This is a genomic window from Mesorhizobium sp. L2C066B000 (assembly GCF_000502335.1).
Classification (GTDB): Bacteria; Pseudomonadota; Alphaproteobacteria; order Rhizobiales; family Rhizobiaceae; genus Mesorhizobium.
In genome coordinates this window covers 1-56,338 of record NZ_AYWZ01000003.1, presented here as the reverse complement: position 1 = coordinate 56,338, position 56,338 = coordinate 1, and the positions used below count along the sequence as shown (strand labels likewise).

Genomic DNA, 56,338 nt, shown 5'->3' with positions numbered 1-56,338 from the left:
GAAATTCTTCGTCCCACCGTCGTTCAGACCGGCAGGCGGAACTGCTTGCGCAAGGTCTTGTCGAACATCTCCGCGGGGGCGAAGCGGCGCAGCAGGCTGACCTGGCGCGCTGCCTTGCCGGCGGTGTAGCGCCGTCGCGGACGGGCATCGGTCGCTGCCTTGACGACCACATCCGCCACCACTTCCGGGCGATCGGCCTTGGGCATCACATCGGCAAGCAGCGCCTTTAGACCGGCGCGCGCCTGATCGTAGTCCTTTAATAGGGAATCCGGCTCGATGCCGTTCTGGTCGAAGACGGTGCGCACGAATGCCGGCTCGATGACCGAGACGCGAATGTTGAAGGCGCGAACCTCATGATCGAGCGATTCCGAATAGCCCTCCAGCGCGTGCTTGACCGCCGAGTAGTGCGCTGAGTATGGCGCGGGCACCAATCCCAGAATCGAGCCGATGTTGACGATGCGCCCTTGGCCGCGGCGCCGCATCGACGGCAACACCGCATTGGTCATGCGCATGACGCCGAACAGATTGACGTCGAACAGAACCTGCACCTGTGCGACCGAAGATTCCTCGGCGCCGCCAAGCAGGCCGACACCGGCATTGTTGACCAAGAGGTCGATGCGGCCGGTCTGGGCCAGCACGGTTGCAACGAGGGCGCTGACGGACTCCCCGTCGGTCACGTCGCAGGTCAGCATGGACACCTTAGCCGGGCCGTTGCCGGCCTTGCTGCGGCTTGTCCCGAAGACGGTATACCCCGCCCGCGCCAAGGCCTCGGCACTGGCGCGGCCGATGCCCGAAGAGGCTCCGGTCACGACTGCGGTCTTTCCAGAGTTCGCATTCATTTTTTATGCTCCAAAGCCACTGGGGCTAGCTTTCGTTCGCTGGTTGAATTATGATCATAATATCAAATTACGACCGTAATGCAATAGCAGAAAGGAATAACAGCCATGCGCTACGAAAAGGGCCGAAAGGACGCCTCCCGCGATCGCATCGTGGAGGTCGCAGCCCAGCGTTTTCGCGGTGACGGCATCGCCGCGTCCGGACTGGCAGCCATTATGGGCGACGCCGGACTGACGAACGGAGCCTTCTATCCGCATTTCCAGTCCAAGGCGGAGCTCGTGCGTGAAAGCCTTGTAGCGGCACTGGAGAGCCAGGTGCAGCAACTGCAGGAGGTATTGGCCGCCGGTGGTCCGGAGATGGGCATAGCGGCGTATCTGTCAGCTGCGCACCGGGACAACCCGGGAACGGGCTGCGCCAACGCCGCGCTGCTCCCGGAACTCGCGCGTCAGCCGCTCGAAACGCGACAAGTCTATACCGAACGCTTGCTGGTTCTGGTGCGCCAGTTGTCTGCAGCGCTTCCGCAGGCCAGGGATCCGGAAGGCGTTGCCATGGGCGTCTTTGCGACCCTCATCGGCGCGCTTCAACTGGCCCGCGCGGTGGCAGGGACCGAATTGTCGGATCGCTTCCTTGCGGCAGGAGCAGATGCCGCGCGCAGGCTGATCCAGCCACGTGACGGCGAGAAGGCATCCTAGAGGTCGGTGGCGGCAGCGGCAAAGGGCAGCCCTGACATCGTCCTCGGGTCGCACACAGGAAGGGCCGGCTTTTGGAGGCGGGCCGAACCGGTATTTCGCTCCGATTCAATCGGGTCTAACGCAGATGCCTGAGCTTGTCGGGATTGCGCATGACATAGACGGCCGCGATCTTCCCGTCCTCGATGTCAAGCGCGGTCGTCTGCAGTTCGCCATCGGCCTCCCGCGTGACGAACCCCGGCAGTCCATTGACGAAGCCGATGCGCACCAGCGTCGAGCGATTGTCGCGCAGCCAGGCCGCGACTTGCGCGTATTGTTTCATGACGGCGTCGAAGCCCAGCACCGGCGCCAAAGCCGCCGAACGCTTGCCGCCGCCATCGGCATGAGCGCTGACATCTTCCGTCAGCAGCGCGCCGAGCGCCTGCATGTCGCCGCTACGCGATGCCGCGAAAAAAGCTTCGGCGATCTCCAGGCCACGCTGCTTCTCCACCTTGAAGCGGGGCCGCGCCTGGCGGACATGGCCCCGTGCGCGAGCGGCAAGCTGGCGGCAGGCGGCTGAATCGCGCTCGATGGCGGTCGCGACCTCCTCGAATTCCAGCCCGAACACATCGTGCAGGAGAAAGCCGCCCGCTCGAGCGGCGAAAGCCGCTCCAGCGCCAACATCAGCGGCAAGGTGACATCTTCAAGATCGTCCTCTTCGACGATCGGCTCGGGCAGCCAAGGGCCGATATAGGTCTCGCGCTGGCGCCGCGTGGATTTGAGCTGGTCAAGGCAAAGCCGCGTCACCGTGCGGCGCAGGAACGCTTCTGGCTCGCGAACCTGCGAGCGGTCGGTCCCCATCCAGCGGATGAAGGCATCCTGCACGACATCCTCGGCGTCGCTCACCGAGCCCAGCATGCGATAGGCGACCCGCATCAGCTTCGGACGCAGCGGGCCGAAGCCCGCTGCCGCGTCGTCGGGTGCCGTCGCCGTCATCAGGCCGCCTTGGCGCTGGCGCGTATCGTTGCTGCGTCGGTGTAGAGCCCGAAGCCAACGGCGATGCGGTTCCAGCCATTGATGATGTTTATCAAAACGGTGAGCTTCACCTGCTCCTCCTCGGTGAAATGCGCCTTAAGATCATCATAGGCGCTTTCGCGGTCCTGTCCTTCCGAGAGGCGCGTCAGCGCATCGGTCCAGCCGAGCGCGGCACGCTCGCGGTCGCTGTAGCAGGGCGCCTCGCGCCAGGCCGGCAGCAGATAGATGCGCTGCTCGGTCTCGCCATTCTCGCGGGCTTCGGTGGCATGCAGGTTGATGCAGTTGGCGCAGCCATTGATCTGCGACGCCCGAAGCTTCACCAGCTCGTTGAGGCTGTGCTCGAGCCCGGCGGCGACGGAGAGTTCGGTCGATGCACGCTGCCACTGCTTGATCAGCGCAGGGGCGGCGGCGAAGAGGTCGATCTTGGCGGTCATGATTGCAGTCCTTGTGTTGGATACGACATCATGACGAGGCAGGTCCGGCCGGTGTGACATTCAGGCTGGATTTTTTCGAAGGTGCTTTCCCGGCGCGTTCAATCGTCTTTGATCAGCACGATCTTCGCCGGATCGAAATCGATCCCGACCATCGTCCCTTCCGCCACGGCGGGTGTGACATCAGGCGATGTCGCGAACAGTTCGACCGCCGGATCGCTGATCGCGATCCGGTATTCCATGTGGTCGCCGAGATACGAGCTCTTGACCACCTGGCCCTTCATGGTGCCCGCTGGCTGGCCGGGCAAGATGCGCACGGCATTCGGGCGCACAGCGAGCATCGCCGGCCCCGGAGCGTTACCGCGAGCCGGCATGTCGAGCAGCAAGGGTCCGACCTTGACCCTGGCACTGGTCGCACTGCTGGAAAGCACCTCGACGTCGAGCAGATTGGCGTCGCCCATGAAGTCGGCGATGAAACGGTTGGTCGGCTCGTTGTAGAGGTCGCGCGGCGTGCCGTCCTGGGCGACGCGAGCGGCGTTCATGACGATGATGCGGTCGGAGACGGCGAGCGCCTCTTCCTGGTCATGCGTGACATAGACCATGGTCAGCGCCAGATCTTGCTGCAGGCCGCGGATTTCGTCGCGCACCCGCCGGCGCAGCTTGGCGTCGAGATTGGACAGCGGCTCGTCGAACAGCAGCACCTTCGGCTCCAGTACGATGGCGCGCGCCACCGCGACGCGCTGCTGCTGGCCGCCGGACAATTCGCTCGGCTGGCGCTTCTCGTAGCCGGACAGGCCGACAAGCGACAGCTTTTCGGCGGCGCGCTCGGCTGCCTGCGCCTTGCCAAGCCCCATCGCCCGCAGGCCGTAGCTAACATTCTCCATCACGTTCATATGCGGAAACAGCGCATAGGACTGGAACACCATGGAGACATCGCGCTCGGCGGCGGACAGCAAGGTGACGTCCTTGTCGTCGATCAGGATGCGCCCGGTGCTGGTCTGTTCCAGCCCGGCGATCAGCCTGAGCGTCGTGGTCTTGCCGCAACCCGAGGGCCCGAGCAGCGTCACCAGGCTGGCCGCCGCGATGTCGAAGCTGACATTGTCGACGGCGGTCACCGCGCCATATTGCTTGGTGACGCCCTCGAACCGCACCGCTGGCCTGTCCGTCGCAACCGGGGCAGCAGTCTTCGCCGTCTGATCCACGCCGCTTCTCCCCATCAGATTGCTGCCACAACGGCTTCCGGACCAGGCCGGCGCCGGCCGAGCCGGCGTTCGCCGACCAGCAGCTGGATGCCGATGAGGATGACCATCATGACGACGATCATCACCGCCGAATAGACAATCGCGATGCCGTATTCGCCGACATCTGCGCGCCCGACAATGTAGACCGTGGCGAGGTTGAACCGGCCGCTCGCCAGGAAGATGACGGCGCTGACCGCCGTCACCGCGCGCACGAAACTGTAGATCATCGCGGTCACGATCGCCGGCTTCAGGATCGGCAGGATCACCCGCCGCAAGGTAGCAAAAGACCGCGCCCCAAGCGTCAGCGATGCCTCGTCCAGGCTCTTGTCGATCTGGCCCAGATTGGCGAGCCCGGCACGGATCGCCACCGGCATGTTGCGGAAGATGAAGGAGATGACGATGATCAGCCCGGTGCCGGTCAATTGCACCGGCGGCACGTTGAAGGCAAGGATATAGCTGACGCCGATCACCGTGCCGGGAATGGCGAAACTCATCATGGCCAGGAATTCGAACATGGTGCGCCCGGCGAAACGCTGCCGGTCGAGCAGATAGGCCGTCAGGATGCCGAGCGCCGCGGTGAACGGCATGGCCACCAGCGCCAGGCCGATGGTCATCAGCAGCGACGGCCAGGCCGAGCCGCTGAAAAACCAGCCATTGACGCCTTTCTCGATCGAAAAGGCGGTGAGGAAATATTCGAGCGTCGGCGTGTTGTCGCGCCCGATCGATTGCACGAAACCGCCGCCCAGGATGATGCCGTAGACCACGATGGTCAGAACCAGCCACGGAACGACGGCGGCGTAGCAGCCGATCCGCAAGGCCTTGGGCAGCGTCGCCGATACACCGCCATCGCCCTTGCCTGCGACGGTGACGTAGCTGCGGCTGCCGATCCAGCGGCGCTGGATGACGAAGGCTGCCAGCGTGAACATCAACAGCACGATCGCCAGCACCGCCGCGCGGCCCTGGTCGTGCGCCGCACCGACCACTGCAAAGAAGATGTCGGTCGACAGCACGTTGAAGTTTCCGCCCAGCACCAGCGGATTGGCGAAATCGGCCATGCTCTCGATAAACGAAATCAGGAAGGCGCTGGCCAGCCCCGGCCGGATCAACGGCCAGGTGACGGTGCGAAACGTGCGCCAGCGACTGGCGCGCAAGGTCTGCGACGCTTCCTCCATGCTTGGGCTGACCCCTTGCAGCACGCCGACCAGAACCAGGAAGGCGATCGGCGTGAAGGCCAGCACCTGCGCGATGGTGATGCCGGCCATGCCATAGATCCAGCGGCTGCGCGGAATGCCGAGATGCACCGACATGAGGTTGGTGACGATGCCGGCGCGGCCGAAAAGCAGGATCAGCGCCAGGCCGATGACAAAGGGCGGCGTGATGATCGGCAGGATGGACAGGCCGCGCAGCAGCCATTTGGCCGGCAGCTTGGTGCGAAGCGCAATCAGCGCCAGAGCCAGCCCAAGCGCCGTGCAGAAAAAGCCGACGAGGACTGCGATCGCCACCGTGTTCCACGCCACGCCGCAGGAGCCCTCGCCATAGAGGCAGCGCAGGCTCCATATGTTGGCGCTGAAGATTTTTTCGAAGAACAGCGCCGGCACGACATTGCCGTCATTGTCCTTGATGGCCGAGGTGAGGATCGACAGCAGCGGATAGGCGACGAACAGGATCAGCGAAGCAATCACGATTGAGAGCGAGCCGACGACGAAACGGTCGCCCTTGCACCAGCCGCGCGCGGCGAGCGCCTCGGCGATGAACATCAGCATCGCCACGGCATAGAGCGCCGCACCCCAGCCGAGCCCCGGCTGCATCGGTCCCGGCGTGCCGGCGATCTGGGTAAGCAAGCCAAATCCCCAGCCCGAATGGATGATGGAAAAGCCTTCGATGGCCAGCCACAGCAGGCCCGCCGCGCCTGCAATCGCAAGGCTCTTGGGTTTGTTGCGCGCCACCAGCCAGCTCGCCAGCAGAAGCGGCAGGACAAGCGGCAACAGCCAGGGCCGGCCACCGGGCGCCAGCATGATGGCCGGCGTCGCATCCGCCGGCTGTGCAAGCCACTCGAACGACAGGAAGCCGCCTTCGACCTTGTACCAAGGCAAGAGCACGAAGCTCGCCCACGCGGCCATCACCCAGNCCAGGGCCGGCCACCGAGCGCCAGTATGATGGCCGGCGTCGCATCCGTCGGCTGTGCCAGCCAGTCGAACGACAGGAAGCCGCCTTCGACCTTGTACCAAGGCAAGAGCACGAAGCTCGCCCACGCGGCCATCACCCAGGCGAGCGCGTTGCGTCCAGGAGCGGAACTGACCATGGAACCGGCCGCGGCCATTCAAAGTCTTTCTGTGCCAAAGGATGGTGCGCCGGCTGCCGCGAGGGGCAGCCGGCGATCAGATGCTAGAGTGAGCGCAAAAGAACGCGCTCAGCCGCCATTGCGGACCTCATCGGTGAACTTCTTCAACAGCCGCTTGCGTTCGGCCGACGAGCCATATTTGGCGAAGTCGTAGTCGATCAGCTTGATCTTCGAGAGGTCCGGCGCCTCGGGCGGCACCGGCGTGGCGGTGTTCGACGGGATCTGGAAGCTGCCGTTCGGCGCCGCGAGCTTCTGCGCGTCCGGGCTCAGCGCCCAGTCGTAGAATTTCTGCGCCTCTTCGGCATGCTTGGCGCCCGTCACGATGCTCATCGAACCGATCTCGAAGCCGGTGCCTTCGCAAGGCGACACCACCTTCACCGCCGGGTTCTGCTTGGCCGCGTTGATGACGTCGTGCTGGAAGGAGATGCCGATCAGCGTCTCGCCCTTGCCGACGGCGAGTGCCGGCGCGGCCCCTGCCTTGGTGTATTCGGCGATGTTCTTGTTGAGCTGCTTGAGATAGTCGAATGCCTTGTCCTCGCCCATCAGCTGGACGATCGTGGCAAGCATGGTCCAGGCCGTGCCCGATGAATTCGGGTCGGCCATCTCGATCTCGCCCTGGAATTCCGGCTTGACCAGGTCGGCCCAGCACGCCGGCGCGGTCAGCCCGCGCTGCTTCAGATCTTCCTCATTATAGCCGTAGCCGAGCGCACCGAGATAAATGCCGACCGTGCGGTTCTTCGACCTGTCGGCCTGCTTCAGCGCCCAGTCGCGCAAGTTTGCCAGTTGCGGCGACTTGTATTCCTGGGTGAGGCCCTCTTCCGCCGCCTGCAGATGCGGGTCGCCGGTGCCGCCCCACCAGATATCGGCTTGCGGATTGTCCTTCTCGGCCCGGAGGCGGGCGTAGATTTCGCCGGCGCTCATGCGGGTCATGTCGACGCTGACGCCCGTCTCCTTCTGGTAGGTGGTCGCCATCGCCCGGCACCAGGCCTCGTCGACGGCGCAATACATTGTGAGGCTGCGGTCGGCCGCCTGGGCGGCACTCGCCAATCCGAACATGGCCAGCGCCGCGCCAAGGCCAAGCCAGGCGGCGCGCAAGCCTTGCTTACTGTCAAATGTCTTCATCGATATTCCTCCCTGTCTTCTCACTGGAAACGATCTACCCGTCGTCGAGCGGCACTCCGATCACCTGGGACAATGTCGCCGCAACGCCGGGTGCTGCCGCTAGCACGGGATTGCCCTTCGCCATGCCGTCGCCGTCGAGGAACCGGTTCACACGGCCGCCGGCCTCCTCCACCAGCAGCAATCCGGCCAGGCAGTCCCACGAATTGATGTGCAGCTCGGCATAGGCATCCGAGCGGCCGTCGGCCACATAGGCCAGCCCAAGCGCTCCGGAGCCGGAGCGCCGCACATTGGCGCCGAGTGCCCAGACAAGGCTCACCTTGTCCAGATAGTCGCGATTGGGAATCCTGGGCGACCAGCCGAACTCGACAAAGGCGCGGTCGAACGCTTGCGTCGGCGACACATGGATCGGCGCGCCATTGCGCGTCGCGCCCTGCCCGCGACGGGCAAAGTACGTTTCGCCGATGGCCGGATTGGCAATGCCGCCGATCTCGCTGCGGCCGTCCTCGACGAAAGCTATCGAAATGCAGAAATGCGGAATACCGCGCATGAAATTGGCGGTGCCGTCGATGGGGTCGACGACCCACATGCGGGCAGAGCCGATGCCACCGCCTTCCTCGCCCAAAAACCCGTCCTGCGGAAAAGCCTCTGCCAGAGTGGCGCGAATGTGCTCCTCGACCTTGCCGTCGGTTTCAGTGACAAAATCCTGCGGGCCTTTCATCGCCACCGGCTGGACGGCGCCCTGCCGGGCATAGCCTTCCATCGCCAGTTGCCCGGCCGTGACAAGCAGTTTCCGGCAGACCTCGGCACGCCTGTCCATCTCGGCCTTGGACAGCCGGTCCGCCTTCGGATGCGCCGCCGCCCTGCTCATGCAGCCGGTCCGGACAATCGCGCCCTCAATGCCGTCTTCGGCGAAATGGACAGGGTATTCCTCCGATGCCACGCTTGAGCCGGCTTGTATTGCACGGCTGTGCAAAGCTGTTGCATTCGGCCATGCCTGTCAAGTGCGGTGGGTGGCAATGGCAGAAGAGTTGCATTACATTGCACGGCCGTGCAAAGAATCACCGAAACAGCAGCGAGAGCGTTCGCTTGACGGTTCCGAGAATCCGCACCGGATTTTCCAGCGCCCAGCAGGTTGCCGACCTCGCCGGGGTTTCACGCTCGGCCGTGTCACGTACCTTCACGCCCGGCGCTTCCGTTTCCGGGGAAACCCGCGAGCGAGTGATGCTGGCGGCCGAGCAACTCGGCTATCACGTCAACCATCTGGCTCGCGGCCTGATGCGGGCCTCGACCGGCATTGTCTGCCTCATCGTTGCCGATGGCGACACGCCCTATCATGCCCGCCTGCAGAAGGCGCTGACCCAACATCTGCGGGACGCCGGCAAAATGGCCATGGTGTTCAACACCTCCGGCCCCAGCCACCATGTCGACCAGGCGCTGCGCAACACGCTGAACTATCGCGCCGATGCGAGCATCGTTCTGTCCGGCTCGCCGCCGCAGTTGCTGATCCGCACCTGTCTTGAGAACGGCCAGCGGCTGGTGCTGATCAATCGCGATGACCGCTTCGACGGCCCGCACAATATCGGTGTCGACAACGCTGCAGCCGCAGAGGCAGCGCTGCATGCCTTCATCCGGGCCGGCTGTACCCGCCCCGCTTTGGTGACCTCGGCTGCCGGCACGCCCAGCCTGCTCTCCCGCGAAACCGCCTTCCTTACCGCCGCGCAGAAGGAAGGGCTGGAGGTGACCGTGTGGCGCGAGGGCCGCACCGGCTATGCCACCGGAGCCGATGGCGCCAGGCGACTCTTTTCCGGCCGGCAGCGGCCGGATGCGGCGTTCTGCGTGACCGACCTGATTGCGTGCGGCTTTCTCGATGCGGCCCGCCACGAGTTCGGCATCAACGTACCCCGCGATCTCTGCGTCATCGGCTTTGACGACATTGAACAGGCCGACTGGGCCTCTTACCGGCTGACGACGTTCTCGCCGCCGATCGAGGAGATCGCCAGGCGCGCCGTGCGGCTCGCGACCGGCGCGCGGGAGGAGGCTGGCAGCCGCCTGATCTGCCATGCGCCCATGGTCTGGCGCAGCACGGTGAGGCCGGGCCAGGGCTGATGCGAAACATGTGTCGGTCAAGACGGGAAACGTACTGATGTCCAAGAAAAAGGCCAGGAAGACCCGCCAGGCGGCAAGACCGGTGGAGATAGCTGTAGGCCCCGAAATCCGGAGCATGATGCGCAAGTTAGGCCTGACCGAGGAAGAAGCACTGCGCATGATGCGCGAATGCGATGCCACCCTCTATGGCGCCAACTCCGGGCACGTGCAGCCAGGATCTTGACGGCCCGCCAGGCGCGAACGGAATTTTAATGTAAATCAAGCGTAATCCCGACCGTTAAAATGATGCGTATGTGTTGGGGTTGCGCATGCCGGAATATTCTTTCTTCATCCGCTCGATCCGGATCCGCTACATCTCGGGATTGCTCATCTTTGCGCTGGCTTCCACCGCGGTGATGTTTGCGCTCAATCGCGTCAATTCCTTCCGCCACGACATCGACGCGCTGAGCAGCAATCTCGTCGTCTTCACCCGCGACCTGCGCAACGCCTCCAGCTTTGCCGAAACCGCCAGCACGACCTGGCGCACCGAAACCCGTGACGGCCTTGCCGCCGCAGCGCGCGGCCATTCGCAACGCCTGACCAGCGAGATCGAAACACTGTCCGCGGAGTTGGCCGCGATCAAGCCGAGCCTGTCGGCCAAAACGCTGGACGAACTCTCGTCGGCCGCCGTCAACGGCGACCTGTTCTGGTCGTCGCGCGACATCGTGCGCAACTTCAACCTGATGTCGGCGGCGCAACAGACCGACGAATGGAGTTCGCGCGAAATCCTCAACCAGAACGACCTGTTCGTCCAGCCGATGCTGGTGCGTGTGCGTACCGCCATGGATGGCGAACGCCATCTGGCCGACGCCTCCAGCGACAGGCTGCTGTTGTGGGCAAGCGGCCTTCTGTTCGCGGTTCTTGCCATCGTTGCCCTCTGGATCTTCCGGCCGATGGAAAATGCGATCCGCCGCGCCTTCACCGAATCCGCCGCATCCTTGTTCAAGGCCGAAGCGGCCGACCGCGCCAAATCGGAATTCCTGGCCAATATGAGCCATGAGATCCGCACGCCGATGAATGGCGTGCTGGGCATGGCCGAACTGCTCGCCAAGACCGAGCTTAACGCGCGCCAGAAAACCTTCACCGAAGTCATCGTCAAGTCCGGCAATGCGCTGCTCACCATCATCAACGACATCCTCGATTTCTCCAAGATCAATGCCGGTCAGCTGACGCTCGATCCTGCACCCTTCCGGCTTGCCGAAGCGGTCGAGGACGTGGCCACACTGGTGTCGGCGCGCGTCGCCGAAAAGAACCTCGAGCTGATCGTGCGTGTCGACCCGCGCCTGCCTGCCCATGTCGTCGGCGATGCCGGACGGTTCCGTCAGATCGTCACCAATCTGCTCGGCAATGCGGTGAAGTTCACCGAGAAGGGCCATGTGCTGATCGATGTCGGCGGCGAGGTGGTCGACGGCATGGTCCAGCTCAAGGTCCGCGTCGAGGACACAGGCATCGGCATTCCTGCCGAGAAGCTCGAGAACGTGTTCGAGAAATTCGCGCAGGTCGACGGCTCGTCGACGCGCCGCCATGAAGGCACCGGCCTCGGCCTTGCCATCGCCGCCCGCCTCATCGATCTGATGNCTGATGGGCGGCAAGATCGGCGTCGAAAGCGAGATCGGCCGCGGCTCGGTGTTCTGGTTCGCCGTGCCGCTGCCGGCGCATCAGCAGGACACGCGCAACGAGGTCGTGCCGGTCGATGTCACCGGCGCTCGCGTGCTGGTCATCGACGACAACCCGGTCAACCGCGAGATCTTGCTGGAGCAGCTCAGAAGCTGGAGCTTCGACTGCGCGGCCGCCGAAAGCGGCGCCGTCGGCCTCGCCTTTCTAGACCGGGCCAGCCAACTCGGTGCTGCGGTCGACTGCATCATCCTCGACTACCAGATGCCCGGCATGAACGGCGCCGATGTCGCCAAGGCGATTTCCGCCGACAGCCGTCTCTCCGCCATCCCGGTGGTGCTGCTGACCTCGGTCGATCAGGTCGATTTCGGCAAGATGGTCATCGATTTCGGCATCGCCGCGCATCTCACCAAGCCGGCGCGCTCGGCCGTCCTGCTCGGCACCGTCATCTCGGCAATCCAGAAAGTGCGGGCCCAGATCGGCAAGGCCCAGTTTGTTCGCGAGCCTGTTGTTCCGCAGGCGGCACCTGTGGCGCCACCCGCCTTCACCGTCATTCGCGGCCCGGCAATTCCGGCGGCCACAGTGCCTGAATCGATCGCCACGCCAAACGGCCCGATCGATATTCTGATCGCCGAGGACAATGACGTGAACCAGCTGGTGTTCGGCCAGATCCTCAATGGGCTTGGCCTCAGCTACCGCATCGCCAGCAATGGCCGCACGGCCGTCGAGATGTACCGGGCGCTGGGACCGAAGCTGATCCTCATGGACGTCTCCATGCCGGAGATGAACGGCTACGAGGCGACCCGCGCCATCCGGGCGGCGGAGGCAGCGAGTGGCAATCACACACCAATCATCGGCGTCACCGCGCACGCACTGAAGGGCGACCGCGACAAATGCATCGAGTCCGGCATGGACGACTATCTGCCCAAGCCGGTGTCGCCCGACCGTCTCGGCAGCAAGATCGGCACATGGCTCAGCGAAACGGTGGCGGTAAAGAGGGCTTGATCAAATCGCCGCGTCCAGACAATAGCGGTGCATCCAGTCGAGACTGGTCTCGTCCGAGAGCTTGGCGACGCCAGGCTTTATGTCGGCGGCATTCGGCGCCGGAACACCCAGGGCCTCGCAGATGGATGCCAATGCCGCTGCCGGATCGGCTGACAGGCGCTCATAGCCGATTCGCAGCGGGACGATCCCCTGCTCCGCGAACCAGACGTTCCAGGCCCCGTCATAGGCTTCGAGTTCGGCAAGCTCGCGCTGGATCCGCTTGAAATCGTAGCGGGGTTCCTGCGGCGGTGCGACTCGTTCGATCTCGGTTCCGTCGGGCGCGATGTGCCAAAGCCCGGTCTGCTCGGCCTTGATCAGCGACACCGCCTGCGCCAGCTTGTTTTCGCGCGAAAGATGGATGTAGAGGACCCGCCCGAAGGCCATTTCAAAGCGTGCTTTGTCCGATGGCAGGTCTGGGTAGATCCGGTCGAGGATTGCCGAGAGTTCATCCAGGTTTTCCCGCATCAGGCGCAAGCCGAAGACGCCCGTTCCGCCCCTTCCCGCGCTGATTGCCGCACCGAGATAGGCGAGGTCGAAATCATGCGCGCTCATCGTCTCGGGATGCGGCAATTTCCACTCTTCGGCCCATTCCGCCTTGTCCTGCCGCCGGTAAAATGAGTGCGGATCGCCGGCTGTTTTCGTCGATGCCAGAAGGCCGCACAGCAAGGTGCTTCCGGTTCTCGGCGTGCCGCAGATTATATAGCCGTCAAGCATCTGGGACTCTGTCGCTTGTCATGGATTGGGCTAACCCCGCCAGGGCGCGGTGACACGCGCGCTTCGCGAAGGGCTCCAGTCTAGCCGCGCCGGAAGGGATAGAGGAATTGCTGCCAGTATCCGTTCGGAACGGGATGTCCGTGAATGCCGTAGCCGTTCGGCCAGCGCCCTTCGGGCATATGGTGGGTACCGAACAGCCGGTCGAGCAGCGGGAAATGGATGGCGAAGTTTACGTCGATCGCTTCTTTCTCGAGGCCGTGATGCCAGTGGTGGTAACGCGGCGACACCAGCACCTTTTCGACTGGACCGAAACTGGTTCCGATGTTGGAATGGATGAAAGACGAATAGACGTAGACGATCAATATATACGTCTGGATAGCCGATTCATCGAACCCCAGCACGAACATCGGGGTGGCCGTCAGGCTGCGCAGCACGATGATTTCCAGGAAATGCATGCGCGCACCGGCAATCCAGTCCATCGACTTGGCGGAATGGTGCACGGCATGGAACTTCCACAGCCAGGGCATGCGATGAAAGGCCCGATGCACCCAATACTGGGCAAGGTCGGTCAGGAACATTACCGCCAGCAGTTGCACCAGCCACGGCAAGTCGTGGACCCAGGCGCGCACCGAACCAAGGGCGCCCTGCGCATTGACGAAGTTGGACGGCGCCAAGGTCAGGTAGGTCAAAATCTGCACCAGCAGCGATGAGACCAGATAGTAGAACAGGTCCTCGCGCCATTCGTCGCGGAACACGGTCTGATCCTTGTTGCGCGCGAAAAGACGTTCGAGCGGAACGAACAGCACACCCATGAACAAGGCGTTCAGGATGAAGAAATCAAGCCCGAAGAACACCCCTTCGATGTGCAGTTGATGGCGCACCGGAAGCATGCCGACCAGCGACGCCAGCAGCACAGTGAACATCGCTGCCGCGCCGAGCGTCTTTTGCCTGCGCAGCGTCATGCTGAGGATCGCCAGGATATAGCCGGAGATGAGGACGAAATAGAGCACCGGCTTGAAGAACAGCATCTGGTGGATGGGGGCCAGATCCGGCATCGATGTAAGCGACGGGTAGCGCAGCACGATGACCATCAGCAGGGCGGTGACCCCGGCAAGCAAGCCAATCGAGCCGGACAGCCAGCCAGAACCGAACGGCCGTTTGGCGCGCGGCGTTTCAAGTTCACTTACAACGCGTCTAAGGAAATTTGCCACCGCCCCCATGCCCCGCCTTTTTGACGATCGCAAAAGCTCTCGTCGAGATATCGACCTCTTTTGCTACAGCAGGGCTCATTAATATTTAATCGCCCTGCACATGACGGGTGACTATCGCTTTCGGGCGATTGGAAGAGCTATGATTGCAACAAAAGAACACCGGCCACTATAGTCGGAATCTTTCCTGGATGCGACGGGCGCATTCAAGCGGCGTCAGCCGGCTGGTGTCGACTTCGAGGTCGTAGTCTATGCCGTTGTGGACGCGTCCATATTGCCAGCGCGCCAGGCCAGGCAGCCTGTCGGCGCGCGGCCTCGCGCGCTCCCAGCACCTCCAGCGGCGCCATGACGCCACCAGATGCAGGTCGAAACCCGACAGCAGCATGCGGTGCTCCGCTATCTCGTCATTGAAGATCACGTCGTCGACAATGAGATTGTTGCGTTGCCCGGCCATGGCGGCGATGGCATGGCGCATGCCGCGCATGGCTCGCGCGCCGACCGGCCCGCTCCTGATCACCACCGACGGCTTGCCGTCTTCCAGCACGGTCTCAAAGGAAAACCCGTCGGCATGATCCTGCAGCGCCGGCGGCAGCATGTCGATGAAAGCATCCATCTGGACATGCAGGAAGGGCTCGGTGGCGATTGTTTGCAGCGCCCTGGCGATCGAGCTTTTGCCGGCGCTGCCGACGCCATTAAGCAGGACGATTTTGGCCGTCATGTCGCCCCCTATCGGTTGCGCACGACGATACAGGCGCCGCCGACGCTTTGCAGTTTCTGGCAGATGACGTTGGCGGCGGCACGGTCGTCGACACCGATCCTGACGGCGTAGATGCCGCGTCGGCCGATCGGCGTGCGCACCCGGCTGACCACCGGGTCACGACCGGAAAGCAGCGCCGGAAACCGGCTCCTGACCCGCAGCCACTGATTGATCGCCGCGCCCCTGCGGAAATTGCCGGCCACCTGGACGCCCCATGGCTTCACATTGATCGACGCCATGGCCACGGTTCTAGACATGATCACCGGCAGCTTGCGGCAGGCGACGGCAAAGCTGGTTTTCCCGTCGAGCGGCTCGATCGTTCCGGCGTAGGCGCTGTCGGAGAACTTGTCGGCCGGTTCGCCCATGATGTCGAAGACGTAGCTCTCGGTCTCCATCGGCAGGAAACCGCCGGAACCCAGCCAGCGCGAAACGCGGCTCTCGCCGGCATTGTAGGCAGCCGCCGCCAGGCCGAGATTGCCGAAGCCGGTCTTCATTTCGGCGAGATATTTCGCCGAAGCCGGGATCGCCTGGTCGATATCGAAAGGATCGGCCAGCCCCCGCATCTTGGCGGTGCCCGGCATGAACTGGGCGATGCCTTCGGCACCGACCGGGCTAACCGCATTGGGATCGAAGCGGCTTTCTTTCCAGATCAGCCGGGCGAAGTAATCCTTCGGCAGGCCGTTCCGCTCGGCATGCGTCTCGATCAGGTCACAGACACGGCCGATCAATCGTTTCGCCGCCGAGCGCGATTGCGGTGGATCGGCAAGTGCCTGTCCGGCACCCAGCCCGCAGAGCAGGATCACACCGGCTTTGAGCAGCCCCCGCATGGCTTATTCGGCCGCAGCCTTGCCGTGCTGTCCAAACCGCTGCTCGATATAATCGGCGACCATTTTTTCGAAATCGGCGGCGATCGACGGACCGCGCAGCGTCGCCGACTTCTTGCCGTCGACGAAGACGGGTGCGGTCGGCGTCTCGCCGGTGCCGGGCAGCGATATGCCGATATCGGCGTGCTTGGATTCGCCGGGGCCGTTGACGATGCAGCCCATCACCGCGACCTTGAGGTTCTCGACGCCGGGATATTTCTCCCGCCAGACCGGCATGTTCTTGCGCAAATCGGCCTGGATGTTCTGGGCGAGCTCCTGGAACACGGTGGAGGTCGTGCGACCGCAGCCGGGGCAAGCGGCGACGATCGGCACGAACTGACGGAAGCCCATGGTCTGCAGCAGTTCCTGCGAGACCTGCACCTCGCGCGTGCGGTCGCCATTCGGCTCCGGCGTCAGCGAGATGCGGATGGTGTCGCCAATGCCTTGCTGCAAGAGGATGCCCATGGCAGCCGACGAGGCGACGATGCCCTTGGATCCCATGCCGGCTTCGGTGAGGCCAAGATGCAGCGCATGGTTGGAGCGCGTGGCAAGCTCGGCATAGACGGCGATCAAATCCTGCACGCCGCTGACCTTGGCCGACAGGATGATCTTTTCGCGGGCGAGGCCTATCTCTTCGGCCATTTCGGCCGACAGGATGGCCGACTGCACGATCGCTTCGCGGGTTACTTCCTGCGCCGTCAGCGGAAAGCCTTGGCGCTGGTTTTCGTCCATCAGCCGGGTGAGCAGCTCCTGATCGAGCGACCCCCAATTGACGCCGATGCGCACCGGCTTGTCATGCCTGATCGCCATTTCGACGATCGCGGCGAACTGGCGGTCCTTCTTGTCCTTGAAGCCGACATTGCCAGGATTGATGCGGTATTTGGCCAGCGCCTCGGCACAGGCCGGATGATCGGCCAGCAGTTTGTGGCCGATATAGTGGAAGTCGCCGACCAGCGGCACATTGATGCCGAGCCGCTCGAGCCGTTCGCGGATGCGCGGCACGGCGGCGGCGCTCTCGTCACGATCGACGGTGATGCGCACGATCTCGGAGCCAGCGCGATGCAAAGCCGCAACCTGCGCGACGGTCTGGTCGATATCGGCCGTGTCGGTGTTGGTCATCGACTGCACGACGACCGGCGCGCCGCCGCCGACGACCACGCCGCCGACATCGACGCCGACCGATGTCCGGCGCGCAAAGGGGGAGGAAAAATACCCGGTCATGCCGGCAGCCTCTTGATCACCCGAGCGACATACGTCCACGTCGACGCACGCTCAATCAGCTATCAGCGCATAGCGCTGAGGTTCGGGCATGAGGTGGAGGAGCAAAGATGGCTTGTCAATGGCGACAGACAAGCAGAGCCGCCAAATCGCAGCAGCGCGGTGACCCCACAGACGGGTTTCGCCGGCCAACAGTATCGGAATCAGTAGCAAAAACAGGCCTCCGGCGGCATGTCGCCACCGGAGCGATAGTCACGCGCCAAGGCGGCGCTTCTAATCCTGGAAGGGCGTCAGTGTCTCGTCGGTTTCGCCTTCAGTTTTTCAATCTCGTCCTTGAGTGCCAGCTTGCGTCGCTTCAGATTCACGATTTCGAGGTCGTCGACCGATGGATGGTTCATCGCATCGTCGATCTCGCGTTCGATGTCACCGTGTTTCCGCTGCAACTCATCAAGATGGGATGCAAGAGACATGATTGGTTCTCCCTTTCATGGTTTTCCTCGATTGCAGCCGTCAAAGGCACGTCCACCGCAGGTCGCATCTGTGACGGCACCATGACAGTCTGCCACCATCCGGCTGCGATGTCGAATGCTGCGTGGTAGCATTCCACGACAATGTGATATGTGATATTGGCTGCGCGCCGGCGGCAATTGATGCCGCCCCCGCCCAATCATGCCCATTGCCGGGCGCCGCAGACATGCAGACGGTAGAGAATGTCCGACCAGGAAAAGGCCGATGTCCGCCTCGAATTTTCCCGCCTGAAGCAGGAGCATGCCGATTTCGACGCGGCCATCAATGCGATGATCGCCATGGGCTGCGACCCCTTGCAGATCCAGCGTATGAAGAAGAAGAAGCTTTTCCTCAAGGACCGGCTGATGGCGCTGGAAGACAAGATCATTCCGGACATCATCGCTTGACGCCGCAAACGACCGAAGCTGACCGATATTAAACGTCGGAGATCAACCATGCCGTCGGTCAGTCGCGGAGACTTCGTCAGGTACACCGGGGATATCGGGAATCTCGTTAGATTTGTCGAGATAGATGACCAAGATATTGTAAGAAATTTTCTAAACAATTCCCCTTTATTGGTCAGTGACACATTAGATGACGGGCAGGTCGAAATAGAGATTTATATCAATGATGTGATACATTTCTTCTATGTTGGCGAAGTTGATATTCAAAAAATTTTCTGAATCGCGCACTGCTCACCCCGCTATCGACAGCCGCGCCGCGCGATGGCGCAGCAACGTCAGCAATTCGTCGGTCTTCTCCGCTGAAGTGTCGATCGGCACCACCAGGCACATCGTCGCCTCGACCTTGCCAGCGGCCGCGAAGACAGGGGCGGCCAGGCATTTGGTGTAGGCGTCGACCAGCCCCGAAGTGATGCAATAGCCGGTCGTTCTGGCCGTCGCGATATCGGCAATGAAGTCGTCGAACTGCAGCCTGCGGCCGTCGGGCAGCAAAAGGTCGTCTTCCGAGACCATGTCCTGGATGGCGGCCCTTTCCAATCCGGCCAGAAGCAGCCGCCCCGATGCCGTCCATGGCAGCGGGATCTGCAGGCCGGTGGCCGAGCTGATGCGGAACGGCCTGGTGCCGGGGCTGGAATGGACGATGGTGTAGCGCCCGCTTTGCAGCATGCACAATTCGGAGGTCTCGCCGGTCTCGCGCGACAGATTGTCGACCTCCTGCCGGCCCCGCCTAAGCAGGTCGTTGCCCCTGACATAGTCCATTCCATAGAGGTACAGCTTCTTGCCGAAATAGACCCGGTTGCCGTCGCCCTCCATCTCCAGGAGACCCGCATCGACCAACGAACGCACCAGCGTATAGGTGGTGGAGCGCGGCGCATTCACCCCCTTGGCTAGATCGCCAATGCCGATGGCGCGCTGCGTAACATGCAGGAAGTCCAGGATCTCCAGCACCCGGTTGAGGCCCTTCTCGCGCGAGCCGGAGGTCTTGTCGGGCGTCGGGCTCTCGGCTGGACCAAGCTCCGCCCGATCCGTGAGTCCATTGCTGTCTTGCATAACTGATTCCTGATGTTAGTATCTGTCTTGTACAGGATACATGTGTCTATTGTAAGAGACAATTCAGGTCGGCGACACGTGTGTCTGTAAGGGGAACTCAAACAACAGGAGGTCGCAGTGAACGACGCATCCAAGCGAGATTTTCTGAAACTGGGCATGGCCGGGCTTGCAACGGCGGGCGTGATGACCGCTGTCAGCGCCGAAAAGGCGGCGGCACAAGCCGCATCCGACAGCGTTCTGCGCACCGCGCTTGACCGCGGCAAGCTGATCGTCGGCACCGGCAGCACCAACGCGCCATGGCATTTCGAAAACGATGCCGGCGAGCTGGTCGGCATGGACATCACCATGGGCCGCATCCTGGCCAAGGGTCTGTTCGACGATCCGAGCAAGGTCGAGTTCGTCATGCAGGATCCGGCGCAGCGCATCCCCAATGTCACCACCAACAAGGTCGACATCACCATCCAGTTCATGACCATGACCGCGCAGCGCTCGCAGCTGATCCACTTCTCCAGGCCATACTATGTCGAGGGCGTCGCCCTGCTGACGCTGCCGACGGCGGAAAACAAGACCTTCGACAAGCTGCTCGCCGGTGGTTCGGCGACGCGCATCTCGATCCTGCAGAATGTCGATGCCGAAAGCTCGGTCCATTACGCCCTGCCGGAGGCGCAGGTGCTGCAGATCGACACTCAGGCCAATGTGCTGCAGGCACTTGAATCGAAACGCGCCGATGCCGCCGCCGTCGATCTTTCAACCGTGCGCTGGCTGGCCTCGCGCAACCCCGACAAATATTTCGATGCCGGCAAGAGCTGGTACTCGATGCTCTACGGCGCGGCGGTCAGGCAGGGCGACCTGGACTGGCTGAGCTTCGTCAACCAGACCTTCACCATCGCTATGTTCGGCCATGAGACCGCACTCTACGACGCCGCCTTCAAGGACTATTTCGGCCAGGAGCCGCCGGCCCGCCATTCCGGTTTCCCGGTTGTCTGACAAGCGCTGGCGGAAGGGTTAGCCCTTCCGCCTTCTAGTTCGCATCCCTTGGTTATTGCGGGAGACGCATGGGCTATACGCTCAACTTCAACCTGATCTGGCGCCACTTCGACAAGCTGTGGGGCGGCCTTCTGCTCAGCCTCGAGCTTGCCGTGATTTCGATTGCCATCGGCGTCGTCATCGGCCTGGTGCTGGCGGTCTGGTATGTCTCGGCCGGACGCGTGGTGCGCGCCATCATTGCGGCTTACGTCGAATTCATCCGCAACGTGCCGCTGATCCTGCTCGTCTATCTTGTCTTCTACGGCCTGCCGACGGTGATCGACGTCGCCTACGACGCGCCGACCTCGTTCGTGCTGACGCTGTCGGTCTATAGCGGCGCCTATCTGGTCGAGGTGTTCCGCTCCGGCCTGGAAGCCGTGCCGCGCGGCCAGCTCGATGCCGGCAAGGCGATCGGGCTGACGCCTTGGCAGCGGTTGGTTCACGTGCGCCTGCCGACCATGCTGCGCATCACGCTGCCGGCGCTGTCCAACACCTTCATCTCGCTGTTCAAGGACACGTCGATCGCCTCGGTGATCTCGGTGCCCGAGCTCACCTTCGGCGCCCAGTGGATCAACTTCAACACCTTCCGCATCGTCGAGGTCTATCTGGTGACGACGGCGATGTACCTGGTGACCGGCTACACCCTGCTCTTCGGGCTGCGGCTGGTCGAACGCCGGTTCAGGGCTGCGCGCTGACATGCTGAGCCAGATCCTCTACGCCGTACCGTTCCTCGCCCAGGGCTTCGCCATCACCTTGTGGGTGTCGCTGCTGGTCGTGGTGCTGTCGCTGATTGCCGGCGTCGCGCTCGGCGTCGGCCTGGTCTACGGCCCGGCGCCGCTGCGCTGGGCCGTGCGCATCTTCTCCGACACCATCCGCGGCATCCCGATCCTGGTGCTGATGTTCTTCGTCTATTACGGCCTGCCGGCCATCGGCCTGCATCTGCAATCCTTCTCGGCGGCGGTGCTGGCGCTGACCTTGTTCAAGACGGCGCAGGTCATTGAGTATCTCCGCGGCGCCGTCGGCTCCATTGCCAAGGGCCAGTCAGAAGCGGCGATGGCCATTGGGCTGACTTTTCGCCAGCGGCTCACCTACGTCATCTTTCCGCAGGCCTTCCGGCGCTTCCTGCCGCCCTGGATCAACGGCGTCACCGATGCGGTCAAGGGCAGCGCCCTGGTCTCGCTGCTCGGCATCACCGACCTGATGCAGGCGATCAACCAGGTCATCGGCCGCACCTATGAGGCGATGCCGCTCTACATCCTCGGCGCCTTGATCTATTTCGCCGTCAACTATGCGCTTTCCTACGCCAGCCGGCGGCTGGAACGGCGCTTTGCCTTCATCCGGGACTAGCACGATGGCCACAAGCTCGAACGACAATGCTGCCCTTCTCGACATTGCCGGGGTCTCGAAAGCCTTTGGTTCGGTCGAGGTGCTTCGCTCGGTCAGCCTCAAGGTGGACAGGGGCGAGGTGGTCACCGTCATCGGCCCTTCCGGCAGCGGCAAGACCACCCTGCTGCGCTGCGTCAACTTTCTCGAAAGCTACGACTCAGGCTCGATCCGCATCGACGGCAAGGAGGTCGGTTTTCGTGAGGCCGGCGCGCGCCAGCGGCGCAGCGAGCGCGACCTTGCCAACATGCGCGCCGAAACCGGCATGGTGTTCCAGAGCTTCAACCTGTTTCCGCACCTCACCGCCGCCGGCAACATCATGCTCGGCCTCACCAAGGTGCGCGGCAAGAGCAAGGCCGAGGCGCGCCAGATCGCCGAGCATTGGCTGAGCCGCGTCGGCCTCGCCCACAAGGCCGACAGCCTGCCGGCGGAACTCTCCGGGGGCCAGCAGCAGCGCGTCGGCATAGCGCGGGCAGTCGCCATGGAGCCGAAGATCCTGCTGCTCGACGAGATCACCTCCGCGCTCGATCCCGAATTGGTCGGCGAGGTGCTGGCCGTTGTGCGCAGCCTGGCCGAAGACGGCATGACAATGGTGATGGTCACGCACGAGATGGCCTTTGCCCGCGACGCTTCGAGCCGCATTGTCTTCATGGCCGATGGCGGTGTCAGCGCTGTTGGCCCGCCGAAGGAGATCCTTGCCGAAGAGACCACCAATGAGCGCCTGCGCTCTTTCCTGGCGCGGTTCCGCGCCTCGCATTTCTGACATGGGCGGCCCAAAGCAATTCCAGGAAAAGTGTAAGCGGTTTTCCCGGGAAAAGCGCGAAGCGCTTTCCCTTGGGAATTGCGTAAAACAACAGGCCGGCCCGAGGAGAATTCTTCCATGACGCCTTACATCCGGCTCGCCGAGCTCGGCCTGACGCTGCCCGAGCCGCCGACGCCGATCGCCAATTTCGTCACCCATGCGGAAAGCGGCCGGCTGATCTTTCTTTCGGGTCAAGGGCCGCTGCGCGCCGACGGCACGCTGTGCACCGGCAAGGTCGGCGAGGACGTCACCGTCGAGCAGGCCTATGAGCATGCCCGCCTCACCGGCCTCAACCTGCTCGCCGTCATGCACGCCGCCGCCGGCGATCTCGGCCGCATCGTGCGCGTCGTCAAATTGCTCGGCTTCGTCAATGCGACGCCGACCTTCAGCGACCACCCGAAAGTGGTCAATGGCTGCTCGGACCTGTTCGCCAGCGTCTTCGACAAGATCGGCGGCCATGCCCGCTCGGCGATCGGGGTCGGCTCGCTGCCTGGAAACATCACCGTTGAAATCGAAGCGGTCGTCGAGATCGCCGCCTGACCGTCAAGGGATTGCTGAACATGAAAACCTATTCCGACACCGGCTCCAACACCACGATCCGTGAACGGCTGGGACTGCGGCCGATCATCAACGTCTCCGGCACGATGACGACCCTCGGCGCCTCGATCATCGTTCCCGAGGCGATCAGCGCCATGGCCGAGATCGCCTCGCAATGGGTGGAGATGGACGATCTGCAGCGCGCCGCAAGCGTGATCACCGCCCGCCTCACCGGCGGCGAGGCCGGCTTCATCACCGCCTGCTGCGCCTCAGGCATCACCATGGCGATCGCCGGGGCGATGACCGGCACCAATTTGCTGGCGATCGAACGGCTGCCCGACGATACCGAGGGGCTGAAGTCCGAAGTCGTCATCCAGCTCGGCCATATCGTCAATTACGGCGCGCCGATCGACCAGTCGATCCGCGTTGCCGGCGCCAAGGTCATTTCGGCGGGTACGGTCAGCGTCACCCAGGATTATCACGTGCGCGAGGCGATCAATGAGCGCACCGCGGCGGCGCTCTACGTCGTGGCGCACCACACCGTGCAATACGGCATGCTTTCCCTCGAGGAATTCTGCGATATCTGCCACGCCAGGGGCGTGCCGGTGATCGTCGATGCGGCTTCCGAATATGATCTGCGCAGCTTCCTGGCCCGCGGAGCCGACATCGTCGTCTACAGCGGCCACAAATTCCTTTCGGGGCCAACCAGCGGCATCGTCGCCGGCCGCAAGGATCTCGTCCGCGCCGCCTATCTGCAAAACCGCGGCGTCGCCCGCGCCATGAAGGTTGGCAAGGAAAGCATCGCCGGCACGATGGCGGCGCTCGAAGCCTGGGAAAAGCGCGACCATGCCGGCATCCGCCAGCGCGAGGAAGCGGCGCTCAATCTATGGAGGGATTCGCTGCAGGGAATACCCGGCATCGTCGCAAACATCATTCCCGACCCGACCGCCAATCCGCTCGACCGGCTGCAGATCTTCGTCTCCCCCGAAAGCCGCTTCAGTGCCGCCGGCCTCGCCTCGGCATTGGCGGCCGGATCGCCGCCCATCATCGTGCGCAACCACGAGGTCGAGCGTGGCCATTTCTTTCTCGACCCCTGCAACCTGCACCCAGGCGAGGCCGAGATCGTCGCCGAACGCCTCCGCGCCGTGCTCACCGCGGCCGACAGGCCGGCGGATGCGATGAGACAGCCGCGAAAGGATTCATCCGGCGCCCTGCGCTGGCCGGACTAGGCTGCGGCGGCCGCCATCCTTGCGGGCCAGCCCGAATTCCGCTAAGGCGCGCCTTTACCGCCGGGAGCATGCGCTTGACCGACCACCGCGCCGACGTCGCCATCATCATGGGCAGCCAGTCCGACTGGGCGACGATGCGCCACGCCGCCGAAACGCTGGAGGCGCTGGGCATTCCGCACAAGCGGCTGATCGTCTCCGCCCACCGCACCCCGGACCGGCTCTATGATTTCGCCAAGGGCGCCAAGGCGGCCGGCTACAAGGTGATCATCGCCGGCGCCGGCGGCGCCGCCCACCTGCCCGGCATGACGGCGGCGATGACGCCGCTGCCGGTGTTCGGCGTGCCGGTCGAATCGAAGGCGCTGTCCGGCCAGGATTCGCTGCTCTCCATCGTCCAGATGCCGGCCGGCATTCCGGTCGGCACGCTTGCCATCGGCAAGGCGGGTGCGGCCAACGCCGCCCTTCTGGCGGCCGCCGTGCTGGCGCTGAACGACGAAGAACTTGCCGCCCGCCTGGATGCATGGCGTACCGCCCAAACCGCCAGGGTCGCCACCGAACCGACGGACGCGCCGTGAGCCTGCCCGCGGGATCGAGCATCGGCATCATCGGCGGCGGCCAGCTCGGCCGCATGCTGGCTGTTGCCGCAGCGCGCCTCGGCTACCGCACAATTATCCTCGAACCGCAGGCCGATTGCCCGGCGGCTCAGGTCGCCAACCGCCAGATCACCGCCGCCTATGACGATGCGGACGCCCTTGCCGAACTGGCGGCAGTCAGCGCCGTCGTCACCTACGAATTCGAGAATGTGCCGGTAGCGGCTGCCGGCGCGCTCGCCGCCAAGGTCCCGGTCTATCCGCCGCCCAGGGCGTTGGAAATCGCCCAGGACCGGGTGGCGGAGAAGCTATTCCTGAACGGCATCGGCATCAGGACAGCGGATTTCCGCTCCGTCGACAATGACGACGAGCTAACGGCGGCGCTGAGAGAGTTCGGTGGCAGCGGCATCTTGAAAACCCGCCGCATGGGCTATGACGGCAAGGGCCAGCGCGTCTTCCGCAACATGGAGACGGGCGGCTTTGCCGGCACATGCGAGACCATGGGCAATGTGCCGCTGATCCTCGAATCCTTCGTCGCTTTCGAGCGCGAAATCTCGGTCATCGCCGCGCGCGGGTTGGACGGCGCGGTCGCCGCCTACGATCCGGCTGAGAACGTCCACCGCGACGGCATCCTGCATACCTCGACCCTGCCGGCCCAGATCAGGCTGGAGACGGCGGCAACGGCACAGGCCGCGGCGGCGAAAATCCTGTCGGCCCTCGACTATGTCGGCGTCATCGGCGTCGAGTTCTTCGTTCTTGCCGATGGCACGCTGCTGGCCAACGAAATGGCGCCGCGCGTGCACAATTCCGGCCACTGGACGGAAGCCGCCTGCATCGTTTCGCAATTCGAGCAGCATATCCGCGCCATTGCCGGCCTGCCGCTGGGCAACCCTGGCCGGCATTCAAACTGCATCATGGAAAACCTGATCGGCGACGATGTGCTGCGCGTACCCGCTTTGCTCGCCGAGCCCGATCTGATGCTGCATCTCTACGGCAAGGCGGAAGCGCGCCCAGGCCGCAAGATGGGCCATTTCACGCGCATCAGCCGCCGTAGCTAAGCCATTCCGGCACTTTGCGCGAGGGCGTGGCTCGAGCCTATTGCAGCTCGTCGTTCAGATCCCCGTCCTCGTCGGGGCTGGCGCAACTCGCATCGCCTTCCCTACAATTGGCGCCCGCGGTGAGCTGTTTGATGCGCTGGTCCGTCAGTTCGGTCAGGCATTGTGAAACCTCCATCGGATGGATGGAGCCGCCTTCGCTGTCTGTCGTCGTATAGGCGCATTCGGCGTCGCGGAAGGCGATCCAGGCGCGTTGCGCGACCTGCAGCAGCTTCCTGCCCTTGTCGTCGTTGCGACCGACGAGATCCTTGTAGGCCTGGTTGAGCTTGGCATCGGCGGCCCGATAGTCCTCGCCGGCGCAGATGTTCATCATCTGCTGGCTGTCGTCGTTGCGGTCGCATTCCTGCGCCTGCGCGATGGAGGCGGCTGCCATAACGGCAAGGCTCGCGGACACAAACAACAGGCGCATAGAGGTCTCCAAATCGGCTTGCGGGTGCCGCACCATTCCAGCCCGCCTTCGGCCGCGCAATGGCGTGGAGCCGAGATGGCGGATATTTGATGGCCAAAGCCATTCTCGGCCTCTATCCAGCACGCTTGCGGTTGACACGGGCAAGGCTCCTCGTTTATGAGCCACCGCAAGTTCAAAGGCGCGCTTTTCAGGCGCGCCTTAATAATTCGGCCCGGACAGGGCCCAGACCGACGGGCAAGACCATGAAGATCAAGAATTCGCTCAAGGCGCTGAAGGCGCGTCACCGCGACAACCAGCTGGTTCGCCGCAAGGGCCGCGTCTACATCATCAACAAGACCGCTCCACGCTACAAGGCGCGCCAGGGCTGAGTGTTCGGCCGGAGGCTCGTTGCCTCCGTCCATACGATGGTAATTGCCTGGTTTCAGGCACTTTCACGCTAATTTCAGTTTGACGATCCGCCGTCCGGGGTTAGATTCCGGCGATGCGGATTCTTTTTGCATTTTTGGCGACCCTGTTTCTTTTCGGCGTCGCTCCGGCGTCGGCGGACGATCCGCCGGCAAAGCCGCCGGTTGCCCTGACCAGGGAAGCCAGGCTCGACCAACTGTTTGCCGAGCTGAAGCGCGAGCGCAACGAAAAGGCGGCCGAGCGCATCGCCGGGCGCATCTGGGGCGAATGGTTCCAGTCCGGCAGCGCCTCGATCGACCTGATGATGCAATGGTCGCAAAAGGCGATGGACGACCAGAAGTTCGACGTCGCCCTCGACTTCCTCGACCAGGTCGTCGTCCTGCAGCCAAAATATGCCGAAGGCTGGAACCGGCGCGCCACCGTGCATTACATGATGAAGAATTTCGGGAAGTCGATGTCCGACATCGACCAGACGCTGCAGCTGGAACCACGCCATTTCGGCGCGCTTTCCGGCCTGGCCCAGATCATGGCCGCCACCGGCCACAAGCAATCGGCGCTGGAAGCCTGGCAGAAGGTGCTGACTATCTACCCGATGATGCGCAGCGCCCAGGACCAGGTCGCGGCAATTTCGGAAGAGCTTGCCGGCGAAGGAATTTGATTAGGCAGTAGGAATTAGGGATTAGTGAGTAGTCAGTAGAGAAGATTGGTCGAGACGCCACCTCCCTACTCCCTACTCCCTACTCCCTACTCCCTACTCCCTACTCCCTAGAACTTATCCCCCTCCACCCCCGTATCTCCGCGCATGAACCTCATTTACGCCGCCTGTGCTTTGCTCCTCGCGCTCGTCTTTGCCCTGGCCGGTGTCACCCGGGCCGGCGCGTGGCTGATCGAGTGGCGCAACCCGCCGGCCGGCGAATTTGCCGACATCGACGGCACCCGCATCCACTATGTCCACGTGCCGGCTCCGCAAAATGCAGAGCTGCCGGCCATCGTCTTCATCCACGGCGCCAGCGCCAATCTCAGGGATCAGATGCTGCCGATCAGGCCTTTGCTCGAAGGCCGCGCCGAGATGGTTTTCCTCGACCGGCCGGGCTTCGGCTGGTCGGCACGCGGCCCCGGCAACAATGAGAGCCCGTCGGCGCAGGCCGACACCATCGCCAGCCTGATGGACCGTCTCGGCATCCACAATGCGATCATCGTCGGCCATTCCTATGGCGGCGTGATCACCGCCGCCTTTGGCCGCGAACACCCGGAGAAGACGCTCGGGCTGGTCTTTCTGTCGCCGGTCAGCCACCCCTGGCCGGGCGGCGCGACCGCCTGGTACTACAAGCTGACCGCCACCCCCATCATCGGCTGGCTGTTCTCGCAGACATTGACCTATCCGGCAGGCACGCTGCAGATGGACGGCGCCACGGCCTGCGTGTTTTCTCCCAACAAGGTGCCGGAAGGCTATGTCGGCAATGCCTCGATTCCGCTGGTGCTGCGTCCCGGCGCTTTCCGCGCCAACGCCATCGATGTCGCCGGCCTCTACGACTATACGCTGAAGGCCGCGCCGCATTACCGCGACATCACAGCGCCGACCATCGTCATCTCGGGCGACCGCGACAAGGTGGTCTATGCCTCGATCCATTCGGTCGGCCTGGTCAGGGACATCCCCGGCGCCGAACTGATCTGGGTCCACAATCTCGGCCACAAGCCGGATTGGATCGCCTCCGACCTCGTCGTCGGCGCGATCGAGAAAGTCGCCGGCAAGGTCGTCGACCTGCAGGCAATGGCAAAAACCGTGGAAGCACGCATCGCCGGCGATGCCTACAACGATGCACAGTGCCCCGACATTACGGTGCCCGACGCGGAACTGGCCCCGACCTGATCGCAATTTATGTCCTGAAACACGGCATCAAGAGAAACCCGGAGAAGCGATGGGCGTTGCCGGACCGCATCTTCTTCGGCTATGGCGCGTGCGCCATTCTTGCCGGCGCCTTTCTCGAGCGTCCTCCTCTGGACGGCTTTTACGGCGAACGGATCATTCCTGGCGAGGGCTTTTCCGGGAACCATATTTACGCGACGAACGGCGTGATCGCGTTCGACTACCACGGCTATTCAGCCCGCGAGCGGCTTTTGGAACACCACAAGAGGGGCTGGGCGTCGCGCAATCCCGGGTGGCACTGCACGATCGCCACGGTCGATTTCGATCTGCTCGACACAGTCGAACTCAACCGGCGAAAGATGCTGGGTCCGGACCAGTACCTGCACGACCCCGTTCCTCGCGCACACCGCTTCCTTCAGCGTATCGATCACGCCGAAGGTGCGGCAAGAGCGCTGCGAACTGTGATGAGTTGAAGCCTCTGTCAACCTATGTTGCGGGTGGCCTGCACGTCCGACCCGACATAGGCGATGCGCAGCATGTTGGTCGAACCCGGCGTCCTCAGCGGCACGCCCGCCGTGATGATGACGCGGTCGCCCGGCTGACCGAACCCCTCTTCGAAAGCGATGCGGCAGGCGCGGTCGACCATGTCGTCGAGGTCGCTGGCGTCGGGCGAGACGACGCAATGCGTGCCCCACAAGAGCGACAGCCGCCGCGCCGTGTTGAGGATCGGCGACAGCGCGATGATCGGCACTTGCGGCCGCTCGCGCGCGGCGCGCAGGCCCGTGGTGCCCGACGCCGTATAGGTGATGATCGCCGACAGTTTCAGCGTCTCCGCAATCTCGCGGGCGGCGAGCGAAATGGCGTCGGCGCCGGTTGCTTCCGGTTCCGAGCGCTGCGCGTTGATGATGCCGGCATAGGTCGGGTCGGTTTCGACCTTGGTGGCGATGCGGTTCATCATCGCCACCGCCTCGACCGGATAGGCGCCGGCAGCGGATTCGGCTGAAAGCATGATTGCGTCGGCGCCCTCGAACACGGCGATCGACACGTCGGACACCTCGGCGCGGGTCGGCACCGGCGCGGTGATCATCGATTCCAGCATCTGCGTGGCGACCACCACCGGCTTGCCGGCGCGGCGCGCGGCGCGCGTGATCTGCTTCTGGATGCCGGGCACCGCTTCCAGCGGCATTTCCACACCGAGATCGCCGCGGGCGACCATCAGCGCGTCGGAGAGTTCGATGATTTCGGCCAGCCGGGCGACGGCCTGCGGCTTTTCAATCTTGGCCATGATCAGTGCCCGGCCGCGCGCGATCTTGCGGGCTTCCGCCAAATCCTCCGGCCGCTGCACGAAGGACAGCGCCACCCAGTCGACGCTTTCCGCCAGCACCGCATCGAGGTCCTTGCGGTCCTTTTCGGTCAGCGCACCGACCGGCAGGTCGGTGTCGGGCAGGCTGACGCCCTTCTTGTCGGAAATGGTGGTGCCGGCGACGACGGTGCAGGTGATAGACTTGCCGTCGCTCTTCACCGCCCTGAGCTCCAGCTTGCCGTCATCGATCAACAGACGGTGGCCGGCCTCGACCGAGCTCAGGATTTCGGGATGCGGCAGGTAGACCCGGGTCGACGTGCCGGGCTCGGGATTGTTGTCGAGGGTGAAGGTCTGGCCCGGCGTCAGAACCTCCTTGCCGTTGGCGAACTTGCCGACGCGCAGCTTCGGTCCCTGCAAATCGGCCAGGATGCCGATCGGACGGCCGACCTTTTCCTCGACCGCGCGGATGCGGCCGACCAGCGTGCGCATCAGCTCGTGATCGGTGTGGCTCATATTGATGCGGAAGACATCGGCGCCGGCTTCGAACAGCTTCTGCAGCATCTCCTCGGACGAGGAGGCAGGACCGATGGTGGCGAGGATCTTGACCTTGCGGCTACGTCTCATTGACTGTTTGTTCCCGGGGCGGCTGGAGCGCCTCCCGTTGTGGACTCATCGGTCAGCTGGACCATCCAGCTTGCCTGCTCGCCCGTGTCATATTCCTGGAATCCGGCGCGCTGGAAGCCCCGGGCGACGCAATCGGTAACGCCTGCGATCTTGAACTCTTTTTCAGCCACGCACATGTTGATCGGGCCATCCCAGCGCCCGCCGCGCTCGGCGTCTTCTGCATAAAGATAGTAAAACCTCGATGACAGCGGACCTTCGATCAGCGTCTTGCAGCTCGATCCTTCGATGTGCCACCACCCCTCGGTGATCCAGCCTGCCTTGGCGCGGTAGCCGATGCCAACGCCGACCAGGTTCTGCGTGGCGTTGCAGACGCGGAAATCGGCGCGGGCAGGCGAAGCCGCGACCAGCGCGGTGAGCCCTAGCGTCAGGGTCAGGAGCGGCACGGCAAAGGCGGTGCGCGCACGCGGCCTGCCGGCGGAACCCATCCCGAAACCCCTCAATAACGTCATCTGCATCTCTCAACGCCCCTTTTCGGAAAAGTCCGGGCGCATGTCAACGCGCCGTTCTGTCCAATTCCAATCGATTTAGAAAGGCCCCCGACACGCGATCTGCCGCGCGTCACAGGATTTTCGCAGAAACCGTGGCCAAACAACGGCATTGCGCAACAGTCCTCTTCGTGGGAATGACGATACCACCCTCCCCGGAAGCCAGCGAACAGACCTTTCCAGCCAATGACCCGATCCACAGTTTTCGCGCCTTTCGATATCGTCGAAGGCGACCGCAAGCGAGGCATCGTGCTTGTCGCCGACCATGCCCGCCGCGACCTGCCGGAGGAGTATGGCAGTCTAGGCCTGCCGGCGGCGGAACTCGATCGCCATATCGCCTACGACATCGGTGTCGAGACGGTGACGCGCGAACTGGCCGCAGCGCTCGACGTGCCGGCGGTGATCGCCAATTTTTCGCGGCTGCTGATCGATCCCAATCGCGGCGAGGACGACCCGACGCTGATCCGCCAGCTCTATGACGGCACTGTCGTGCCGGGAAACTACCCTATGGCGCCGCAAGAACGCGAAAGGCGGCTCGACGGCTTCTACCGGCCTTATCAGGACGCGGTCGGCGCCATGATCGCGTCGGTGGCGCACGCCTCAGGCAAAGCGCCGTTCATCTTCTCCGTACACTCCTTCACCCGTGTCATGCAGGGCTTCATCCGCCCTTGGCATGTCGGCATATTGTGGGACCTCGACGACCGCGTGGCGCGGCCGCTGATCGACATGCTGGCGCAGGATAAAAACCTCGTCGTTGGCGACAATGAACCCTATGACGGCGCGTTGCGCGGCGACACCATGTTCAAGCACGCCATCGTCAACGGCTTTGCCCATGCGCTGATCGAGATCCGCCAGGACCTGATATCAGACCGCAAGGGGGCGCTGGCCTGGGCGGAACGGCTGGCGCCGATCGTTGACGCCATCGACCGCCGTCCCGATATACATCAGGTGAAGATGTTCGGCTCGCGCACCGGGCCGCTGTGAGGATCCAAGGCAATGACCGAACTCAGCGATGACCAGAAACGCGATTTCGAGGCCGCGGCCTTCCGCCGGCTGGTCGATCATCTGCGCGAGCGCAGCGATGTGCAAAACATCGACCTGATGAACCTCGCCGGCTTCTGCCGCAACTGCCTGTCGAACTGGTATCGCGAAGCGGCCGAGGCTGAGGGCGTCGATCTCGGCAAGGATCAGTCGCGCGAAATCGTCTACGGCATGCCCTATGCGCAATGGCAGGCGCTGAACCAGACCGAGGCTTCGGACGCCAAGAAAGCGGAGTTCGAGGCAAGACGGCCGAGGGATCACTGAGGTAGCGCGCGGTTCACAGGATTGACGTCGGCGGGACAGCGCCCCCCTCTGTCCTGCCGGACATCTCCCCCACTTGGGGGGAGATTGGCCGTCACGCAGGCTCTAGCCAATCGCCAGCGGTGCAAGAATAAGCGAGGCGCCGAAGCCGCCAATCTCCCCACTTGTAGGGGAGATGTCCGGCAGGACAGAGGGGGGCGCGAAGGAACGCTGCCTAACGGTTTCCCCTTAGATGTGGCCCACAAGCTTTTCGCAGCCAAGCGCTTGACGAGAAATTGAATCGATCTAATTTGCCGCGCAAAGCCATTCTTTGACCGGATTCGGGCCATGAACGCGCAAAACACCATGCAGAGCGCCCTTCAGGGGCGATGGGCCGTAGCAGCGATCTTCCTCGCCAACGGCTTCCTGACCGGCAGCTGGGCGCCGCAGATTCCGGTGTTCCTGACCCGGCTCGACATCTCGAAATTCACCCTCGGCCTGCTGATCCTTCTGTTCGGCGTCGGCGCGGTCGCGGCCATGAGCTGGTGCGGCCATCTGATCTCCAGGCATGGCTCGCGCACCGTGTTGCGCTGGTTCGGCCTGTGCGGCAGCCTCGGCCTGCTGATCGTGGCGCTGGCGCCCAACGTGCCGCTGGCGTCGATCGCCATGATCATCTTCGGCGGCTCGATCGGCGGCATGGATGTCGCCATGAACGCCAATGCCGTGGTGGTCGAGCGCCGGCTGTCCCGCGCCATCATGTCGTCCTCGCACGGCTTCTGGAGCCTCGGCGGTTTCGCCGGTGGCGGTCTGGGCGGTTACGCCATCCAGACTTACGGCCACCTCGCCCATGCGGCTGTGGTCACGGTCATAGCTTTTGCCGTCATTGCCGTGGCGGTCGGCTACCTCATCGCCGAGGACAAGCCGCAGGCCGCCGAGCATCACAGATTAACGCTGCCGGCCAACCCGCTGGTCTATCTTGTCGGGCTGATGGCGCTGCTGACGATGATTTCCGAGGGCGCCGTGCTCGACTGGGCAGCGCTTTATCTCCGGCAGGAGCTCGGCGCCGACCTCGCCATCGCCGGCCTTGCCTACGCCGCCTTCTCCGGCGTCATGGCTGTCATGCGCTTTTTCGGCGACGGCGTGCGCAACCGCTTCGGCGCGGTGGCGACGCTGCGCGGTTCGGCCATCGTGGCCGCCGCCGGCATGCTGGTCGCCGGCCTGTCGCCCTCGCCCTGGATCGCCATCGCCGCTTTTGCCCTCTGCGGCTTCGGCATCGCCAACATGGTGCCGATCATCTTCTCGGCCGGCGGCAATCAGGAAGGCATGTCGTCGGGCACCGGCATGAGCGTCGTCACCACCATGGGCTATTCCGGCATATTGGTGGCGCCGTCGGCGATCGGCTTCGTCGCCGAGCATTCGAGCTTCGGCCCGATCTTCGTCGCCATGTCGGCGCTGCTGATCGTCGTGCTGTTGATGGCCGGGCTCGCTCACCGCGCCGAATTCGCGGCCGCCCCCGCCGAATAGCGCTTCAGCTCCTCATAGAGGAAATCCGCGACGCGGCGGATGCGCACGCTGGTGCGCACGTCGCGATGCATGGCCAGCCACACCGGCAGGCTGGGCAATGGCAGGCCGGGCAGGAGTTTCTCCAGCAAGGGGTCGCTGTCGGCCAGCGGCTCCTGGCCGAGACCGACGCCGTTTCCCGCCCGCAGCGCTTCCCACAGAACGATCTGGTTGTCGGCCCTGAAGCGGAAGCTGCTTCGGGTGACGGGGATGCCGGCCTGGGTAAAGCCCCGGATCATCTCGTCGCTGCGGTCGAAGCCGATCAGCGGGTGGTCGAGAAGATCGGCGGGCTTGAGCGGGCGGCCGTGCTGGTCGAGATACGATTTCGCCGCGCAGCAGCAGAGCTTGATATCGCAGACCTTGCGCGCCGTCAGCTCGTTCTGCGCCGGCTTGACCATGCGGATGGCGATGTCGGCATCCCTTCGCAGCAGGTTCTCGACCTGGTTCGAGGCGACGATCTCGACCTCGATGCCGGGCTCCTCGATGCCGAGCCGCGCCGTCATCTTCGGCAGCACATAGGCCGCCACCACCTCGCTGGCGGCAATGCGCACCGTGCCTTCGATCGCCTCGACCGAGCCCAATGCCAGTAGTGAGAACGCGCTCGCCTGCTCGCTCACCCCCTTGCCGCGTTCGAACAGCGTGGCGCCTGCTTCCGTCAGAGCATAGCCGCGCCGCCCGCGGCGGAACAAGGTGACGCCCAACGCCTGTTCGAGCTCACCGATGTGACGCCCGAGCGTCGGTTGGCTGGCCGACAGTTTGCGCGCCGCGGCCGACAGGCTGCCGGTCTCCGCCACGCTGACGAAACTCTTGATCAGGTTCCAGTCGATATCTTCCATTCAATTATGAATAACAAAGCTGCATCCCTAGTCAATTTTCATTCGCATATGGAGGCATCATATTCGCCGTGCAAACACAGACACGGAGAAGAAAATGACCAAGATCGCAATTCTAGGCGCCAATGGCCGGCTCGGCCGCGTGGTTGGCAAGGCCTTCATCGACGCCGGTTTCGACGTCCGCGCCGTCACCCGCAGCGGCAAGGTCCCAGCCGAACTCAAGGGCGCCACCGCCGTCGCCGGCGATGCGCTCGACCGCGAGGCGCTGATCCGCGCCACGCAAGGCGTCGACATCATCTTCAACGCCCTCAACCCGATCTACACCGACTGGGGCAAGTGTCTGCCGATGGCGGAGAACGTCATGGCCGCCTGCCATGCCAATGGCGCGCTGCATCTTTTCCCCGGCACTGTCTACAATTACGGCTCGCCCATGCCTGAAGTGGTCACCGAAGACACGCCATTCCGTCCGACGACCGAGAAGGGCCGCATCCGCTGCGCCATGGAAGCGCTGTTTCGCCGCGAGGCCGATGCCGGCCGCGTCCGCACCATCATCCTGCGCGCCGGCGATTTCTTCGGCGGCACCGGCAGCGGATCATGGTTCGACCTCGTCGTCGCCGCCAAGATGAGCAAGGGCGTCTACACCGCGCCTGGCCCTGCCAACCTCGTGCACGAATGGGCCTATTTGCCGGACTTCGGCATCGGCTTCGTCGGCCTGGCGCGTAATCAGGGCAAGCTCGGCTTCTTTGAGGCGCTCAACTTCCCCGGCCACGCCGTCACCGACATGGACATAAAGGCCGCGGCCGAGAAAGCGTTGGGACGTCCGCTGAAACTGACCTTCATGCCTTGGTGGGTGCTGCGCGCCGGCAGCCCGTTCGTGGCGATGTGGCGCGAGATCGTCTCGATGTCCTATCTGCGCTTCGAACCGCACCGGCTCGTGTCCGACCGGCTGGAAGGCATCATCGGCGAAGTCCCGCACACCCCGCTGGACGAGGCCGTGGCCGAGGCCTTGAAGGACATCGGCATCAGCCTCGACCGTGCAAAAGACGCCGCTTAAATGCATGTCGCCCAGAAGTGTGCGCGGTTCTGGGACAACGACATGCATCAAAACAAAGACTTTAGACAAAAATCTCTCTCGCAGTGCTGGCCCAATCGCTGGAAATCAGCAACCGGATGGTCATTATGAGGAGACTGTTTATAACGGTCGGCGAGATCACCATCACCAAGGGGAGACGATGCGTTACATACGTCCGCTTTCAATCGAAGACGCCGTTGGCCTGCTGGCCGACGCTTCCGGCACATCAGCCATTCTCGCTGGAGGCAGTGACCTCCTCGTTCGGATGAAGGGCGGGTTTGTCGATCCCGACCTGATCGTCGACATCAAGGCGATCGAGGGCTTGAGCGAGATCAGGGAGACGGCCGACGGCTTCAGCATCGGCGCCACCGTCCCCTGCGCCGTCCTGGGCGAGAGCTCGGTTCTGAAGAAGGCCTGGCCCGGTGTCGTCGAAGCGTCGAAGCTGATCGGCTCGAAACAGGTCCAGGGCCGCTGCACCATCGTTGGCAATCTGTGCAACGCATCGCCGGCCGCCGACAGCGTCCCGGCCTTGGTGGCCGCCGCCGCAAAGGCCGTGGTTGCCGGTCCGTCGGGCAAGCGCACCATTCCGGTCGAGGCTGTGCCGATCGGGCCTGGCAAGACCTCGCTCACCAAGGGTGAGATCGTCGAGGCGATCCTGCTCGACAAGCGCGCGCCGCGTTCGGGCGACGCCTACCTCAGATTCATCCCGCGCACCGAGATGGACATCGCCGTGGTCAGCGCCGGCGTGAAGCTGTCGCTCGACGAGCATGGCGTCATCACGGCCGCCCGCGTCGCGCTGGGCGCCGCGGCCCCGACCGTGCTTCTGGTGGAAGAAGCAGCCGAGGCTCTCATCGGCAGGAAGCTGGATGAGGCGGCACTTGAGCGGCTCGCCAAGATCTGCGCTGGGGCCTGCCGCCCCATCGACGACAAGCGCGGTACCATCGAGTTCAGACGAAAAGTTGCGGGCGTGCTGGCCGGACGGGCCGCGACGACCGCCTACGCACGCGCAGGAGGCAAATGATGGCCGGTGTAGCAGTTTCAACGACAATCAACGGCGATCACGTCGAATACCTTTGCCAGCCCGACGAGACGTTGCTCGACGTCCTGCGCGACCGGCTCGGGCTGACCGGCGCCAAGGAAGGCTGCGGCACCGGCGACTGCGGCGCCTGCTCGATCATCCTCGACGACCGGCTTGTCTGCTCGTGCCTTGTGCTCGGCGCTGAAGCCGAAGGCCGGCATATCGAAACCGTCGAGGGCATGGCGCATGGCGATCAGTTGCATCCGCTGCAGCAGAAGTTCCTCGAGCATGCAGCGCTGCAATGCGGCATCTGCACGCCGGGCTTCCTCATCGCGGCGAAGGACCTTTTGGCCAAGAACCCCGATCCTACCGAGGAAGAAATCCGCTTCGGCCTCGCCGGCAACCTCTGCCGCTGCACCGGCTACGACAAGATCGTGCGCGCGGTCCAGGATGCGGCCAATGTGATGAAGGGAGCGCACGCATGAACTTCGATCCACGCTTTTCGGGCCGCAAATTCTCCTCCGTCGGCACGCGGCCTATCCGTCCCGACGGCGTCGACAAGGTGACCGGACGCGCCCGTTACGGCGCCGACTTCAACATGGCGGGACAGCTGGTCGGGCGTGTCCTGCGCAGCCCGCATGCGCATGCCAGAATCCTCAAGATCGACACTTCGAAAGCGGAAAAGCTGGCCGGCGTGAAAGCGGTGATCACCGCCGCCGACCTGCCCGATCTCACCGATGGCGATGCCGCCATGTACGACGTCCTCGGCAATTGCATGGCGCGCGGCAAGGCGCTCTATGACGGCCACGCCGTGGCCGCGGTCGCCGCCGTCGATGCCCGCACGGCCAGGCAGGCGCTGAAGCTCATCGAGGTCGAGTACGAGCTGTTGCCGCATGTGACCGATGTCGACGAGGCGATGAAGCACACCGCGCCGTTGATCAACGACACGATCTTCACCGAGGGTCTCGAGGAAAAGCCGGTAAAGCCGTCCAACGTCACCAAGCGCAGCCAGTTCGGCCATGGCGATGTCCATCAGGGCTTTGGGCACGCCGATGTCATCGTCGAGCGCTCCTTCAAGACCGAACAGACGCATCAGGGCTATATCGAGCCGCACGCCTGCGTTGCGAGCGTCTCGTCCGACGGCACCGCCGACCTCTGGGTCTGCACGCAGGGCCATTTCGTCTACCGCCAGCATTGTGCGCAACTGCTCGGGCTGGAAGCCTCGAAGCTGCGCGTCACCTCCTCGGAGATCGGCGGCGGCTTCGGCGGCAAGACCCATGTCTGGGCCGAGCCGGTGGCACTCGCTCTGTCGCGCAAGGCAGGACGGCCGGTGAAGCTGGTGATGACTCGCGACGAGGTGTTCCGCGCCTCGGGCCCGACCAGCGCCACCTCGATCGACGTCAAGATCGGCGCCCGCAAGGACGGCACCATCACCGCCGCCGAAGCGACGCTGCGCTACACCAGCGGCCCCTATGCCGGCACATGGGCCGAGATCGGCGCCATGACGGCCTTCGCCTGCTACAAGCTCGATAACGTCAAGACGGTCGGCTTCGAAGTGCTGGTCAACCGGCCGAAGACCGCGGCCTATCGCGCACCCTCCGCACCGATGGCGGCGTTCGCGGTGGAAAGCGCTGTGGATGAGCTGGCCAAGGAACTCGGCATGGACCCGGTCGAGTTCCGCATCAAGAACGCCGCGCAGGAAGGCACCCGCTCTTCCTATGGCCCTGTCTACGGCCCGATCGGCATCGGCCCGACGCTGGAGGCGGCCAAGCACCATCCGCACATGAAGGCGCCGCTGGGCAAGAACCAGGGCCGCGGCATGGCTTGCGGCTTCTGGTTCAATTTCGGTGGCCAGACCTGCGTGGACCTGAACATCGGCATGGACGGCTCGGTGTCGCTGGCTGTCGGCACGGTGGACGTTGGCGGTTCGCGCGCGTCGCTGTCGCTGGTAGCGGCGGAGGAGCTCGGCATCGACTATGCCCAGCTCAAGGCGGTGGTCGCCGACACGTCCTCGCTTGGCTACAACGACATGACCGACGGCAGCCGCGGCACCTTCTCGTCCTCGATGGCGACCATCTCGGCCGCCCGCAACGCGATCAAGATCCTGCGTGAGCGCGCCGCCCAGACGTGGGACATCCCCGTCGACGACGTGGTCTGGGAAAACGGCCACGCCATCGCCAAGGGCGAGAAATACGGCAACCTTGCAGCCCTGTCGCTGAAGGAGATCGCCGCCGCTTCCGGCAAGACCGGCGGGCCGATCGCCGGCCACAGCGAGCTCGTCGCCGACGGCGCCGGCGTCTCCTTCGCCACCCATATATGCGACATCGAGGTCGACCCCGATACCGGCTCGACCAGGGTGATCCGCTACACGGTGATCCAGGATGCCGGCAAGGCGGTGCACCCCACCTATGTCGAGGGCCAGTACCAGGGCGGCGCCGCGCAAGGCATCGGCTGGGCGCTCAACGAGGAGTATATCTACGGCAAGGACGGGCGCCTCCAGAATGCCGGCTTCCTCGACTATCGCATCCCGGTCTGCTCGGACCTGCCGATGATCGACACGCAGATCCTCGAGATCCCCAACCCCAACCACCCCTATGGCGTGCGCGGCGTCGGCGAAACCTCGATCGTGCCGCCGCTGGCGGCGATCGCCAACGCGGTCTCCAACGCCGCCGGCGTACGCATGACCCACATCCCGATGTCGCCGCCAAGGGTCCTCGCCGCGATCGAGGCGGAACGGGGAGGCTAGGGCAAAAATGAGGTTCTTGCCCTAATGGTCGAAGTGACGCTCTGGGGCGCGCTGGGCCAGCTCGCCGGCGGCCAGAGCAAGGTCGAGGTCGAGGCCAAGGACATCAGGGAGCTGTTCAGGAAACTGGCTGAACAGTATCCCGGCATCGAGCCCTGGATCGAGAAGGGCATCGCGGTGGCGATCGACGGGACGATCTATCGCGATACGTGGTCGAAGGAACTGCCGCCGGGGGCGGAGATTTTTCTGCTGCCGCGGCTGGCTGGGGGGTGAAGTGGGGTGTCGCCCTACGTCCCAGAGCGGACCGGCATCCTCGGTCTGCGAACTTCAAGTGCAATGTCGGTCCTCGCCTAGATGCCAGTTTTGCTGACCGCGTCTTATCGGCGGCGGGTTGGCCAACAATCCAGAGAACCTGATCCGCTGGATTACTATCGGCAAGGGACATCAGTCCGCACACGGCTCTGAAGTGACTCGAGCGGGTCACCGTTTGACGGACAACACCGGCCCCTTTCTGGAGAGGCCGGCTATCGTTGATCCAGGATCATCAAGCTAGGTTTGGCGCTGAGACGTATCGGAAATTCGTTCGCGCACGGCATGCTCGGTCTTGTCTGCTGTGGACTTCACGATCTCGCCGAGCTGATCGGCTATCGTGTCTGCTTCCATATCTTGCCGGCCAGCTTNCACGGCATGCTCGGTCTTGTCTGCTGTGGACTTCACGATCTCGCCGAGCTGATCGGCTATCGTGTCTGCTTCCATATCTTGCCGGCCAGCTTCCTGCTTAATGGTCTCATAGGCTTCGGCGGCGACCTGCTTGGCCTCATCGAGGCCCCTATTGAGCAAAGTTTCGGCGGAATCGCGAAGCTTGTCGCCATAGGCGCCTAGTTGCTCGTCCTCCGTTGCGGTATGGGGCAGCATTGCACCTATAGCGGCGCCGATGGCGAGACCGACGGCCGCTACGGCCAAGGGTTGGTCCTCCAACAGATCTTGCGCGGAGCGGCTGGCTTTCGCCGCCATGTCCCCAGTCGTCGAGCTTGCATTGGCAGCGCTTCCCGTCAGACCCGCCGCAGCGGCTCTTGCGGTGCTCGATATGGTGTCGCCGACGCTGGCAGCGCTCGAGGAGAGCGATTCCGCGGCGTCGGAGAGCGTGCCGCCCAAGCCGCCGCGCTCCCCTGCTACATCATGTCGTCCCGGCGCTGAAGGCAATGGATAGCCAGCCGAACGGTGGGCGGTGTTTGAGGTACCGCTGCCGAACATCAGCCAGGCCAGACCTGCGCCTACCATGGTGACCGGCAAAGGATTGTCTCGGACCTGCGTTCTGAGATTGCTGAGCATGGCCGCGCTCTCCCCTCCCGAGAACAGCCCGGTGAACTCATCCAGCAATTGTCCNTTGCATTGGCAGCGCTTCCCGTCAGACCCGCCGCAGCGGCTCTTGCGGTGCTCGATATGGTGTCGCCGACGCTGGTAGCGCTCGAGGAGAGCGATTCCGCGGCGTCGGAGAGCGTGCCGCCCAAACCGCCGCGCTCCCCTGCTACATCATGTCGTCCCGGCGCTGAAGGCAATGGATAGCCAGCCGAACGGTGGGCGGTGTTTGAGGCACCGCTGCCGAACATCAGCCAGGCCAGACCTGCGCCCACCATGGTGACCGGCAAAGGATTGTCTCGGACCTGCGTTCTGAGATTGCTGAGCATGGCCGCGCTCTCCCCTCCCGAGAACAGCCCGGTGAACTCATCCAGCAATTGTCCAGGCGTCATCTTGCCTCGAATGGATTCGGCGGTCTCCATCACCCGAGCGCGAGCAGCCTCGGCCTCGCGTTCAAGTTCGCCTGCGGATTTCTCGTTCATCTCACCTGTTCCTTAATCGCGCTCGCGTCGCGCTTGAGCTGTCCCTGGGTCCGGTCGGGGGTAAGTTCCGAAGGCGCCATGCTGGCCGTCCCGGTCCGCAGCAGGATGACGNGTTCTGAGATTGCTGAGCATGGCCGCGCTCTCCCCTCCCGAGAACAGCCCGGTGAACTCATCCAGCAATTGTCCCGGCGTCATCTTGCCTCGAATGGATTCGGCGGTCTCCATCACCCGGGCGCGAGCCGCCTCGGCCTCGCGTTCAAGTTCGGCTGCGGATTTCTCTTTCATCTCACCTGTTCCTTAATCGCGCTCGCGTCGCGCTTCAGCTGTCCCTGGGTCCGGTCGGGGGTAAGTTCCGAAGGCGCCATGCTGGCCGTCCCGGTCCGCAGCAGGATGACGNAGCTGTCCCTGGGTCCGGTCGGGGGTAAGTTCCGAAGGCGCCATGCTGGCCGTCCCGGTCCGCAGCAGGATGACGCCGAGGACCGCCACGACCACACCGACCAGCAGGGAAGACCACCCCGCGCCAAGCCCTGCCCGCGTCAGTGCGATAATGAGCGCCTGCAGCAACACCAAGAGCGCGGCGAGCAGGCAAATCGCGCCGCCCAGCACTTCCGCGGCACCTGCTCCGGCTTTGGTAAGCTTTTCAGAGAGCTCGGCCCGAAACAGCCTCGCCTCGGTTTGCACCAGAGTGGTGACATTCTGGGCCAAATCGGTGACTAGCCCGGCAAGGCTGGGATTGTCCTGGTTATTCATCTGTCCTGCTCCGCGATCTGCGTGGCCCCATCATCGCCGACCACGCCAAAATCTTGTGGACGATCAGCGGNGTTTGCACCAGAGTGGTGACATTCTGGGCCAAATCGGTGACTAGCCCGGCAAGGCTGGGATTGTCCTGGTTGTTCATCTGTCCTGCTCCGCGATCTGCGTGGCCCCATCATCGCCGACCACGCCAAAATCTTGTGGACGATCAGCGGACCAACCCTGTGGCTGATCGGTGTGTGATTTGAGGCCTCCCGGAGCGGCCTCAGAATCGGGCCTTGCCGGCGGAGAAGCCTTGATGAACCGCCCGAGAGCCAATCCGGCCAACACCGATCCCGCAAGCAGGACACCGGGATTTTGCCGGCCGAAGGACTGCACGTCATCAAGGACTTGGCTAAAGGGCTTCTGTTTCAAGGACGATGAAAGCCGCTCAAGGCCACTGGCAGCATCCAAAGCGAACTTCGATGCGTTCCTTTCATCGTTGCTGGCAAGGTGATCGCTGGCCGCTCGCAGTGCACCACCCAACGCCGCCAAGCTCGATCCGATGTCGCGCTGCGCCTCCTCCGCCTTGTCGGAGATGACCTGCGTGGCTTCAGATGCATAGTCGCCAGCCTTACGGGTCACCTCGTCCCGCGCGTCGTGAAGCAACTCGCTGGCACGCTCATTTTCCTGGCGAAGTCTTTCGGAGACGTCGCTTTTCGCCTTGTCGAAATCGGTGGGCTGTCCGCCCTGATCCTTCTCATGCTGCATGAGGCCACCTAGTGAAAACCGAGGAAGGAGAGGACCGCGAGCACGACGACGATAAGGCCGATAAGATAGATTACACTGTTCATGTGCACGTCCTCCGTAGCTTTCCAACTTCGACGAACCTGCGATGTTCCGTAAGTGAGAGCATTTATCTCAGCCGAAACGAAGAGCTTCGTCAGGCACGCACCCAGTCACCAGTGAGTTGCCCTGTCCCTCGTGCGGAGCGCCAGTTGCTCCGTACGAACGGGTGCGCCCGACATGGTTGACGCGATCCCAAAGAAAACCGGAAGAGCGGACTTGGATCGCTTGACCTGGGCAAATATGATCCTGACGCCTTGCAGAGGGACTGGATGGAAATCGTTCGGGTCGAGCGCAAGCTCTCGGCGATCCTTGCGGCTGACCTCGCCGGGTACAGTCAACTGATGGGCGCTGACGAAGAAGGTGCCCTCGAGCGCTTGAACAGCCATCGTGACCACCTCGATCCCTGTATTGCCAAGCGAGCAGCAAGATCGTCGGCGACATCATCGAACAGGACGGTCACGTCTTGGGCGCGGGGGTCAACATCGCCGCGTCTGGATAGGATCGCCGAGCCTGGCAGGATCTGCGTTTCCGAACGCGTGCAGGAACATGCAGCGGGAAAGATCGGCCTGCGCTGCGAGGACTCGTGACGTCCGGCGCGAGTGCCCAGAATTTTGCCTGGTATCGTCGCGCCTCATCCATTCGGCCCAGCTGGGCATTTGCCGCGAAGATAACAGCCTGAGGGCTGGCCGTTTGTCGACGCCCGCTTTTGATGAATGGACTGAACCGTGGGACTGACTGTCATGAGGCGCGAAGTAGACATGGTTCTGTAAACTCATTCAGACCGGAAAGTTGAAAACGATGCGCGCATATCAAAAGAGCCAGCTACTATGGGTTTCAGCTTGTTGGCCTGGCAGATATATTCATTGCGCGTAGTGAAGGCATGCTTTTCACACATCCTGTCGCTACTGAGTTCTTGCCATGCAGCGCTCCCCTCACCATGGCACCCAGGGGGAAGGACCCGCTATTTCCCAAGGTCACGCATGGCGTCCTGCAAGTCAGGTTCTTCGTCGCCGTAGAGGTGAACGATTTGGGAAATACTCGAAGCGGGCGCCCGTCTCGATGTCGTCGTATTGGCTGCGGTGCGCTTCGTAGCGCCAGGCATCCTCCAAAAATGCACGAGCGAAGATTTGAAAACCAGCGCGTGCAGCGTAACGAGACTCGTCGGTTCTCAGTCGACGAAGTCGATATCCACGTTGCCTTGCCGCGCAGCTCTTAGGGTTGATATCGAGTTTTGACAGAAGCTTCGCGCACTCCGCAAAAGTTCTGCCCTCGCCTGTTCCAACGAAGTGTCGGGCGAATTTCTGAATAATCGCCTGCGCGTGCTCGATGTCATCCCGCGTCGGCGGCGGCATAAGAGACTGGCCGTACGATAGGTGGTTCGGGTTCGCACGATCAGGCATTGGGGCCATCTTCCTCTGGGGACAAGCCAACTTTCAGTCCCCAGTATTGTCCCCGGTGCCGTCCCCGACCTAACTTATTATTATTATTATATAATTCTGATAGATAGATAAAGGGGGACGTCGGGGACGCCCTATACATAGACAGAAGCGGCGAAACTATCTGCTTCTCGATCGTAGATGCCGCAGATAGCGAAGTCACGTATAGGCATCTCTTTCCAGGAAAAGAGTGTCCCTGCGTCCCCACTTGCAGCTTTCCTGTAACATTCCAATGACTTGGGTTGGGGACGCAACCGGGGTCGAGGCGTGGGACAGCAATCGAATCAGTCATCTTGGCCTTCTCCATATGCATCAAGGTCAATGCGTAGGCACCTGACCTTGTCCCTCCCCTCGAAGCGAACTGTCTTTTCATGAGGCTTCACCGCAGGGTGCTGTTTAAGTGTTCCCTGATGAAACGGCATGCCTTGGAAGATTGTCTTGATGGCTGGGTGCGTATTCGAAACCAGTAGTGTCGCGCCGGCGCCAGGCTCTTCCGGTACCTCCACCTTCAGACCATGACGCAACAAAGCTTGGTTGTAGGACGGCGCGAAATCGACATCCCCATCCACGACCCTAGCGATCATTTCGCTGACTGTTCGGCGGACGCCGCCGTCCAATATGAGGGCGCTTTGCATCAGGTGAACCATCGCAGCGTCATGATCGGCGTGGGTATTGCCGCGCTCAATTGCCTCGCCTAGCCACTTCCATGATTGCACGCGCTCCGCAGCGGTTTCCTCAGAAATCAGGCCATCGTGATGAAGACTCAACCAGCCGGCCAGCGGAGCTGCCAATGTGTCGCCTAAGCGCTGTTTGCCAGTCCTCTTTGCGATAGCGCGCGCGAAGGTTTCGGCATTCTTGTTTATGATCGGCACAAGACTAAGGGACCGCATGAAAAACCTTTGGCAAAAATCACCAGCTAGAAGGCTGTCCATCTCCCTTTGCAGTTGAGCGAAAGAGTCCGCACGAAGACGCCTCGCTGCCTCGTTGGCATTGGGATCGGGCCCGCGAAGCTCAAGTGTCACGATCCGACTGTCGTCCGCAGGCAACGTCATCGATTTATCGATACTGGCAAACAGGAAGGCTGAGCGAACTCGATAAGCCACGCTTTCGCCCCCGGCGCCGCCCTTAATGATTGGCGCGCCGTTGGACGAGAAAGCTTGACGGGCCAGCCCAATTATTTTGCTGATCCGCCTTCGATCATCTTCAGTCTTGGCCTCAAACTCATCGAACAAGACGGGCAGCAAATCGTCTTTGAGCGCCTGCCTCACGCCGGCTTCTGTCGTATCGCCTTGTACTCTTATCGAGACGCTTTCAAGCAAGCGTCCGGCTACGGCATCCATAACGGTCGACTTGCCAGAACCGCGCTCACCGGTGATCCAAACGTGAGGTCTGAACGTCAGCGCGCCACAGATTGGGGCGATCGCCAGCCAACCGCCAAACAACCTGCCCATTTCGGATGTGACCCAGCCCAGCTTGGTAAGAAGCGCGTCCAGACGCTTCGTGTCGGGCGTGGAAAGTGCCGTGAGTTTGCGCACGTTGATACGAGTGCGCTTTTGGTAGATCCAGTGCGAATCTGCCAGATTTAGCTCGGTCTCATTGCCGTCCACGATCAAGCGGTCGCCAACATGCGCAACGACTCGACCTTTGTCGATGATTACTCCTCGGCCCACCTTGCGCGAAGGATCGAAGACGCCTTCATTCTCGCATCTACGAAGCATCTCATTGGCGGCGGCATCCCAGTCGCAGCCGCCCTTCGCCGGATGCAGAAGTTCCCAATGAGCGAGTGGCGCCATGGACAGGAGAGCCTGCTTCGAATGACCCGCCATGGAGATGGACGCGATCTGACCTCGCCGCGGACACCAATAGAAGCAGGTGCCGTTGTCATGGCCTAAGGCTCGCGGAGCTACCTCACCAGCGTGACCAACAGCGACGGGGTCATGGTCGACTTCATCGTAATTGCCAGCAAGGAGCGGCATGTTGCTCTCCTCGGCAACAGGCTTCCGAAGCAGCACCTCGTCAATAACTTCGCGGACTCGGTCAACGCCGCTCTTGCGGGCAAGGTCATCGAAGTCGGTAAGCTCGGTTTCGTGGTCGTCAAATTCGGGATAAGCGACGAGGCCGTCGACCTCGGCGGCCGCTTCTTCCGCTTTAGTGCGGCCGGGATTCATTCTGCCGTCCGGCATTGCCGTGAACCGGTCATTATCCGCCGCGAAGAACAAGCGAGCCTTCGGGAACTTCTTCCGTATTGCCTTCGACACCGGAGCTAGGTTTCCGGCATCGAAGGCGACAATGGTTAGGTACTCGGTCGCTTGGTGGACGCGGGCGCCAGTGCTGTAGCCCTCGGCTATGGCAATGATGAATTCGGCGTCAGGATCTTCGGGCCGCTTGCCGATAGGATGGTAGTTGCCCTCTTTTGCGGTGCCCTTGAGAAAGCGTTTTGTGCCGTCATCGCTTATAAGCTGGGCACCCACAAGCTCGGAAGTCGGAGTATAGAGGCGCACAACAAGCGAACCTGCTCGAGCGGTACGCGGCGCTTCCTCGGGATCGATCGTGTAGCGAACATCCTTCTTGAGCCTGCGAAGACCAGCGAACGACGGCAGGCCCTTTCGCGCGAGGTAAGGATGCGATGCAGGCGCCTTATCTGTTTCCGCCATTATTAGAGCGGCGGCAGCAGCAGCTGCAGCATTCAACGCGGCGCGCTCTTCGTCCCGTTGGCACTGCGTATCGATCATGCGCTGTTTCAGGGCGGAACGTTCCGCCGCTGTCATCGCCGAGGGCTGCTTTTCGGTCCAGGTATCTTGCACGCCCGTTTGCAAGTCGCCGAAGGCGCCGGAGGCTGGGAAGTCCAGATGCAACACATACCAAACGTGTTGATTCCTGGACTTCGCTTTTCCCTGGGCGTTGGCGCGGTGGATCTTGCCGTCCGCTATCGGATGGGGTGAGCCGCGCGCGTTAGCGGTGTCGATATGGACGCCAGCGGAGCGCATCGCTTCGATGAATTCCAGAATCTTTTTATCGTCGCTAGGCGGCAAAGCGTTTGCAAAACGCAAACGCTCGTCTGGCGCACTAGCAGGCGCCGCGACTCGCTCGCCGCCACGATTTTCGCAATCTAGGATCAAAGCTGCACCGCCTGAATTCGATAATAGAAAGGTCGCGCTTCAGGAGCGGACACGACGGCTCTCTATGAATGCGGCGAGTTCGGCTTCCGGCCAGTAGTTGCGGCCGTTGATGTTGACCGGCCGCGGAAAGCCTAGACCGGGCTTTCGAAGCCATCGCCAAATGGTCATGTCGCTTACACCGCCTACGCGAGTTTTCATCTCGTGGGCGGGAAGCAAACGATCAGAACTATCAGTCACGGAATCGCTCCTTGTTCAACTAGGTATGAACAGAGGGTAACGAGTCGCCGCGCAGAATGGATTCTACGATGTTGCGATTCTCACCGTTTCGAATACCCGAATGTCGGAACATCACAGGTTACCCCTGGCGTTACCCCTCATTGAAACGAGCCAGAAACGGGGAGGTGGTAATCCAAACTAAATATTTGATCTTGCTTGATTTTTGCTGGTGAGCGCGATGGGATTCGAACCCATGACCTACTGATTAAAAGTTCGTCAGTAATTCAGCAAAATCAACCACTTACAAAATCGGCCGCGCGAAAGTCGCACGCTTCTAGCCGCGCAGCGCCTGCAGTATCTGGCCCCAAAACCAGACGGTCGCGCCGCCCAGGACAGCACCGCCTATTCCGATCACGCCCAGCGCGCCCATGCCGCGCTGCTTCCATTCCACCACCTCGTCGGTGACCACTTTCATGTCGGTGGTTGTCGTCTTCACCGCGCCCATATCGCTTTCGAGGTAGCCGACCCGCAGGGCGATATCATCGAGCCGCTTGTGCATCGTGCCCCGGCTCGCCTCGCTCTTTCTGTCCTGCCTCTCAAGATGCTCGGACACGCCTTCGAGGGTCGCGGTCAGGCGGCCCAGCCGGTCGTAGATCTCGTTGAGGCTGGCGGTCATCAGCTGCACCGATACTTCTGGAAGCGGCCGCGATGCTGCGCCACGGCGACGGCGAAGCTGCGGTCATTGGCGACGATATAAGAATTCGTCGCCGGCTTTGGTTGCATGCTCACCAGCACGTCGCAGGGGCTAGTCAGCGTCGGGCTGCAGGCAGCCACCGAGCAGAGCGCACAAAGCAGGATCATCAGCGGCAAGCACTTCATTGTCGATCGCCTTTCCGTCCTTAAGGATTGTGATGCGGTCGCCGGCCAGCTCGGCGGCGAGTGCAGCGCGGCCATCGCGGCGGCCGTAAAGGTAGCTGCCGGCCACAAGGACGGCCACCAGCAGGGCAAGCAGGATGACGCGGCCCAACGGCGTCATCGCGAACCGCCAAAGCGCTCCCAGCGCCTTCAGTATCGCCGGCAGGCCCAGGCTGAAGGCTGTGCCGAGCCAGATCATTCGAGTTCGGCCTTGAGGTCGCGTACCGCCTGGGCCAGCTGGGCGCGCCTGGTGATGCCGTAGGCGGCAAAGGCGACGATCACGCCGACGATCGCCAGCTGCACGCGCCAGTCGAGATTGCCAAAGGCGGCGACCGGCGCGCCGATCGCGGTCAGCAGCCACGTCCAGAATGTCTTCGACTTGGTCACCGGCGTGTGCAGCTCGCCGGGATCGGCGACGACTTTCTTTTCCACCACCGCAGGCGCCGGCGGCGTGGCCGGCGGCTTCGGCGCAGGCTTCAGCGGCGGCGCATCCTTCTTCGGCGGCAGCGCCCAGGCGGGCAGCGTGGGTGCCGCGCCGGCGTCGTTCCATGCTTCGAGCGCGATCGCCGCCCACTGGTTGCGGCTGGCATAGTGCTTCACGCCGGCCCGCTCATAGACCAGCTCGAACGCCTTGACCTTGCCGGCCAGGCCCTTGGCCGCCTGCAGCTTGGCGATGGCGCCGCGATCGGAGCCCTTAAGCTCGGAAAACAGAAAACCATAATTGGCCTGGTCGCCGGCGGGGTCGAGGGCATTGCGCTTGCAATACGCCTCATAGCTGCGCCGGCGCGGGCCGGTCCACTGCGCCCAGCCGAAGCCGCCGCGCGAGCTGGGCACGGTCGGCTTGGTTTCCTGTAGCGAGGCAAAGCCGCCGCTCTCATGGCCGAGATTGCCGACGATCGCGGCCGCGTCGTCAACGGCAATTTTGAAATCGCGCATCAGCAACGCCATGATCCACGGCGCCTTCGAACGAAACAGATCCTGTGCCTTGCCCTTTGCCATGCCGAAAAACCTCCTATGGTTGCCGGCAGGATAGGCGCGAGGCGGAATCGTCAATTGCGTGGGGACGCTGCTCTTGCATGCCGAACTGCTGCGGCCTAAAGATTTGTTTGGATTTATTGCTCTAAATCATCAGGTCTTCGACAATGCTCTTCCGGTCGGCACTTTCGTTCATCACGGCGGCATGGTCTTGGCGCAGGAACAAGGTTCTTGTCTATCGAGGCGACGGCGGGCGCAGAGACCGGAAGGTTTGGCAGGCCTTCGTCAATGGAGCGCCCGTCATGTTTGACGGCGAGGTCCTGGTGAAGGACGACTGACGGAAGCCTGCCGGCTTCCTTCTAGCTTTTAGGCGATGGGACCGAGCCATTGCCCTTCAAACCATGTGAAGGCAACGTTACCTTGAATGGTGAGAGTGCCTGCAGATACCCCATAACACCAGAGTTCATAGTAATCGGTGCCGCTGGCGTCGTCGTACATCATTATTGTGGGGTCTATGACGGCAGTTCCGCTCGAATGGAAGAAAGCGCCGACCTGATAAATCACGCCGTTCTTGTAAATCGAGCAAGCGTAAGTCTGTTGATCCTGCAAACCGGCGCTGAACCGCATTGCTGCCGAGATAGCAATTCGTCCTTTAGGCGGCGTCCACCGGTTATTTGTCACTTCATCGAAGTACCCGCCAACGTCTTGACTTTCGACGTTCAGAACGACTTTTGTCCAAGTCGCGCTAACTACACCGGCTTGGTCGGCTGAACGTGTGGTTTTACAACGCGGCACAGCCCAATTATTACGGATCGACGCTTTGGTGGTTGCGTCAATTGAAAGCACCATGCTTGTCTCGCCAGCCGCCAGTCTGCCGCGCGAGCCTATCTCAAGATTGGTCTGTCCATTTGCCTTGACATGACCGAGCACACCGTCCGCAAGATCATTGTGGTCAATCACACTGCGGTCGCCCGAGGTGCCAAGGAACATGCACCAATCCGCGCCGACGAACCCGCCGCCAACTTCGTCGAGAGGCTGGATCGTATTCCTTGTAATCTTTAGATCATCACAGGCTTGCGCGAACAGTAGCGCGCCTGTCGTTCCTGTATAACTTCCAAGATAAGACGGCGTCTCCATCCAGTTTTCTTCGATGTGCGTGCCGTGAGCGTTGAGCAAATAGACGCATTCAGAACGTGTGGTGATGTTATTATTCTTTATCGTGCATTGGCGCGCGCCGGTCTTCAGGTTTTGAATGAGAATACCTATACCTGTGCCGTTTATCGTGTTTTCCTCTATGATGATGCTATCGCCACCGTCTTTGATTACGATCCCGTTGTTCAGCCAGTTGCGACGAAGCGTACAAGAGAAAATTCCGACTGTTGAACCGGTACTGTCAAACACCATGCTGCCAGCCGGGCCGGATGCGAATACACCGTCGACGGTAAAGTTTGAAAGATACTCCGCACCTCCCGACGCGTATTCCACGCCGTAGTGGCCGGCCTGCGTGGCGATGATGGAGAGGCTGCGGAAGTCCCACCATGTGTTGTTATTAGCGATGCCAGTGTCCGGAACGATGCTAAAAGCCGCGCCAACACTGCTAGACAGGCCGGACTGCTTCGCTTGACGACCGTAGACTTTGATCGTGTTGGAAAGGGTAACGGGACCATCGGTCCCATAGAGTTCGCGGAAAAAAAGCTCACCGACGTACTTCTGCGCCATGATGACGGCGGCTTGAATTGCCGCCTTATTCGCCGCAGGCGATGCTGCAAGTGATGCACCGAACATTTCCACATTAAGAATTTCAAAACTGCGAACCCAGGCGCCGACGCCGGCTGCGATGCTGTTCGCCTTGAGGAACATTCCTTCCTGCGTGTCGTCCGCGATCCGAGCTGTGAAGTCGCCGAGGGTCCAGACGAAATTGCCGACGCGCCCGGCCTCGGTGAGGAGGACGGACATGCCCACTTGAGGCACCAAGGCCTTGATAAGCGCCCGGGTCGACAGCGAGCCGTTTAGCTTCAGCACCATCCATGCTTCCGCGAAGGTCGCAGTTTGCAGAACAGTGGTCCACAGGGCGGCAAAGCCCGCCACCAGAGACGCCAGTATGCCAGCCGAGGCCGCGGCCTCCCCAGCCTTGGTTGTTGCAATGCCGGCTTGCGTGGCGGCCGCAGCTGCCGCTGCCACAGCTGTGGCCGTCGAACCGACAATGGCCGTGACGTTTTCGCCGGAGCTGACCAGGTTGCCGCTGGCATCAGACATCATCAGATCGCCGGCGGCGCCCGGAATAACGAAGCCCGGATCGCTGCCCGGTTGCGCGGCATAGGCGCGGTCAAGGTCGCGGCGCACTTCACTTTCGACGCTTGCCTGCTTGGACAGCTCCTTTTCGAGCTCGTTTGAAACCAACGTGCCGGCCTTGGTCACCGCCACCGATCGCTCGGCCGTCCGGCGCGCCTGGTGATACCAGCTGGTCGACGCCAGCACCGGCGCGTTGAACGTTACCGTGAAGAAATCATAGGCGTTGGCCGGGTTGACCTTGGCGATGGTGCAATTCGCCGTCACATCGCTGTAGACGGTCGCGCCCAGCAGCTTGGCGAACACCTTCACATCGGCGGTGTCGAAGATCTTGTAGAGTGACGGGCCATAAGGGCCGACCGTGCCGTTGCCGACAAGGATGGCGGATTCGCGGGTTTCGCGCGGGAGCGGATATGGGGTCGCGGCCATCTGCAATCCTCAATGGTTGAGGCTGCAGGATGACTCGCGGCGGCAAGCGTCAAATGGTCAGCGGCCCAGCGGCGTCAGCTGACCGGGTTTGACGATGTAGGGCGTGCCGTTCTTTTTCGCCAGGCCGATCTGCGCCTTGAAGCTCTTGTCGGCGTCGGGGTCGAGCAGCCATTGCAGATTGTCCAGCACCAGGCGGTTGTAGACGCCGCGCGTCAGCCAGTTGGAGGCGATGATCGGCGTGTAGCGCTGCAGATATTTGCGCACCTGCCGGCCGGGATTGATCTTGTCGCCGGCGATCGCCGCCTGCACATTGCCGAGCGTCAGCCCGGCCGTGTCGCCGACAAAGGCGATGCCCGGCCCAAGCAGCGATTCCTGTATCGACTGGCCGAAGCGGTTTTCGGTCGATTTGACGAAGTCGCCGAACAGGCCGAAGCCGCCCCCCTGCAGGCCGGCTTTCAGCCAGAAGCCGGGATTGGTCGCCGGGTTCATATCCTCCGGCTTCTTGGCGTCGAGCAGGCTCTTGATCTGGATATAGGCGGCGCCGCCCATGGTCAGCATGATCGCCATCGGCGCGAAATAGGCCGCACCCGACCGAAAACCCTTGCCGCCGCCGCGCCGTGCCGCCATTTCGAACGTGGCTTCCAGCTGCATGGCGGTGAACGACAGGCCGAAACTCTTGTACTGCAGCAGGAAATCCAGCAGCTCGCCGCCGACCGAGCCGCGCTCGGCCAGCCCGGTGACCAGCGATCGGCTGTTCGGCGTGCCGGCCGGCACCGAGCGCTCCGACCAGCTGTTGATGACTTCCGACAGCTTTTCGCCAGCCTCGCGATGCGCCAGCGCCTTGGCCTCGCCGGCGATCTGGTGCGGCGCGGCCGTGCGCATGTCGAGATATTGCACGGCGCCGCCATTCAGCTCGATCTGGCGCGGCGTGACGAAGCCGGCGGGGTCTTTCGCCTGGCGCCAGATGTCCCAATGCGCCGGCGTCACGCCAAAGCCTTCCAGCGCGGTGCGAAACCGCGCATCGAGCTGGCCGAAGGTCTTGCCGGCATTGTCGGCCACCGTCTTCTGCCACGCGCGCGCCTCGAGGAGCTTGCGGCCCGTGGTCAAGGGCGAAAGGCCGGTCAGCGACACGGTGCGGTCGGCAAGCCAGCGCGACCAGTTGGAGCCGACCGCCGGCCCGGCAAAGCGCAGTTCGTCGTTCATGACGTGCAGATATTCTTCCCACATCACGCCGGACGAGAATATTTCCTCGCGATTGCCCTTGCCGATCAGCTTGACCATGTCGACGATCGTCGAGGTCAGCGGCAGTCCGGCCAGCTTGCGCGCGGCGCGCGACACGAACGGGTCGGTCGTAGCGGCAAGGATGACGGTGCTACCGAGTTGGGCGCTGGTCATCACGTTCTTGATGTTCGACGTGGTGAGTGCCGCGCCGCTGGCGACTTCCGGCCGGCCGCGCATGTTCTGCCACAGGCTGTCGATGCGGTGCGCCGCGACCGCCGCCTGGCTGTCTTTGAAGATGGTGGCACCCTTGGCCAGCGTCGGCTTGCCGGTTTCCAGCTTGCCGATCTCGTGCGCCACCGCCTGTTTCATATACTCGACCATGGCGGTCGGGTTCGGCCCCAGCACTTCCATCGCCGCGATGTCGCGGGCCATGCCGTTGATGTGGCCGAAGATCGCCTGGACGATATCGCCCTTGCCGTATTTCGCGTTGTAGGCTTCCCAGCTGGCGGCGTCGCGGAAGGTGAGGAAACGTTCCTCCTGCCGTTGCGAGGCAATGGCGCCCTGCCCGCGACGCACCATGGACGGCTGCAGATGCGCGCGGCCATTCGAAACGATGGATTCCCAGACATGGTCAAGCGCCTGGTCGAGCCCGCCGGCGGAAAGCGGCTGGCCGGTCAGCGGGTTGGTCATCCGGCTGGGGTCGAGCAATTCGGTGATTTCAGCCTTCCAGGCATCGCGGCCGGCGGCCTTGACCTTCAGCCGGTTGTGATCGTGCGGCAGGCCGAAATTGTCGAGCTTGCCGATCGCGCCGCCGGCGGCGTTGAAGCGCTGGCGAAGATCTTCGAACACGCTGGAAATCGCCCGTGCCAGCTGCTTGGCCGTGGCGTCGCCGGCGGCCTCGCCGTGCAGCTCCTTGACCACGTCGCTTTGCAGCGCCTTGTTGGCGCGCTTGCCCAGCAGGCCCTTGCGCTCGAAGGAGAACATCACCTTGTCGAGGTTCTTTTGCGCGCCGATGATGATGGCTTCGGTCTTGCCGCGTACGCTCGATTCGCCGCGAAAACCGTAGTGCGACAGCAGCGCCATGGCGGCTTCGAACACGTTGGCCTTGCCGTCGCGGCCGCGATAGCCCTGCAGGAAACCCTTGACGCCCAAGCGGCGCGCCTCGGTCAGGTCGGCCCGCCGGCGCGCTTCGGCCGCTTCCGCCTTCAGCTGGATTTCCAGATCCTTGCGCGCCTTCGCCTTGGCCAGATCGTCGCCCATGGAAAGCCGAGCTTGAGCAAAGCGTTCATCGAATTCGTCGGCGAGGAACGAAGCTTCCTCGCGCGTGATCGCCTTCTGCTCGACGGCGGATATCAGGCAGTCTTTCAGGCCCATGGCGGCATCACACGTGTTTCGGCGTAAGTCTTGGCGCGAGCAACTGGCACGTCAGTTTTCAGACTAACCTTTGTCTGGACTTTGCCGCTGATTACAATTCGCAGCCGGTCACGCCAATCAAAGTGCGTGACTATGGTGGTTACCGCCCAGCCTTCAGCGAAAGCCGGATCATCATCGGGACGTGGAACGCTCGCAAGACCAAACCCCAGCGCGTTCCAAAATCTCTCTTTTGCGGTCGGCTTATAGACTTGATACCCGTGTTCGATCTTTTCCATGGTTTCAATCCTTGCAAGCCGCGATCAGGTCGCCGAAAAATTCGGTCCTGTCGGCATCGGCAATCATCGTTTCGTGGGTGGCGTGTAAAATGTCGCCGTCGGCAGCCTTGGCCGCCGGCATCGCATCCCAGACGGACAGCTTCTTGGTGCTTTCGAGGTTGACCGGCTTTGCCTCACCAGCAGTCGGCCGGCGCGCTTCGGTCAGTGCGAGCGCGGCGACCTCGCCCGCCTCGGCCGTCGCCGGCTCGGGCGCAGGCGCTCCGTCGCGCACAAAGATCGGCTCGGGAGCAAGGTTCATTGCTTCGAGGATATCACCGAGCTTTTCCGAGAGTTGACTTGCCCGGTCGCTGCCGGAAGCTGTCAGTTCGTCGATTTTCCTCCCCAGACGGAGGGCGACATCCTTGTTAACATCGGATGAGGCTTGAAAAGCCGCGCGATTTTCCGGGCTCAATTTTGCCAGAAAGGAAGGCGGATTTTGAACTTCCGCCGGCTGCACGGTCACCCCCTTCTTTTTGCCATCGGGAACCTGCTCGCGATAGTCCAGAGCGTCCAGTTCGCCGACCATGTTCGAGGAAGGCTTGATCTTTTTTTCGTTGGCATTGACCCAGGCGAGCGCCTCGACGCGATCAAGAAATTGACCGTCCGGCGTCACAAAGCCCGTGGTAACCGGATCACCGCGCAGCGAATGCGGATAGCGGTCATCGACCGCGAAATGCGGCTCGCCCGGCTTTCCGATGTAAAGATTTCCGTCCTCGTAACGATTGGCAACGACCAGGCCAAGCTCGGGCAGGTCTCCGGCGGAAATCGGAATTGCCTCGCCCGCTGGCGTTACGGCCGTCCGGATTGGCTCGCGGGCCTTTCGGCCTTCAACAATGCGGTCGATCGCCGACGAGCGCATGTCATCCGGCAATTCGGCCGCGCGCAGGCCCTGGGCGGCCATCCTAGCGGCTTCGTCGTCGGTCAGGCCTGCAGGCGGCGGGCCGAATGCGGCGGCGTCCATCGCCGGCTGCTCGGCCGCCAGATCGGCGGCCCGAACCGCTGCCGGGTCCGGCGTCACGCCCAATGCTTCGGC

General features: G+C 62.9%; 54 protein-coding genes and 2 pseudogenes. 26 read left to right on the top strand and 30 right to left on the bottom strand.

Annotated features, from left to right (window positions below; translation table 11 throughout):
- Window positions 1–23: 23 nt before the first annotated feature.
- Window positions 24–839, bottom strand: coding sequence for an oxidoreductase (locus tag X733_RS154885; RefSeq protein ID WP_023742781.1), 816 nt, complete (start codon window positions 837–839; stop codon window positions 24–26).
- 105 nt (window positions 840–944) lie between these two features.
- Here X733_RS154885 and X733_RS154890 point away from each other — a divergent pair, with 105 nt between their 5' ends.
- A complete protein-coding gene (locus tag X733_RS154890; RefSeq protein ID WP_023818413.1) occupies window positions 945–1,529 on the top strand; it encodes a TetR/AcrR family transcriptional regulator in 585 nt (194 codons plus the stop codon).
- Window positions 1,530–1,644: 115 nt separating this feature from the next.
- Here the strand turns inward: X733_RS154890 and X733_RS01000000166100 are convergent.
- The 6 genes and pseudogenes from X733_RS01000000166100 to X733_RS154915 form a co-directional block, all read right to left on the bottom strand.
- Window positions 1,645–2,501 (bottom strand): annotated as a pseudogene (locus X733_RS01000000166100) (sigma-70 family RNA polymerase sigma factor).
- Complete coding sequence (locus X733_RS154895) at window positions 2,501–2,974, bottom strand: carboxymuconolactone decarboxylase family protein (protein WP_023673089.1); 474 nt, start codon at window positions 2,972–2,974, stop codon at window positions 2,501–2,503. Before X733_RS154895 ends, X733_RS01000000166100 begins: the two are co-directional and overlap by 1 nt.
- 98 nt (window positions 2,975–3,072) lie before the next feature.
- The gene (locus X733_RS154900) at window positions 3,073–4,173 is read right to left on the bottom strand and encodes an ABC transporter ATP-binding protein (protein WP_245274406.1); all 1,101 of its coding nucleotides are present in this window, start codon (window positions 4,171–4,173) and stop codon (window positions 3,073–3,075) included.
- 14 nt (window positions 4,174–4,187) lie between these two features.
- Complete coding sequence (locus X733_RS154905) at window positions 4,188–6,332, bottom strand: iron ABC transporter permease (protein WP_023818411.1); 2,145 nt, start codon at window positions 6,330–6,332, stop codon at window positions 4,188–4,190.
- A 290-nt stretch (window positions 6,333–6,622) separates the two neighbouring features.
- Entirely contained in the window at window positions 6,623–7,675 is a 1,053-nt protein-coding gene (locus tag X733_RS154910) for an ABC transporter substrate-binding protein (RefSeq protein ID WP_023673092.1), read from the bottom strand.
- Between the two features lie 34 nt (window positions 7,676–7,709).
- On the bottom strand, window positions 7,710–8,543 hold the full coding sequence (locus X733_RS154915; RefSeq protein WP_050588648.1) for an inositol monophosphatase: 834 nt from the start codon (window positions 8,541–8,543) through the stop codon (window positions 7,710–7,712).
- 218 nt (window positions 8,544–8,761) lie between these two features.
- Between X733_RS154915 and X733_RS154920 the strand changes: the two genes are divergently transcribed.
- From X733_RS154920 to X733_RS01000000166095, 3 genes and pseudogenes are all read left to right on the top strand, one after another.
- A complete protein-coding gene (locus tag X733_RS154920) occupies window positions 8,762–9,781 on the top strand; it encodes a substrate-binding domain-containing protein (protein ID WP_031195645.1) in 1,020 nt (339 codons plus the stop codon).
- A gap of 37 nt (window positions 9,782–9,818) precedes the next feature.
- Window positions 9,819–10,004, top strand: a complete 186-nt coding sequence (locus tag X733_RS154925; RefSeq protein ID WP_023818408.1) for a hypothetical protein — start codon at window positions 9,819–9,821, stop codon at window positions 10,002–10,004.
- Window positions 10,005–10,089: 85 nt separating this feature from the next.
- Window positions 10,090–12,439 (top strand): annotated as a pseudogene (locus X733_RS01000000166095) (response regulator).
- Here the strand turns inward: X733_RS01000000166095 and X733_RS154930 are convergent.
- The 6 genes from X733_RS154930 to X733_RS154955 form a co-directional block, all read right to left on the bottom strand.
- On the bottom strand, window positions 12,440–13,192 hold the full coding sequence (locus X733_RS154930; RefSeq protein ID WP_023818407.1) for a Stf0 family sulfotransferase: 753 nt from the start codon (window positions 13,190–13,192) through the stop codon (window positions 12,440–12,442).
- Window positions 13,193–13,272: 80 nt separating this feature from the next.
- On the bottom strand, window positions 13,273–14,403 hold the full coding sequence (locus tag X733_RS154935) for a sterol desaturase family protein (protein ID WP_023818406.1): 1,131 nt from the start codon (window positions 14,401–14,403) through the stop codon (window positions 13,273–13,275).
- Between the two features lie 166 nt (window positions 14,404–14,569).
- Window positions 14,570–15,118 carry a chloramphenicol phosphotransferase gene (locus X733_RS154940; RefSeq protein ID WP_023818405.1) on the bottom strand — a complete coding sequence of 183 codons (549 nt, stop codon included), beginning with the start codon at window positions 15,116–15,118 and terminating at the stop codon, window positions 14,570–14,572.
- Between the two features lie 8 nt (window positions 15,119–15,126).
- Window positions 15,127–15,984, bottom strand: coding sequence for a lytic transglycosylase domain-containing protein (locus tag X733_RS154945; protein ID WP_023818404.1), 858 nt, complete (start codon window positions 15,982–15,984; stop codon window positions 15,127–15,129).
- A gap of 3 nt (window positions 15,985–15,987) precedes the next feature.
- Entirely contained in the window at window positions 15,988–17,241 is a 1,254-nt protein-coding gene (ispG, locus tag X733_RS154950; protein ID WP_023715044.1) for a flavodoxin-dependent (E)-4-hydroxy-3-methylbut-2-enyl-diphosphate synthase, read from the bottom strand.
- Between the two features lie 287 nt (window positions 17,242–17,528).
- Window positions 17,529–17,708: a YdcH family protein gene (locus tag X733_RS154955; RefSeq protein WP_023684024.1), complete on the bottom strand. Its 180-nt coding sequence runs from the start codon at window positions 17,706–17,708 to the stop codon at window positions 17,529–17,531.
- A gap of 240 nt (window positions 17,709–17,948) precedes the next feature.
- On the opposite strand from X733_RS154955, the gene X733_RS154960 reads away from it, so the two are divergent.
- Window positions 17,949–18,152: a YdcH family protein gene (locus X733_RS154960; protein WP_023673103.1), complete on the top strand. Its 204-nt coding sequence runs from the start codon at window positions 17,949–17,951 to the stop codon at window positions 18,150–18,152.
- 288 nt (window positions 18,153–18,440) lie between these two features.
- On the opposite strand, the gene X733_RS154965 is transcribed toward X733_RS154960, so the two are convergent.
- The gene (locus tag X733_RS154965; protein WP_023684025.1) at window positions 18,441–19,256 is read right to left on the bottom strand and encodes an IclR family transcriptional regulator; all 816 of its coding nucleotides are present in this window, start codon (window positions 19,254–19,256) and stop codon (window positions 18,441–18,443) included.
- Window positions 19,257–19,412: 156 nt separating this feature from the next.
- Here X733_RS154965 and X733_RS154970 point away from each other — a divergent pair, with 156 nt between their 5' ends.
- The 8 genes from X733_RS154970 (at window position 19,413) to X733_RS155005 (ending at window position 25,878) form a co-directional block, all read left to right on the top strand.
- Entirely contained in the window at window positions 19,413–20,243 is an 831-nt protein-coding gene (locus X733_RS154970) for a transporter substrate-binding domain-containing protein (RefSeq protein ID WP_031193194.1), read from the top strand.
- Window positions 20,244–20,311: 68 nt separating this feature from the next.
- Complete coding sequence (locus X733_RS154975) at window positions 20,312–20,977, top strand: amino acid ABC transporter permease (RefSeq protein WP_023693641.1); 666 nt, start codon at window positions 20,312–20,314, stop codon at window positions 20,975–20,977.
- A gap of 1 nt (window position 20,978) precedes the next feature.
- The gene (locus X733_RS154980) at window positions 20,979–21,629 is read left to right on the top strand and encodes an amino acid ABC transporter permease (protein WP_023818401.1); all 651 of its coding nucleotides are present in this window, start codon (window positions 20,979–20,981) and stop codon (window positions 21,627–21,629) included.
- Window positions 21,630–21,633: 4 nt separating this feature from the next.
- Window positions 21,634–22,428, top strand: a complete 795-nt coding sequence (locus X733_RS154985) for an amino acid ABC transporter ATP-binding protein (protein WP_023673108.1) — start codon at window positions 21,634–21,636, stop codon at window positions 22,426–22,428.
- A gap of 117 nt (window positions 22,429–22,545) precedes the next feature.
- A complete protein-coding gene (locus X733_RS154990) occupies window positions 22,546–23,007 on the top strand; it encodes a RidA family protein (RefSeq protein ID WP_023673109.1) in 462 nt (153 codons plus the stop codon).
- A gap of 20 nt (window positions 23,008–23,027) precedes the next feature.
- A complete protein-coding gene (locus X733_RS154995) occupies window positions 23,028–24,233 on the top strand; it encodes an aminotransferase class V-fold PLP-dependent enzyme (protein WP_031193193.1) in 1,206 nt (401 codons plus the stop codon).
- A 74-nt stretch (window positions 24,234–24,307) separates the two neighbouring features.
- Complete coding sequence (purE, locus tag X733_RS155000) at window positions 24,308–24,805, top strand: 5-(carboxyamino)imidazole ribonucleotide mutase (protein WP_023745755.1); 498 nt, start codon at window positions 24,308–24,310, stop codon at window positions 24,803–24,805.
- Window positions 24,802–25,878, top strand: coding sequence for a 5-(carboxyamino)imidazole ribonucleotide synthase (locus X733_RS155005; protein ID WP_023818399.1), 1,077 nt, complete (start codon window positions 24,802–24,804; stop codon window positions 25,876–25,878). The genes purE and X733_RS155005 overlap by 4 nt, the downstream gene beginning before the upstream one ends.
- A 37-nt stretch (window positions 25,879–25,915) precedes the next feature.
- On the opposite strand, the gene X733_RS155010 is transcribed toward X733_RS155005, so the two are convergent.
- A complete protein-coding gene (locus tag X733_RS155010; protein WP_023684031.1) occupies window positions 25,916–26,344 on the bottom strand; it encodes a lysozyme inhibitor LprI family protein in 429 nt (142 codons plus the stop codon).
- Window positions 26,345–26,586: 242 nt separating this feature from the next.
- Between X733_RS155010 and ykgO the strand changes: the two genes are divergently transcribed.
- The 4 genes from ykgO to X733_RS155030 all read left to right on the top strand — a co-directional run bounded on the left by ykgO (window position 26,587) and on the right by X733_RS155030 (window position 29,089).
- The gene (gene ykgO / locus X733_RS155015; RefSeq protein WP_006327841.1) at window positions 26,587–26,712 is read left to right on the top strand and encodes a type B 50S ribosomal protein L36; all 126 of its coding nucleotides are present in this window, start codon (window positions 26,587–26,589) and stop codon (window positions 26,710–26,712) included.
- Window positions 26,713–26,825: 113 nt separating this feature from the next.
- Window positions 26,826–27,407: a hypothetical protein gene (locus X733_RS155020; protein ID WP_023711628.1), complete on the top strand. Its 582-nt coding sequence runs from the start codon at window positions 26,826–26,828 to the stop codon at window positions 27,405–27,407.
- A 144-nt stretch (window positions 27,408–27,551) separates the two neighbouring features.
- Window positions 27,552–28,619 carry an alpha/beta hydrolase gene (locus X733_RS155025; protein WP_023818398.1) on the top strand — a complete coding sequence of 356 codons (1,068 nt, stop codon included), beginning with the start codon at window positions 27,552–27,554 and terminating at the stop codon, window positions 28,617–28,619.
- A gap of 5 nt (window positions 28,620–28,624) precedes the next feature.
- Window positions 28,625–29,089, top strand: a complete 465-nt coding sequence (locus X733_RS155030; RefSeq protein WP_023684034.1) for a hypothetical protein — start codon at window positions 28,625–28,627, stop codon at window positions 29,087–29,089.
- Between the two features lie 8 nt (window positions 29,090–29,097).
- Here X733_RS155030 and pyk read toward each other — a convergent pair whose 3' ends face one another.
- Complete coding sequence (pyk, locus tag X733_RS155035) at window positions 29,098–30,543, bottom strand: pyruvate kinase (RefSeq protein WP_023673117.1); 1,446 nt, start codon at window positions 30,541–30,543, stop codon at window positions 29,098–29,100.
- Window positions 30,540–31,028, bottom strand: coding sequence for a DUF1036 domain-containing protein (locus X733_RS155040; RefSeq protein ID WP_023673118.1), 489 nt, complete (start codon window positions 31,026–31,028; stop codon window positions 30,540–30,542). The genes pyk and X733_RS155040 overlap by 4 nt, the downstream gene beginning before the upstream one ends.
- 246 nt (window positions 31,029–31,274) lie before the next feature.
- Here X733_RS155040 and X733_RS155045 point away from each other — a divergent pair, with 246 nt between their 5' ends.
- The 3 genes from X733_RS155045 (at window position 31,275) to X733_RS155055 (ending at window position 33,893) form a co-directional block, all read left to right on the top strand.
- On the top strand, window positions 31,275–32,072 hold the full coding sequence (locus X733_RS155045) for an N-formylglutamate amidohydrolase (RefSeq protein ID WP_023818397.1): 798 nt from the start codon (window positions 31,275–31,277) through the stop codon (window positions 32,070–32,072).
- Window positions 32,073–32,084: 12 nt separating this feature from the next.
- Complete coding sequence (locus X733_RS155050) at window positions 32,085–32,393, top strand: DUF1244 domain-containing protein (RefSeq protein WP_023673120.1); 309 nt, start codon at window positions 32,085–32,087, stop codon at window positions 32,391–32,393.
- A 324-nt stretch (window positions 32,394–32,717) separates the two neighbouring features.
- Window positions 32,718–33,893, top strand: coding sequence for an MFS transporter (locus X733_RS155055; protein WP_023715048.1), 1,176 nt, complete (start codon window positions 32,718–32,720; stop codon window positions 33,891–33,893).
- Here the strand turns inward: X733_RS155055 and X733_RS155060 are convergent.
- The gene (locus X733_RS155060; RefSeq protein ID WP_023818396.1) at window positions 33,857–34,765 is read right to left on the bottom strand and encodes a LysR family transcriptional regulator; all 909 of its coding nucleotides are present in this window, start codon (window positions 34,763–34,765) and stop codon (window positions 33,857–33,859) included. The two genes, X733_RS155055 and X733_RS155060, sit on opposite strands and share 37 nt — an antisense overlap.
- A gap of 94 nt (window positions 34,766–34,859) precedes the next feature.
- Between X733_RS155060 and X733_RS155065 the strand changes: the two genes are divergently transcribed.
- The 5 genes from X733_RS155065 (at window position 34,860) to X733_RS155085 (ending at window position 39,868) form a co-directional block, all read left to right on the top strand.
- Window positions 34,860–35,816 (top strand): SDR family oxidoreductase, encoded by a 957-nt coding sequence (locus X733_RS155065; RefSeq protein WP_023818395.1) that lies wholly within the window; start codon window positions 34,860–34,862, stop codon window positions 35,814–35,816.
- A 178-nt stretch (window positions 35,817–35,994) separates the two neighbouring features.
- Window positions 35,995–36,855: a xanthine dehydrogenase family protein subunit M gene (locus X733_RS155070; protein ID WP_023715051.1), complete on the top strand. Its 861-nt coding sequence runs from the start codon at window positions 35,995–35,997 to the stop codon at window positions 36,853–36,855.
- Window positions 36,855–37,337 carry a (2Fe-2S)-binding protein gene (locus tag X733_RS155075; protein WP_023698464.1) on the top strand — a complete coding sequence of 161 codons (483 nt, stop codon included), beginning with the start codon at window positions 36,855–36,857 and terminating at the stop codon, window positions 37,335–37,337. The genes X733_RS155070 and X733_RS155075 overlap by 1 nt, the downstream gene beginning before the upstream one ends.
- Window positions 37,334–39,598 (top strand): xanthine dehydrogenase family protein molybdopterin-binding subunit, encoded by a 2,265-nt coding sequence (locus X733_RS155080; protein WP_023818394.1) that lies wholly within the window; start codon window positions 37,334–37,336, stop codon window positions 39,596–39,598. The genes X733_RS155075 and X733_RS155080 overlap by 4 nt, the downstream gene beginning before the upstream one ends.
- A gap of 24 nt (window positions 39,599–39,622) precedes the next feature.
- Window positions 39,623–39,868, top strand: a complete 246-nt coding sequence (locus X733_RS155085; RefSeq protein WP_023684042.1) for a MoaD/ThiS family protein — start codon at window positions 39,623–39,625, stop codon at window positions 39,866–39,868.
- A gap of 1,865 nt (window positions 39,869–41,733) precedes the next feature.
- On the opposite strand, the gene X733_RS155100 is transcribed toward X733_RS155085, so the two are convergent.
- From X733_RS155100 to X733_RS1000000167100, 8 genes are all read right to left on the bottom strand, one after another.
- The gene (locus tag X733_RS155100; protein WP_023818391.1) at window positions 41,734–42,186 is read right to left on the bottom strand and encodes a phage holin family protein; all 453 of its coding nucleotides are present in this window, start codon (window positions 42,184–42,186) and stop codon (window positions 41,734–41,736) included.
- A gap of 144 nt (window positions 42,187–42,330) precedes the next feature.
- Window positions 42,331–42,939: a hypothetical protein gene (locus tag X733_RS155105; protein WP_023693627.1), complete on the bottom strand. Its 609-nt coding sequence runs from the start codon at window positions 42,937–42,939 to the stop codon at window positions 42,331–42,333.
- A gap of 188 nt (window positions 42,940–43,127) precedes the next feature.
- Window positions 43,128–43,403, bottom strand: a complete 276-nt coding sequence (locus tag X733_RS155110; protein WP_023818389.1) for a hypothetical protein — start codon at window positions 43,401–43,403, stop codon at window positions 43,128–43,130.
- Between the two features lie 609 nt (window positions 43,404–44,012).
- Window positions 44,013–44,417: a hypothetical protein gene (locus X733_RS1000000169470; RefSeq protein WP_155924184.1), complete on the bottom strand. Its 405-nt coding sequence runs from the start codon at window positions 44,415–44,417 to the stop codon at window positions 44,013–44,015.
- 320 nt (window positions 44,418–44,737) lie between these two features.
- The gene (locus X733_RS155115) at window positions 44,738–47,503 is read right to left on the bottom strand and encodes a toprim domain-containing protein (RefSeq protein ID WP_155924183.1); all 2,766 of its coding nucleotides are present in this window, start codon (window positions 47,501–47,503) and stop codon (window positions 44,738–44,740) included.
- Between the two features lie 619 nt (window positions 47,504–48,122).
- On the bottom strand, window positions 48,123–48,464 hold the full coding sequence (locus X733_RS155120; RefSeq protein WP_050588644.1) for a DUF1515 family protein: 342 nt from the start codon (window positions 48,462–48,464) through the stop codon (window positions 48,123–48,125).
- 129 nt (window positions 48,465–48,593) lie between these two features.
- A complete protein-coding gene (locus X733_RS155125) occupies window positions 48,594–48,902 on the bottom strand; it encodes a hypothetical protein (protein WP_023818387.1) in 309 nt (102 codons plus the stop codon).
- Window positions 48,899–49,702, bottom strand: coding sequence for a phage tail tip lysozyme (locus X733_RS1000000167100; protein WP_023818386.1), 804 nt, complete (start codon window positions 49,700–49,702; stop codon window positions 48,899–48,901). Before X733_RS1000000167100 ends, X733_RS155125 begins: the two co-directional genes overlap by 4 nt.
- A gap of 58 nt (window positions 49,703–49,760) precedes the next feature.
- Here X733_RS1000000167100 and X733_RS1000000169465 point away from each other — a divergent pair, with 58 nt between their 5' ends.
- Window positions 49,761–49,988 (top strand): hypothetical protein, encoded by a 228-nt coding sequence (locus tag X733_RS1000000169465; protein WP_155924182.1) that lies wholly within the window; start codon window positions 49,761–49,763, stop codon window positions 49,986–49,988.
- Window positions 49,989–50,044: 56 nt separating this feature from the next.
- Here the strand turns inward: X733_RS1000000169465 and X733_RS155130 are convergent, their stop codons facing one another.
- The 4 genes from X733_RS155130 to X733_RS1000000170170 all read right to left on the bottom strand — a co-directional run.
- Complete coding sequence (locus X733_RS155130; protein ID WP_023818384.1) at window positions 50,045–52,396, bottom strand: right-handed parallel beta-helix repeat-containing protein; 2,352 nt, start codon at window positions 52,394–52,396, stop codon at window positions 50,045–50,047.
- A gap of 57 nt (window positions 52,397–52,453) precedes the next feature.
- Complete coding sequence (locus X733_RS155135) at window positions 52,454–54,991, bottom strand: hypothetical protein (protein WP_023818383.1); 2,538 nt, start codon at window positions 54,989–54,991, stop codon at window positions 52,454–52,456.
- A complete protein-coding gene (locus X733_RS0134425) occupies window positions 54,982–55,266 on the bottom strand; it encodes a hypothetical protein (protein ID WP_031193186.1) in 285 nt (94 codons plus the stop codon). Before X733_RS0134425 ends, X733_RS155135 begins: the two co-directional genes overlap by 10 nt.
- 4 nt (window positions 55,267–55,270) lie before the next feature.
- Window positions 55,271–56,338: hypothetical protein (locus X733_RS1000000170170; protein ID WP_032911053.1), on the bottom strand; the 1,068-nt coding region annotated here is incomplete at its 5' end.

Bases quoted from the DNA above. Each gene is read 5' to 3' on its own strand.
- X733_RS154885 (WP_023742781.1), bottom strand. From the start codon at position 839: ATGAATGCGAACTCTGGAAAGACCGCAGTCGTGACCGGAGCCTCTTCG.
- X733_RS154890 (WP_023818413.1), top strand. From the start codon at position 945: ATGCGCTACGAAAAGGGCCGAAAGGACGCCTCCCGCGATCGCATCGTG.
- X733_RS154895 (WP_023673089.1), bottom strand. From the start codon at position 2,974: ATGACCGCCAAGATCGACCTCTTCGCCGCCGCCCCTGCGCTGATCAAG.
- X733_RS154905 (WP_023818411.1), bottom strand. From the start codon at position 6,332: ATGGCCGCGTGGGCGAGCTTCGTGCTCTTGCCTTGGTACAAGGTCGAA.
- X733_RS154910 (WP_023673092.1), bottom strand. From the start codon at position 7,675: ATGAAGACATTTGACAGTAAGCAAGGCTTGCGCGCCGCCTGGCTTGGC.
- X733_RS154915 (WP_050588648.1), bottom strand. From the start codon at position 8,543: ATGAGCAGGGCGGCGGCGCATCCGAAGGCGGACCGGCTGTCCAAGGCC.
- X733_RS154925 (WP_023818408.1), top strand. From the start codon at position 9,819: ATGTCCAAGAAAAAGGCCAGGAAGACCCGCCAGGCGGCAAGACCGGTG.
- X733_RS154930 (WP_023818407.1), bottom strand. From the start codon at position 13,192: ATGCTTGACGGCTATATAATCTGCGGCACGCCGAGAACCGGAAGCACC.
- X733_RS154940 (WP_023818405.1), bottom strand. From the start codon at position 15,118: ATGACGGCCAAAATCGTCCTGCTTAATGGCGTCGGCAGCGCCGGCAAA.
- X733_RS154945 (WP_023818404.1), bottom strand. From the start codon at position 15,984: ATGCGGGGGCTGCTCAAAGCCGGTGTGATCCTGCTCTGCGGGCTGGGT.
- ispG (WP_023715044.1), bottom strand. From the start codon at position 17,241: ATGACCGGGTATTTTTCCTCCCCCTTTGCGCGCCGGACATCGGTCGGC.
- X733_RS154955 (WP_023684024.1), bottom strand. From the start codon at position 17,708: ATGTCTCTTGCATCCCATCTTGATGAGTTGCAGCGGAAACACGGTGAC.
- X733_RS154960 (WP_023673103.1), top strand. From the start codon at position 17,949: ATGTCCGACCAGGAAAAGGCCGATGTCCGCCTCGAATTTTCCCGCCTG.
- X733_RS154965 (WP_023684025.1), bottom strand. From the start codon at position 19,256: ATGCAAGACAGCAATGGACTCACGGATCGGGCGGAGCTTGGTCCAGCC.
- X733_RS154970 (WP_031193194.1), top strand. From the start codon at position 19,413: ATGGCCGGGCTTGCAACGGCGGGCGTGATGACCGCTGTCAGCGCCGAA.
- X733_RS154975 (WP_023693641.1), top strand. From the start codon at position 20,312: ATGGGCTATACGCTCAACTTCAACCTGATCTGGCGCCACTTCGACAAG.
- X733_RS154980 (WP_023818401.1), top strand. From the start codon at position 20,979: ATGCTGAGCCAGATCCTCTACGCCGTACCGTTCCTCGCCCAGGGCTTC.
- X733_RS154985 (WP_023673108.1), top strand. From the start codon at position 21,634: ATGGCCACAAGCTCGAACGACAATGCTGCCCTTCTCGACATTGCCGGG.
- X733_RS154990 (WP_023673109.1), top strand. From the start codon at position 22,546: ATGACGCCTTACATCCGGCTCGCCGAGCTCGGCCTGACGCTGCCCGAG.
- X733_RS154995 (WP_031193193.1), top strand. From the start codon at position 23,028: ATGAAAACCTATTCCGACACCGGCTCCAACACCACGATCCGTGAACGG.
- X733_RS155010 (WP_023684031.1), bottom strand. From the start codon at position 26,344: ATGCGCCTGTTGTTTGTGTCCGCGAGCCTTGCCGTTATGGCAGCCGCC.
- ykgO (WP_006327841.1), top strand. From the start codon at position 26,587: ATGAAGATCAAGAATTCGCTCAAGGCGCTGAAGGCGCGTCACCGCGAC.
- X733_RS155020 (WP_023711628.1), top strand. From the start codon at position 26,826: ATGCGGATTCTTTTTGCATTTTTGGCGACCCTGTTTCTTTTCGGCGTC.
- X733_RS155025 (WP_023818398.1), top strand. From the start codon at position 27,552: ATGAACCTCATTTACGCCGCCTGTGCTTTGCTCCTCGCGCTCGTCTTT.
- pyk (WP_023673117.1), bottom strand. From the start codon at position 30,543: ATGAGACGTAGCCGCAAGGTCAAGATCCTCGCCACCATCGGTCCTGCC.
- X733_RS155040 (WP_023673118.1), bottom strand. From the start codon at position 31,028: ATGGGTTCCGCCGGCAGGCCGCGTGCGCGCACCGCCTTTGCCGTGCCG.
- X733_RS155045 (WP_023818397.1), top strand. From the start codon at position 31,275: ATGACCCGATCCACAGTTTTCGCGCCTTTCGATATCGTCGAAGGCGAC.
- X733_RS155050 (WP_023673120.1), top strand. From the start codon at position 32,085: ATGACCGAACTCAGCGATGACCAGAAACGCGATTTCGAGGCCGCGGCC.
- X733_RS155055 (WP_023715048.1), top strand. From the start codon at position 32,718: ATGAACGCGCAAAACACCATGCAGAGCGCCCTTCAGGGGCGATGGGCC.
- X733_RS155060 (WP_023818396.1), bottom strand. From the start codon at position 34,765: ATGGAAGATATCGACTGGAACCTGATCAAGAGTTTCGTCAGCGTGGCG.
- X733_RS155065 (WP_023818395.1), top strand. From the start codon at position 34,860: ATGACCAAGATCGCAATTCTAGGCGCCAATGGCCGGCTCGGCCGCGTG.
- X733_RS155070 (WP_023715051.1), top strand. From the start codon at position 35,995: ATGCGTTACATACGTCCGCTTTCAATCGAAGACGCCGTTGGCCTGCTG.
- X733_RS155075 (WP_023698464.1), top strand. From the start codon at position 36,855: ATGGCCGGTGTAGCAGTTTCAACGACAATCAACGGCGATCACGTCGAA.
- X733_RS155080 (WP_023818394.1), top strand. From the start codon at position 37,334: ATGAACTTCGATCCACGCTTTTCGGGCCGCAAATTCTCCTCCGTCGGC.
- X733_RS155085 (WP_023684042.1), top strand. From the start codon at position 39,623: ATGGTCGAAGTGACGCTCTGGGGCGCGCTGGGCCAGCTCGCCGGCGGC.
- X733_RS155105 (WP_023693627.1), bottom strand. From the start codon at position 42,939: ATGCAGCATGAGAAGGATCAGGGCGGACAGCCCACCGATTTCGACAAG.
- X733_RS155110 (WP_023818389.1), bottom strand. From the start codon at position 43,403: ATGGCTGTTCAAGCGCTCGAGGGCACCTTCTTCGTCAGCGCCCATCAG.
- X733_RS1000000169470 (WP_155924184.1), bottom strand. From the start codon at position 44,417: ATGCCTGATCGTGCGAACCCGAACCACCTATCGTACGGCCAGTCTCTT.
- X733_RS155120 (WP_050588644.1), bottom strand. From the start codon at position 48,464: ATGACCGCCAGCCTCAACGAGATCTACGACCGGCTGGGCCGCCTGACC.
- X733_RS155125 (WP_023818387.1), bottom strand. From the start codon at position 48,902: ATGATCTGGCTCGGCACAGCCTTCAGCCTGGGCCTGCCGGCGATACTG.
- X733_RS1000000167100 (WP_023818386.1), bottom strand. From the start codon at position 49,702: ATGGCAAAGGGCAAGGCACAGGATCTGTTTCGTTCGAAGGCGCCGTGG.
- X733_RS155130 (WP_023818384.1), bottom strand. From the start codon at position 52,396: ATGGCCGCGACCCCATATCCGCTCCCGCGCGAAACCCGCGAATCCGCC.
- X733_RS155135 (WP_023818383.1), bottom strand. From the start codon at position 54,991: ATGGGCCTGAAAGACTGCCTGATATCCGCCGTCGAGCAGAAGGCGATC.
- X733_RS0134425 (WP_031193186.1), bottom strand. From the start codon at position 55,266: ATGGAAAAGATCGAACACGGGTATCAAGTCTATAAGCCGACCGCAAAA.